Source organism: Algibacter sp., assembly GCF_029245835.1.
Classification (GTDB): Bacteria; Bacteroidota; Bacteroidia; order Flavobacteriales; family Flavobacteriaceae; genus Algibacter_B.
Genome location: NZ_JAQWOO010000083.1, coordinates 1 through 45,837 on the forward strand (window position 1 = coordinate 1; position 45,837 = coordinate 45,837).

36 protein-coding genes and 2 tRNA genes are annotated in these 45,837 nt (G+C 33.1%); 17 read left to right on the forward strand and 21 right to left on the reverse strand.

Annotated features, from left to right (window positions below; all coding sequences use genetic code 11):
* Positions 1-314: 314 nt before the first annotated feature.
* The 4 genes from rpsU to P8K68_RS13410 form a co-directional block, all read right to left on the reverse strand.
* Positions 315-509 carry a 30S ribosomal protein S21 gene (gene rpsU / locus P8K68_RS13395; RefSeq protein ID WP_300251943.1) on the reverse strand — a complete coding sequence of 65 codons (195 nt, stop codon included), beginning with the start codon at positions 507-509 and terminating at the stop codon, positions 315-317.
* Positions 510-610: 101 nt separating this feature from the next.
* Entirely contained in the window at positions 611-1,474 is an 864-nt protein-coding gene (locus tag P8K68_RS13400) for an RNA polymerase sigma factor RpoD/SigA (protein ID WP_300251945.1), read from the reverse strand.
* 296 nt (positions 1,475-1,770) lie between these two features.
* Positions 1,771-4,452: an AsmA-like C-terminal region-containing protein gene (locus P8K68_RS13405; protein WP_300251948.1), complete on the reverse strand. Its 2,682-nt coding sequence runs from the start codon at positions 4,450-4,452 to the stop codon at positions 1,771-1,773.
* Between the two features lie 87 nt (positions 4,453-4,539).
* Complete coding sequence (locus P8K68_RS13410) at positions 4,540-5,244, reverse strand: queuosine precursor transporter (RefSeq protein ID WP_300251950.1); 705 nt, start codon at positions 5,242-5,244, stop codon at positions 4,540-4,542.
* Between the two features lie 233 nt (positions 5,245-5,477).
* Between P8K68_RS13410 and folK the strand changes: the two genes are divergently transcribed.
* Positions 5,478-6,608: a 2-amino-4-hydroxy-6-hydroxymethyldihydropteridine diphosphokinase gene (gene folK / locus P8K68_RS13415; RefSeq protein WP_300251951.1), complete on the forward strand. Its 1,131-nt coding sequence runs from the start codon at positions 5,478-5,480 to the stop codon at positions 6,606-6,608.
* Positions 6,609-6,698: 90 nt separating this feature from the next.
* On the opposite strand, the gene P8K68_RS13420 is transcribed toward folK, so the two are convergent.
* The 4 genes from P8K68_RS13420 to P8K68_RS13435 all read right to left on the reverse strand — a co-directional run bounded on the left by P8K68_RS13420 (position 6,699) and on the right by P8K68_RS13435 (position 11,275).
* Positions 6,699-7,004 (reverse strand): hypothetical protein, encoded by a 306-nt coding sequence (locus P8K68_RS13420; RefSeq protein ID WP_300251952.1) that lies wholly within the window; start codon positions 7,002-7,004, stop codon positions 6,699-6,701.
* 154 nt (positions 7,005-7,158) lie between these two features.
* On the reverse strand, positions 7,159-9,780 hold the full coding sequence (locus tag P8K68_RS13425; protein WP_300251955.1) for a glucosidase: 2,622 nt from the start codon (positions 9,778-9,780) through the stop codon (positions 7,159-7,161).
* Positions 9,781-10,076: 296 nt separating this feature from the next.
* Positions 10,077-10,736 (reverse strand): class I SAM-dependent methyltransferase, encoded by a 660-nt coding sequence (locus P8K68_RS13430; RefSeq protein WP_300251957.1) that lies wholly within the window; start codon positions 10,734-10,736, stop codon positions 10,077-10,079.
* A 5-nt stretch (positions 10,737-10,741) separates the two neighbouring features.
* Positions 10,742-11,275 carry an RNA methyltransferase gene (locus P8K68_RS13435; protein WP_300251960.1) on the reverse strand — a complete coding sequence of 178 codons (534 nt, stop codon included), beginning with the start codon at positions 11,273-11,275 and terminating at the stop codon, positions 10,742-10,744.
* A gap of 214 nt (positions 11,276-11,489) precedes the next feature.
* Between P8K68_RS13435 and mutS the strand changes: the two genes are divergently transcribed.
* From mutS to P8K68_RS13450, 3 genes are all read left to right on the forward strand, one after another.
* The gene (gene mutS / locus P8K68_RS13440) at positions 11,490-14,102 is read left to right on the forward strand and encodes a DNA mismatch repair protein MutS (protein ID WP_300251963.1); all 2,613 of its coding nucleotides are present in this window, start codon (positions 11,490-11,492) and stop codon (positions 14,100-14,102) included.
* 97 nt (positions 14,103-14,199) lie between these two features.
* Positions 14,200-14,271, forward strand: a tRNA-Gly gene (locus tag P8K68_RS13445).
* A 26-nt stretch (positions 14,272-14,297) separates the two neighbouring features.
* Positions 14,298-14,381, forward strand: a tRNA-Leu gene (locus P8K68_RS13450).
* A gap of 202 nt (positions 14,382-14,583) precedes the next feature.
* Here the strand turns inward: P8K68_RS13450 and P8K68_RS13455 are convergent.
* Positions 14,584-15,015, reverse strand: a complete 432-nt coding sequence (locus tag P8K68_RS13455) for a hypothetical protein (protein WP_300251965.1) — start codon at positions 15,013-15,015, stop codon at positions 14,584-14,586.
* Between the two features lie 98 nt (positions 15,016-15,113).
* Positions 15,114-16,349, reverse strand: a complete 1,236-nt coding sequence (locus tag P8K68_RS13460) for a glycosyltransferase N-terminal domain-containing protein (RefSeq protein ID WP_300251967.1) — start codon at positions 16,347-16,349, stop codon at positions 15,114-15,116.
* Positions 16,350-16,508: 159 nt separating this feature from the next.
* Between P8K68_RS13460 and P8K68_RS13465 the strand changes: the two genes are divergently transcribed.
* Both P8K68_RS13465 and galE read left to right on the forward strand, forming a co-directional pair.
* Positions 16,509-17,663: a DegT/DnrJ/EryC1/StrS family aminotransferase gene (locus tag P8K68_RS13465; RefSeq protein ID WP_300251970.1), complete on the forward strand. Its 1,155-nt coding sequence runs from the start codon at positions 16,509-16,511 to the stop codon at positions 17,661-17,663.
* The gene (galE, locus tag P8K68_RS13470) at positions 17,656-18,678 is read left to right on the forward strand and encodes a UDP-glucose 4-epimerase GalE (protein ID WP_300251972.1); all 1,023 of its coding nucleotides are present in this window, start codon (positions 17,656-17,658) and stop codon (positions 18,676-18,678) included. Before P8K68_RS13465 ends, galE begins: the two co-directional genes overlap by 8 nt.
* 58 nt (positions 18,679-18,736) lie before the next feature.
* Here galE and lspA read toward each other — a convergent pair whose 3' ends face one another.
* The 4 genes from lspA to P8K68_RS13490 all read right to left on the reverse strand — a co-directional run bounded on the left by lspA (position 18,737) and on the right by P8K68_RS13490 (position 22,929).
* Positions 18,737-19,249 carry a signal peptidase II gene (gene lspA, locus P8K68_RS13475; protein ID WP_300251974.1) on the reverse strand — a complete coding sequence of 171 codons (513 nt, stop codon included), beginning with the start codon at positions 19,247-19,249 and terminating at the stop codon, positions 18,737-18,739.
* Positions 19,250-20,143 (reverse strand): ACP S-malonyltransferase, encoded by an 894-nt coding sequence (gene fabD, locus P8K68_RS13480; protein WP_300251977.1) that lies wholly within the window; start codon positions 20,141-20,143, stop codon positions 19,250-19,252.
* Between the two features lie 228 nt (positions 20,144-20,371).
* Positions 20,372-21,928, reverse strand: coding sequence for an FAD-dependent protein (locus P8K68_RS13485; protein WP_300251980.1), 1,557 nt, complete (start codon positions 21,926-21,928; stop codon positions 20,372-20,374).
* An 80-nt stretch (positions 21,929-22,008) separates the two neighbouring features.
* A complete protein-coding gene (locus P8K68_RS13490; RefSeq protein ID WP_300251983.1) occupies positions 22,009-22,929 on the reverse strand; it encodes a dihydrofolate reductase in 921 nt (306 codons plus the stop codon).
* Positions 22,930-23,245: 316 nt separating this feature from the next.
* Here P8K68_RS13490 and P8K68_RS13495 point away from each other — a divergent pair, with 316 nt between their 5' ends.
* Positions 23,246-23,542 carry an isoamylase early set domain-containing protein gene (locus P8K68_RS13495; protein WP_300251985.1) on the forward strand — a complete coding sequence of 99 codons (297 nt, stop codon included), beginning with the start codon at positions 23,246-23,248 and terminating at the stop codon, positions 23,540-23,542.
* A 232-nt stretch (positions 23,543-23,774) separates the two neighbouring features.
* Here P8K68_RS13495 and P8K68_RS13500 read toward each other — a convergent pair whose 3' ends face one another.
* The 5 genes from P8K68_RS13500 to P8K68_RS13520 form a co-directional block, all read right to left on the reverse strand.
* Positions 23,775-24,599 carry a thymidylate synthase gene (locus tag P8K68_RS13500; RefSeq protein WP_300251988.1) on the reverse strand — a complete coding sequence of 275 codons (825 nt, stop codon included), beginning with the start codon at positions 24,597-24,599 and terminating at the stop codon, positions 23,775-23,777.
* Positions 24,600-24,821: 222 nt separating this feature from the next.
* On the reverse strand, positions 24,822-26,351 hold the full coding sequence (locus tag P8K68_RS13505) for a nucleoside transporter C-terminal domain-containing protein (RefSeq protein ID WP_300251991.1): 1,530 nt from the start codon (positions 26,349-26,351) through the stop codon (positions 24,822-24,824).
* Between the two features lie 15 nt (positions 26,352-26,366).
* Complete coding sequence (locus P8K68_RS13510; RefSeq protein ID WP_300251993.1) at positions 26,367-26,990, reverse strand: bifunctional nuclease family protein; 624 nt, start codon at positions 26,988-26,990, stop codon at positions 26,367-26,369.
* Between the two features lie 208 nt (positions 26,991-27,198).
* Positions 27,199-28,158: an electron transfer flavoprotein subunit alpha/FixB family protein gene (locus P8K68_RS13515; RefSeq protein ID WP_300251996.1), complete on the reverse strand. Its 960-nt coding sequence runs from the start codon at positions 28,156-28,158 to the stop codon at positions 27,199-27,201.
* 182 nt (positions 28,159-28,340) lie between these two features.
* Complete coding sequence (locus P8K68_RS13520) at positions 28,341-29,087, reverse strand: electron transfer flavoprotein subunit beta/FixA family protein (RefSeq protein WP_300251999.1); 747 nt, start codon at positions 29,085-29,087, stop codon at positions 28,341-28,343.
* Between the two features lie 158 nt (positions 29,088-29,245).
* Between P8K68_RS13520 and P8K68_RS13525 the strand changes: the two genes are divergently transcribed.
* Entirely contained in the window at positions 29,246-30,223 is a 978-nt protein-coding gene (locus P8K68_RS13525) for a pyruvate dehydrogenase complex E1 component subunit beta (RefSeq protein WP_300252002.1), read from the forward strand.
* A 63-nt stretch (positions 30,224-30,286) separates the two neighbouring features.
* Positions 30,287-32,794: a DUF5686 and carboxypeptidase-like regulatory domain-containing protein gene (locus P8K68_RS13530; RefSeq protein ID WP_300252004.1), complete on the forward strand. Its 2,508-nt coding sequence runs from the start codon at positions 30,287-30,289 to the stop codon at positions 32,792-32,794.
* A gap of 1 nt (position 32,795) precedes the next feature.
* Here the strand turns inward: P8K68_RS13530 and P8K68_RS13535 are convergent, their stop codons facing one another.
* Positions 32,796-33,230, reverse strand: a complete 435-nt coding sequence (locus tag P8K68_RS13535) for a DUF4174 domain-containing protein (protein ID WP_300252007.1) — start codon at positions 33,228-33,230, stop codon at positions 32,796-32,798.
* A gap of 679 nt (positions 33,231-33,909) precedes the next feature.
* Here P8K68_RS13535 and P8K68_RS13540 point away from each other — a divergent pair.
* Positions 33,910-34,284, forward strand: coding sequence for a hypothetical protein (locus tag P8K68_RS13540; protein WP_300252010.1), 375 nt, complete (start codon positions 33,910-33,912; stop codon positions 34,282-34,284).
* Between the two features lie 158 nt (positions 34,285-34,442).
* On the opposite strand, the gene metK is transcribed toward P8K68_RS13540, so the two are convergent.
* A complete protein-coding gene (gene metK / locus P8K68_RS13545) occupies positions 34,443-35,696 on the reverse strand; it encodes a methionine adenosyltransferase (protein ID WP_300252013.1) in 1,254 nt (417 codons plus the stop codon).
* 643 nt (positions 35,697-36,339) lie between these two features.
* On the opposite strand from metK, the gene ilvD reads away from it, so the two are divergent.
* The 7 genes from ilvD to azu all read left to right on the forward strand — a co-directional run bounded on the left by ilvD (position 36,340) and on the right by azu (position 45,671).
* Positions 36,340-38,025 carry a dihydroxy-acid dehydratase gene (gene ilvD, locus P8K68_RS13550; protein ID WP_300252015.1) on the forward strand — a complete coding sequence of 562 codons (1,686 nt, stop codon included), beginning with the start codon at positions 36,340-36,342 and terminating at the stop codon, positions 38,023-38,025.
* Positions 38,026-38,076: 51 nt separating this feature from the next.
* The gene (gene ilvB / locus P8K68_RS13555; RefSeq protein WP_300252017.1) at positions 38,077-39,810 is read left to right on the forward strand and encodes a biosynthetic-type acetolactate synthase large subunit; all 1,734 of its coding nucleotides are present in this window, start codon (positions 38,077-38,079) and stop codon (positions 39,808-39,810) included.
* Between the two features lie 120 nt (positions 39,811-39,930).
* The gene (gene ilvN, locus P8K68_RS13560) at positions 39,931-40,458 is read left to right on the forward strand and encodes an acetolactate synthase small subunit (protein WP_300252020.1); all 528 of its coding nucleotides are present in this window, start codon (positions 39,931-39,933) and stop codon (positions 40,456-40,458) included.
* Positions 40,459-40,482: 24 nt separating this feature from the next.
* Positions 40,483-41,958: a ketol-acid reductoisomerase gene (gene ilvC, locus P8K68_RS13565; RefSeq protein ID WP_300252022.1), complete on the forward strand. Its 1,476-nt coding sequence runs from the start codon at positions 40,483-40,485 to the stop codon at positions 41,956-41,958.
* Between the two features lie 122 nt (positions 41,959-42,080).
* Positions 42,081-43,346, forward strand: coding sequence for a threonine ammonia-lyase IlvA (ilvA, locus tag P8K68_RS13570; RefSeq protein WP_300252025.1), 1,266 nt, complete (start codon positions 42,081-42,083; stop codon positions 43,344-43,346).
* Between the two features lie 186 nt (positions 43,347-43,532).
* A complete protein-coding gene (locus tag P8K68_RS13575; RefSeq protein WP_300252028.1) occupies positions 43,533-45,125 on the forward strand; it encodes an NADP-dependent glyceraldehyde-3-phosphate dehydrogenase in 1,593 nt (530 codons plus the stop codon).
* 39 nt (positions 45,126-45,164) lie between these two features.
* Complete coding sequence (gene azu / locus P8K68_RS13580) at positions 45,165-45,671, forward strand: azurin (protein ID WP_300252031.1); 507 nt, start codon at positions 45,165-45,167, stop codon at positions 45,669-45,671.
* Positions 45,672-45,837 lie beyond the last annotated feature (166 nt).

Below are 45,837 nucleotides of genomic sequence, written 5' to 3' on the forward strand. Positions count from 1 at the left end.
TTTGTAAATATCCAAGCGCTAAAGAAATGGCTACACATAACTGTGCAAAATGAAATCAATAATCAAAATATTATGAATATAGTCAAATCAGAATTCTATACTGAAACTTTTAAGGCTTGTTTTAAAATATAATTGGTATAATTATGGTATATAAAGTTTTGCGAGACCATTATAAAACTGATAAAACCTTTGAGCATTTTTATGAAGATAAGCCTGTCAATTATCGTAAATGATAGACTTAAAAATATTGCAAATAAAAAAAATCCCGATTACAAGTTGTAATTGGGATTTTATATGTTGTATAAAATAAAAGACTAAATATTTTCTTGGTCTCTTAAGTTTTGAATATATGCTGCTTTTTGAACTTCGCGACGTCTTTTTACAGATGGTTTTGTGAAAAACTGTCCTTCTCTTAAGTTTTGCATTACTTTAATATTTCTGTGCTTTCTTTTATAGCGTTTTAAAGCTCTCTCGATGTTTTCACCATCTTTAACAATTATCTTTAACATAAATATATTTTATTTTGCGTTTTCAAGGTTTCCCTAAAAGGGATGCAAATTTCAGTTATTTTATTAGGAAAACCAAATTAATTTAGCTCTTTGTTTTAAGATTATCCTAAATATGATCGTAATACTTTATTTTTTGAAGTATGACGCAATTTCCGGATGCCTTTTTCTCTAATTTGTCTAACACGTTCTCTGGTTAAACCAAAAGCATCTCCAATTTCTTCAAGACTTTTAGGTGTTTTTACACTTATTCCAAAATAATGTCTAATAACTTCAGCCTCTTTTTCAGATAATGTCTCTAAAACACGATTAACTTCTAGGTTTAAAGAATCTTTCATCAATTCAGCATCTGGTCTTGGAGATTCTTGTCCTTGAACAACATCATATAAATTGGATGTTTCTCCTTCTTTAAAAGGCGCATCCATAGATATATGTCTTCCAGAAATTTTCATAGATTGCTTTACATCATCTACGGTTAAATCTAGATTTTTAGCTATTTCTTCCGCACTTGGCGGACGCTCGTGTGCTTGTTCTAAATAAGAATAGGCTTTATTAATTTTATTAATCGAACCAATTTTGTTTAGTGGTAATCTAACTATTCGAGATTGTTGTGCTAGGGCGGATAAAATGGATTGACGAATCCACCAAACCGCATAGGATATAAATTTAAAACCTCTAGTTTCATCAAAACGTTTTGCTGCTTTTACTAACCCTGCATTACCTTCGTTTATTAAATCGGGGAGTTTCAATCCTTGGTTTTGATATTGTTTTGCAACGGAAACCACAAATCTTAAGTTAGCTGTTGTTAGGGTATCTAAGGCCTTTTGGTCGCCTTTTTTTATGCGTTGTGCTAATTCTACTTCTTCTTCAGCAGTAATTAAGGGAATTTTACTAATGTCTTGAAGGTATTTGTCTAGCGATTTAGATGCTCTATTGGTAACTTGTTTAGTGATTTTTAATTGCCTCATATATCTTTAAAAAGATTTAATAATTATACATTCTTATAACTTAACCAAAAAAATGGGAAATCCTAAAAAACGAACGTTTTTATTTAAAAAACGGGCAAAATTTGTATAAAATTTACTTTTTTTAACATTTTTTGTTAATTTTCAGCAAAAAAGGATAATTCAATAGTTACATTTTCTGCAAAAAAGATATAGTGAAACATTTATGTTCAATAATTTAAAAATTCAAAATAGAAGTACATGGTTAAAAGCGGGGGGCTCCCGTTCCGATAGCTGTCAGGATTGGTAACGCTGAAAAATCATTTTACAGTGTCTTTTTGTTTTTTGTTTCCCCCTAATAATCCTCCTAAAACATTTTTAATGACCTTTTCGGTAGTTTTTGGGGTTTCGGTTGTTGAAGAATCTTGTGTTTTTTTATTTTTTAAAATATCGCTAAGTACATCTTTAATAGCGTCGTTTTGTTTTTGTTTTACAGAATCAGTTTTGGTTTTATTACTTCCAATTACATCCCCAATTAAGTCCTTGACCTTATCTTGTCCTTGATTGAGTAATTTTTGTTTTTGGATTTCGATAAGTTGTTTCGTTAAGTTTGAAACACCACGAGTTAAATCGGTTTTAACGGTGGGATTAGTAAAATCACCCCCAATGTTTGCGGTAATAGGGATGCTGATATTGTTTACTTCGGTATCGTTTATTTTACCAATTAACCTGTTTATATCACTGCCTAAATACTTTGCTGGCACTTTAAATACGGCGTTGTAATCGATGGTTTTATCAAATCCGTGAGCTCCAGAAACAGTAATGGCAATGTCTTTGTATTTTAAATCGAAAGGTTTTACACTTACTTTTCCGTTGGCAAAGTCTAGTCTGGTTTTTAAATCTTTTAAATCGAGTTTATCAAAATCTATAAAACCTAGTGAACGCTCTAGTTTGCTAAATAATTCGCCTTTATTGGTGTTGATTTTTGTAGTTAGTAATTCGGCTAGAGCATTGCCAGAAACACTGTTTAAATCTGGAGAAAATGCGGCATCTAATTTACCAGATAGGTTGAGGTTTGTATTTAGTTTTCCTTCTAGTAATTTTGCTATTGGAGCTAGATTTTGAAGTAGCTCTAAAGCTTTGAATGACTTTGAAATATCAAACCCGTCTGCTCCTAAATTCAAATTAAAAGTTGGCGTGTCTTCTTTTGTAGATACGTCTCCAGAAATGATTAAAACACCATCAAAAATACTAGACTTCATGTTTTGAAGCTTTGCTTGTTGGTCTTTAATATAGAGTGTTCCGGTAACGTCTTTTAAGTTTAAATTATCATATACTACAGTTTTAGCATCCGCATGTATGGTGCAATCTAAAAAGGCTGGTATTTTTAAAGATTCCGAATCACTAGTCGTTTTATTTACTGTTGATGTTTCCGCTTCTATCATAAAATCACTCACTTTAAATAGATTGGAAGTCACATTAAAGTTTCCTTTTAAAGTATTATTGCTTAACAAAAACCCTAGCAAATTATTTATGGTTCCATTAGCATCTAAATCGCTTGCTCCTGTTTTGGCTTTAAAATTATTTAAGGAAACAGTGCCTGGATTAAAGGTCATATTCGCCTGAGAAATATGAATGGGGTTTACAATATCTTCCGAAGAAAATACAAAGTCGGTAATACTTGCAGAGCCCTTATTTTTTATGCGTTCGTATGCATTGGTTTCAATAGCATTCATATCAAAAGTCGTATTTATGTTTCCTTTTAAAATACCAGTAAGGTCATTTTCTAATGCTATAGGATACGCTTTTGTAATGTTTGCTAAGTTTAAAACACCATTTATATTGGCATTTACTAACATGTTTTTTGTGATATTTTTTAAAGTAGCCGAGGATTTAAAAATATCATCATCAATTTTAAAATTAAGCGTTTTAATATCTATATAGGTATCATCAATTTGTCCTGTAGTGTTTTTTATTTCTGTGTTGATAGTTATATTTTCAACACGTTTAGGTAAATCTGGATATTTAAAAGAGGCATTATTTGAGGTGATACTGATGTCTAAATTTGGAATAGTTTCGTCTGAACTTAATCCTTTAATAAGTCCTTTTACTTTAAAATCACCTGTGGTTTGTACATTTTCAATATTTTTAGAATATGCCTTTGGAATAACTGCAAGGAAGTTTTTAAAATCTGATTCTGGGTTTTCAAACGAAATATCAATGTTTTGTCCGTTTTCAACTTGTTGTACATAGCCTTGAAATTCTAAAGGTAAATCATTAATAAAACCTTTGTTTTCTTTGAAAGTGTATTTGCTATTATTTAAGTCTAAACCAATTAAGGCATCTAATTTTACAGGATTATTAGTTAAATAATGAGTACTATCAAGCGAAAAACTAACATTGGCTTCGCTTTTGGTGTTAAATTCTGAAGTTTCTGTTGAAAACGTTCCGTGACCCTCGTGGTTAAGTTCTGTAATATGTATTAAAGTTTTTGAAAGATCATCAATATAGGTTAGTGCACTATTTTTTATTTGATAGTCTTCAATATTAAATTTAAAGCTGTCTGCTTTGTTTTCCGCGGAAGCGTTATTAGTATTTTCTTTTGTTATGTCGTAATTATTATTTCCAAATTTATTAGTTTTCAAAGTTAATAACGCTTCATCAATATTTATGGAATGAACTACAATTGGTTCTTCGGCTGCAGTTTTAAATAACTCATTAATATTCATGGTAAATGAAATATCTTTTATTGTAGCGAAAGTTTCGTTTTTAAAAGGTTCAAAATTAGTAATTACTAGGTTGTTAATATTAGCATGTGCCTGCGGGAAGCTTCTTATAAAACTAAGGGATACATCACTAAATTCAACTTGAGCATTTAAATTTTGATTGATAAAATGCTTCACCATTTCTTTTATTTGGCCTTGTAAAGCAAAAGGAATAGCAATTAATAATGCAAGAATAATAAGTATTGTGATTACAATAATTTTAAATACTTTTCTCAAAATGAAGAATTTAGGTTTAGCGTGTCTGCAAAGATATACGCAAAAATGGTGCTAAAAGATTGAAAACAGTGAATTTATTGTTAAATATTAAAGCAAATCAATCTCTTCATTGACCTTTAAATTGAAACGTTTTCTGAACAAAAACACACCTAAATATAAAAATGGGGTATCGCAAGCGGCTATAATGACTTTAAATAAAAATCCGCTAACTAATAAACCTTTAAAGTTAGCCCAATCAATAATGCCGAAGGAGCATAATAAAAATACAATGGTAAAGGTATCTACAAATTGTGAAAACCATGTGGAGAAATTATTTCTAAGCCATAAGTGTTTGCCTTTAGTTAAGTTTTTCCAGAAATGGTAAATCTGGATGTCTACAAATTGCGCAAATAAATAGGTTAGCATGCTTGCAAAAACGGCAATCATAGAGTTTCCAAAAACCGTTTTAAAGGTATCATCTTTAACGTAAGACCATGATGTTGCAGGAACGCTATCTGCCATGTAAATAATTAAAAGTGAAAATATAGAAGAGAAAATCCCAACGACTACAATATCATTTGCGCGTTTTTTTCCATAGATTTCGCTAATTAAATCAGTGATTAAAAAAGTCATAGGATAAGGTAAAATGCCAACTGATATTTCGAAAAGCTTATTTCCGAAAATCTCTATATCAATCGGATACCAGTAAAAGAATTTTTGAAAAATAAGGTTTGAAACTACCAATGATGTTATAAATAAAGCGCCTAAAAGGATGTAAATACGTTGTGCGGCAAGTTTGTTTTTTAAAGTCATTTACGATTGTGAATAAATAGGTTCTGTAAATATAAAGGAAACCATTTACTTTTTATTATTTTGCCAAAAACTGATCTTGACTTTTTGTTTTTAACCGAAAATGAGATAAAATTTGTCTAGATGAGGCTCTTTTTGAAAGGCATAGTTTTGCTAAGCATAAAAAAAGCAACGAATATGGACAGATATTGGCCATTTTTTAGGAAATAGAAAAAGTCAAGATGAGTTTATAAATTATGTTAAAACCAACAACATACCACATTGCACTAGGAAGCAATAAAGGGGATAAGTTTAAAAACTTGCAAGCCGCAGTTGATGCTATTTATAAACGTGTTGGGAATATTAAACTCATTTCTAAAGTATATAAATCTCCTGCATTTGGTTTTGAAAGTGATGATTTTTTGAATTGTTGTTTGGTTTTAGAAAGTTATCTAGAGCCTCAAGATGTCTTAGATGCTTTATTGAATATTGAGACCACTTTAGGGCGAACGCGAACAAAAACTAGTGCTTACGAAGCCAGAGTTATAGATTTGGATATTGTTTTTGCTGAAAATAAAATCATCAATACAAAAACACTGCAGGTACCGCATCCAGAAATGAGCAAGCGTAAATTTGTACTTTTACCGCTTAATGATGTCGCTTCAAAAATGAAGCACCCAAAACTTCAAAAGGAAGTGTTTGCTTTGTTAGATGAATGTGAAGACGAATCGGTTTTAGAACCTATCAATATTTGGTTAAAAAATCCGAGTAGGCAATACGATTTCTCAAAATATAATTACATAGCTATTGAAGGTAATATAGGTGCAGGAAAAACCAGTTTAGCAACTAAAATAGCTTATGATTTTAATGCGAAACTTATTTTAGAACGTTTTGCAGACAATCCTTTTTTGCCAAAGTTTTACGAAGATGCAAATCGATATGCTTTTACTTTAGAAATGTCTTTTCTAGCAGATCGTTACCAGCAAATTTCTGATGATTTATCGCAACTTGATTTGTTTAAAGATTTTATTGTTAGTGATTATGATGTTTTTAAATCTTTAATTTTCTCTAAGATTACTTTAAACGATGATGAGTTTAGTTTATATCGAAAACTCTTCTATTTAATGTATAAAGACATCGCGAAACCAGAGTTGTATATTTATTTGTATCAAAATACAGAACGCTTACAGCAAAATATTAAAAAACGCGGACGCGATTATGAGCAAAATATTGCTGATGATTATTTAGAGAAAATCAATGCAGGCTATTTAGAATTTTTAAAAACTCAAAAAGATTTTAATGTAAAAATTATAGATGTATCTAATAGAGATTTTGTGACAAGTAGAGCAGATTATTTGTGGGTTTTGGATGCTATTTGTGAAGCGTGATTTTATAGTTTACATAATTAAGTTCATTATTTGATAATAAAACAAATGAAGTATGCAAACCATAAAAGTTAAATGAGAACATTCTGAAAATTAGTTTTCAATTCCGATTTTTGAAAATAATTCACGTACGTTAGCTAGCTCGATTTCATTATAAAAATTACCCAGATCTCTATTTTTTCCATTCTTCAATTCTAACGCAAACCTTTTTCTTCCAAAAAAAGTTTTTTCTTTAAGTCGCCTAATTTCTGTAACATTAATTTTTTTCGCAGCAGATTTTTTAAAAAGAAATAAATAGAGAATCACTAAGGAGATAACTCCTATTCCTATCCAAAAATATTCAATAAATCCATATTCAGTTTTGTTATAACTGATTAATTGGATTATTGCGTTTGCCAAATTCAATACCATTAAAAGCTTTAAAATTAGATATTGATTTTTAAGGCCGTCCTTAATTTCAATTAAGTTTTCTATGTCGTTAAATTTTATTTTTATGGGATTTTTTTCTCAAATGTGGCAAAATGTTTTTTTATTATATTAGAAAAAAATGTTTTTAATCCTCATCCATTTCCATAATCAAATTGGCAATTAAAGAGGTCCAGCCTGTTTGATGAGAAGCTCCAAGACCTCTTCCAGTATCGCCATCGAAAAATTCATAGAAAAAATGTTCATTTTTAAAATGTTCCTCTTTCGTAAAAACCTTATCAGGGTCATCAGAGTGGTATTGAAACTTGCCATCTTTATTAGGTTCAAAAAGCTTTATTAATCTTTTGGTTAATGCGTTAGCAATTTGTTTTAAATTTAATTTGTTACCTGAACCTGTGGGGAATTCATAAGTATATTCATCACCATAAAACGTGTAATATTTTCGTAAAGACTGAATAATCATATAGTTTAATGGCATCCATATGGGCCCACGCCAATTGGAATTACCTCCAAACATGTTAGAACGACTCTCTCCTGGTTCGTACTGAATTTGGTGGTGTCCGTTGTGTTTAAACACAAAAGGATATTTTTCATGGTATTTTGAGAGTGAGCGAACGCCGTAGTCTGATAAAAACTCATCTTCATCCAATAAACGTTTTAGTAAGTGTTCTAGCCTAAAACCACGCATGATGGAGAACATAAATTTCCCGTCTTTATTGGCTTTTTCTAAATTAGAAATTAAAGACGCTAAATCGGGTCGTGTTCTTATTATGTTGTTTGCTCTTATTCTAAACTCTTTTAATTCTTCAAATAAATCTTTATTAATAATTTCTACAGCAAACATAGGGATTACGCCTACTAAAGAGCGCACTCTTAAACGGTCTGTTTGACCGTTAGCCAATTCAACAACATCATAATAGAAGTTATCGTCATCATCCCAAAGCGAAATATCTTTTTTCCCTATATGATGCATAGCCCAAGCGATGTTTAAAAAGTGCCTGAAAAACTTTGCGGCAGATTCTTCATAAATTTTATTGTTTTTTGCAAGCTCTAAAGACATGCGCAACATATTAATTGAGAACATCGCCATCCAACTTGTTGCATCAGCTTGCTGCATTCTAGTAATACCCTCAGGCATGTGGTTTCTATCAAAAACACCAATATTATCTAAGCCTAAAAAGCCGCCTTCAAAAAGACTTGTTCCGCTTTTATCTTTTTGATTGACCCACCACGTGTAATTTACGAGTAGTTTTTGGAATGCTTTTTCTAAAAATGGGATATCGCCTTTACCTGTTTTTTCTTTATCCTTTTCATAAACTTTCCAAACGGCATAAGAATGTACAGGTGGGTTTACATCGCTAAAATTCCATTCGTAAGCAGGGATCTGTCCATTAGGATGCATATAACTTTCTTGAAGAACCAATAATAATTGTTCTTTTGCAAAATAAGGGTCAATTTCTACAAACGACGCCATATGAAATGCCAAATCCCAAGCCGCATACCACGGGTACTCCCACTTATCGGGCATGGAAATAATATGTCTGTTGGTAAGGTGTTGCCAACTGAAATTTCGCATGTTGGTTCTGTGTGGTTTTTTTTCTCCAGGACCTCCAAAAAGCCATTTAAAGACATCAAAATAATAAAACTGTTTAGTCCATAACAAACCTGAAAACGCACTTTTTGCAAGACTTTGGCGAGCTTCGGGTAAATCTTTTTTTATGATATCACTATAAAATTCCTCACATTCCGTTTTTCTTTGATTAAAAATGGTGTCGAATGCTGTCCAAGGGTCTTCTAATTCAGCTTTGCTTAAACGTACTTTTACACTTTTTTCTTCTCCAGCCTTTAGCTTAAACTTATGCCAAATAGCCATTTTAGACCCTTCTTTTTTAGGGTTTACCGTTTTTTGTTTGTTTACAACGTGTTCGTGAATCCCATCTTTAACATAAGGCACGTCATTTTCGACGTTGTAAATACGTTTATTATTTGTTTCATTATCACAGAATAACTGTTTGCCATTCTCATGATATAAGTAGTATTCTCCATTTCTTTCGCAAATTGATTTAGCAGCGCCATCTTTAGTCGATTTTATAATGGGTCGGTTATATTTGTTATTGTGCTTCCAGAAATTTCTAAACCATACATGAGGTAATACATGAATATCTGCTGCTTTTGAACCTCTGTTTATAACAGTAACTTTCATCAGAATATCATCAATATCGGCCTTGGCATATTCAATAAAACAATCAAAATAGGCGTTGTTTTTAAAACAGCCTGTATCTAATATTTCATATTCATCCTCGTCTCGACTTCTCTTGTTTCCATTAACCAAATCACTATATGGAAATTTACTGTGCGGATATTTATATAAATATTTATTATATGAATGTGTTGGTGTCGATACTTGATGAAAATAAAGTTCTTTAACATCTTCTCCGTGGTTGCCTTGATTATTAGTAAGGCCAAACAATCGTTCTTTTAAAATGGTGTCATTTCCATTCCAAAATGCAGGTGCCATACACAAAATCTCTATGGAGTCGCAAAATCCACCTATGCCTTCCTCTCCCCATCTATAGGCGTTACTTCTAGCTTTCTCATGGTCTATAAAATCCCAGGATTCTCCATGTTCACTATAGTCTTCTCTAACTGTTCCCCATTGTCTTTCGGCTAAATATGGGCCCCATTTTTTCCAATTTTTGTAGTTTTCAGAAACTGCTAGTCTTTCTTCTTCAGGGTTTTTATGAGCCATAGGTTATAATTATTAATGAAATTTTTAAACTATAAATTTAAAAGAAAAGCTTTTTTAAATATATGAATGTCGTCTTGAAGTCTTATGTTTTTAAAAGATTTTAAGTAAAAATAGTGCTTTTTTTTAGCAAGTAGTTGTCTGATTTCTAAGTATTTCTTTATTGGTGTTTTTGATGCTGTTCTTTTGATTTCTCTTTAAAAAAACATAAGATTAATTGATGAAGTGATATTTTGAAAAACACAGAAAGAGTTACTTAACAGTACTTTTAAAGTTTGAAAACAATAAAAAAGACCATTCTAAAATAGGTCATACAAAGTCGTTATAATTTGTCCTTTGTTATTCTCCAAAATATGTTCATCAAGTCTTTTCTGGTCTTTTATTTTTAAATTAAAAGGCGCTTCTAGTACATTAACACCACTGTTTTTTTTCAGTCTAATTCCTTGTCCTGAAATAATGTCTTTATTTGAAATAAAGTTGCCTAATGGGATATGTTCTGTCAGAATTATATATTTATAATTAGCTATTTTTTTGAGTACGTTTTGTATTTCACGGTTAGATAAATGCTGTAACACTTGACGCAAAATAATGCAGTCTCCTGGAGGAAGATCATCTTTTGAAATATCCAAACAATGAAACTCTAAGTTGTTTTCTTTGTATAGGTTTTTATTTCTATGAATAAGATTTTCAACAATATCTATCGCAATATACTTTTTCGTGTATTTGGTGAGGTGTTTCCCAATATTAAAATCACCACAGCCTAAATCGCAAACTATCAAAGGCTTATTGTGGTATTTTAGGAAAGCAATCACAACTTTTAAATATGGGTTTATAGTTTTGGGGTCATGTGAACCTATTCCAGAATAAAAATCGAAATCTTGTCCGCCCCAGAGATTCATCTCATAAATCTGGTTCATCACATCTTTGGTAGGCCAAGGTTTCTTTTTGTTTTGTAACATCAATTTTAATGTTCAGAAAGCTTAACAAAAATATCCCAAACTACAACACCACAACTCACCGAAATATTTAAAGAATGTTTTGTTCCAAACTGCGGAATTTCAATAACTGCATCACTGGTGTTAACTACTTCTTGATTGACGCCCTTAACTTCGTTGCCAAAAACTAATGCGTATTTAGTGTTTGATTTAGTTTTAAAGGCATTAAGCATGATAGCGTTTTCAGCTTGCTCAATGGAGCAAATCTTCACGTTATCGGCTTTTAATTTTTCAATTAAATTAAGTGTGTTTTCAACATATTCCCAATCTACAGTGTCAGTACTTCCTAAAGCAGTTTTATGAATATCTTTATGTGGCGGTTTTGCAGTAATACCACAGAGGTAAATTTTTTCAATTAAAAACGCATCACTGGTTCTAAATACCGAACCAATGTTATTTAAGCTTCTAATGTTATCAAGAATAATAATGATAGGTGTTTTTTTAACTTCTTTAAAAGCCTCGACACTTAATCTATCTAATTCGCTATTTTTAAGTTTACGCATTGAAACTGTTCTTTTTTTTATTCCCGCGAAAGCGAAAACCTAACTAATTTGCTAATTCAAAAGATTCTTCACTTCGTTCTGAATGACAATTATTGTTGAAATCTCGTTCTAATTGTAGATAACTTCTAAAAAGTCAACTTCATAACACATGAAATTAATGGTACATTGCATGCTACAATTTTGTCAAAAGTAACACTTAAAAATTAGATTTCCATTGGCTAAAAAAGCAAAAAAAGTAACCCCGTTAATGAAGCAGTATAATGCGATTAAAGCAAAGTATCCTGATGCGTTGCTGTTGTTTCGCGTGGGTGATTTCTACGAAACCTTTGGAAGTGATGCTATTAAAGCTGCAGGTATTTTAGGTATTATTTTAACAAAACGTGGTGCTGGAAGTGAGAGTGAAACTGAGTTGGCTGGTTTTCCGCATCATTCCATAAACACCTATTTGCCAAAATTGGTAAAAGCAGGTGAGCGTGTTGCTATTTGCGACCAACTTGAAGATCCAAAACAAACCAAAACCATTGTAAAACGTGGTGTTACTGAGTTGGTAACTCCTGGAGTAGCTTTAAATGATGAGGTTTTAGTTTCGAAATCTAATAATTTTTTATGTTCTGTGTATTTTGATAAAAAATATATTGGAATTTCATTTTTAGATATTTCTACCGGAGAGTTTTTAACATCCCAAGGTAATGCTGAATATATTGATAAACTACTTCAAAACTTTAGCCCTAGTGAAGTCTTGGTTTCCAAACAAAAGCGTTCGTTATTTAATGAGACTTTTGGTGATGATTTTCATACGTTTTATTTAGAAGATTGGGTGTATCAAACAGATTATGCCTATGAAACCTTAATTAAACATTTTGATACTAAAACACTAAAAGGTTTTGGAATTGAAGATTTATATGAAGGGATTATTGCTTCGGGTTCTATTCTGCACTATTTAGGAGAAACCCAGCATCATAAATTACAGCATATTACTTCTGTTTCTAGAATTGCTGAAGATGATTATGTGTGGATGGATAAATTCACCATCAGAAATTTAGAGCTTTATAATTCTACCAATAATAATGCGGTTACGCTTTTAAATGTGATTGATAAAACGATTTCACCAATGGGTGGAAGGTTATTAAAACGTTGGTTGGCTCTACCGTTAAAGAACATTGATAAAATAAAACAACGCCATGAAGTGGTGAGTTTCTTAACCAAAGAAAGCACAGTGCTTCAAAAGATTCAAAATCATATTAAACATATTGGTGATTTAGAACGTTTAATTTCTAAAACGGCTACAGGAAAAGTGAGTCCAAGAGAAGTTATTCAGCTTAAAAATTCTTTAGAAGCTATTGTGCCCATAAAATCTTTAGCTTCAAATTGTAATAATGAATCATTAAAAATTATTGGTGATAAACTTCAAAGTTGTGATGTGCTTCGCGAAAAAGTAAAAGAGACTTTAAATGAGGAAGCCCCCATAAATGTATTGAAAGGGAATAGTATTGCTCCTGGCTTTTCTTCGGAATTAGATGAATTAAGAGGTTTGTCGAAATCTGGTAAAGACTATTTGGATAATATGCTAGAACGAGAAAGCGAACGTACCGGCATCACGTCTCTTAAAATAGCATCAAACAACGTATTTGGATATTATATAGAAGTTCGAAATACCCATAAAGATAAAGTTCCTGAAGAATGGATTCGTAAACAAACTTTGGTGAATGCTGAGCGTTATATCACAGAAGAACTTAAAGAATACGAAGCTAAAATTTTAGGTGCCGAAGATAGAATTCAAGCTATAGAACAGCAGTTGTTTTCAGAATTGGTGGTTTGGTTAAATCAATACATAAAACCAGTACAACATAATGCTTCTTTAATTGGGCGGTTAGATTGTTTATGTGGGTTTGCGCAATTAGCTAAGGATAATAAATATGTTTATCCAACACTTGATGATTCTTTTGATTTAGATATTAAAGAGGGGCGTCATCCAGTTATAGAAAAGCAATTGCCTCTTGGGGAAGCCTATATTGCCAATGATGTTTTTCTTGATAGAACAGGGCAACAAATTATTATGATTACAGGGCCTAATATGTCTGGTAAGTCTGCTATTTTACGTCAAACGGCTCTAATTGTGTTATTGGCGCAAATAGGTAGTTTTGTACCCGCTAAAGTAGCCAGAATTGGTTTGGTAGATAAGATTTTTACTAGAGTTGGCGCGAGTGATAACATCTCGATGGGAGAATCTACATTTATGGTAGAAATGAATGAAACGGCTTCTATTTTGAATAATATTTCTGATAGAAGTTTAGTTTTACTTGATGAAATAGGAAGAGGGACAAGTACTTATGACGGTATTTCTATTGCCTGGGCCATTAGTGAATATTTGCACGAGCATCCTGCAAAACCAAAAACACTATTCGCAACGCATTACCATGAATTGAATGAAATGAGTGAAACATTTGAGCGTATTAAAAACTTCAATGTCTTAGTGAAAGAATTAAAAGATAATGTACTCTTTTTAAGAAAATTGGTTGCAGGTGGTAGTGCGCATAGTTTTGGGATTCATGTGGCTAAAATGGCAGGTATGCCGCAACAAGTTTTACATCGTGCTAATGCTATTTTGAAGAAATTAGAGAAATCTCATTCAAGCGAAGAACTTACAGATAAGGTAAAAACTTTGAATGATGATATGCAATTGAGTTTCTTTAATCTTGATGACCCGTTACTAGAAAACATCAAAGAGGAAATATTACATATTGATATTGATACACTTACGCCCGTAGAAGCACTCATGAAATTGAATGAAATTAAGCGGATGTTAGTTAAGAAAAAACAAGCGTAAAATTATTTTTATTTATTTTACTAAAAGGCTTTGGTTTTAGTAGAAATATTTTAAATTTGCATCCGCAATCGAGAGGTTGTTTGTTCATTAAAAGACTGCGAAAGTAGCTCAGGGGTAGAGCATCACCTTGCCAAGGTGGGGGTCGCGGGTTCAAATCCCGTCTTTCGCTCTGAAACTTTCTTAAAATATACCAATGCTGAAGTGGTGGAATTGGTAGACACGTTGGACTTAAAATCCAATGTCCATTAGGACGTACGGGTTCAAGTCCCGTCTTCAGTACATATAAAAAGTCGAAACGAAAGTTTCGACTTTTTTGTTTTTCAAAAGTTTCCTCATGTTTATATTCAAGGTGGCTTTAAAACAAACGATTCATTTTTATGAATCGACTTTTTTTAAAATGGGATGTAATAGACAAAATTTAAATTTCAGCCACAAAAAAACCACCAAATAGGTGGTTTTATAAATTTTTTAAAAAGACTAATTAGTGACCAGCTTTTAATTTATCTGCTTCTTTTTTCATAGCATCAGCAGCTTTATCAGCAGCATCACTAGCTTTTGTTTTTGCAGCATCAACAGCATCACCTGTTTTTGCTTTTGCATTGTCTATTGCATTACCTGCAGCGTCAACAGCTTCACCTGCTTTTGCTTTTACATCATCCACAGCATTACCTGCAGCATCAACGGCAGAATCTACGGCGTCTCCAGCAGCACTTGCAGCATTGTTAACGGCATCACCAGCGGCATCAACAGCGTCACCAGCAGCGTTTGCAGCATTGTCAACGGCATCACCAGCAGCGTCGGTAGCATTCTCAATAGCATCTTCTATCGAACCTGCTTTTTTTGTATCTCTACAAGATGTGAAACTTAAACTTAATGCTAATAATAAGATTGAATTTAATAATAATTTTTTCATTGGTTTGTGTTTTAGTGTTAACTTTTAATTAGATGTCAAAATTAATGACGCTTTTACTAGAATTAAGAATTTTATAAAAAGTCTTAATTAAAAACAAACTATATACGAAGGAAATCGAGTATTTGGACTACAGCACCTTTGTTTTGTTTAATGAATGCTTTGTTTTTTGACCCACTTTTCTCTCTAAAGTCACTATTGATTATTAAATGATTAAATATTTTATTAAACGCTGTTTTATTGGCTACTGAAAACATACCTCCATTATTAATAAGTAATTGGGCTTCAGGAAAATTCTTGAAGTTGTTGCCAATAACTATTGGAATTCCAAAAACTGCGGGTTCCAGTGTATTATGCAGACCAGTATTACCTATGGCGCCTCCTACATATGCGATGTCTGCGTAACTATATATTTTTGACAGAATTCCTATGGTGTCAACTATAAGAACTTGGTAATTCGATAAATCCTTGTCTTTTTTCTCAGTAAATAATACAGATTTTGAATTAATTTTTTCTTGTAATTGCTTAATTTGATTTAATTTAATGTTGTGCGGAGCAATAATGAATTTTACGTTTTTTGAAGCTTCAGAATTTATAAAATTAATGAGTAAATTTTCGCCTTCTGGCCATGTGCTTCCCGCAACAACACAAAGTTCATTGTTTTTAAATTCCTCAACAAAGTCTAGAGTATTATCAATATCTAATTGGCTGTAAACTCTGTCATATCGAGTGTCTCCACTTACTGTTGTTTTATGGTAATTAATGGATTTAAGTAGTGTTTTAGAAATTTCATTTTGAGTGAAAATATGTTCAAAAGCAAAAAGCGCTTCTTTTAATGGTTTACCGTAAAATTTAAAATAAGATTGATTTTTTCTGAAAGCCGCTGAAATCAATATAGCACGCAGTTGCCTTCGCTTTAATTCATTTAAAAAATTTGGCCAAATATCATATTTAACAAAAATAGTAAGTTCAGGATTTACAATGTCTAAAAAGCGTTTAGCATTAACTTTAGTGTCTAACGGGAGGTAGATAACAACATCTGCAATTGGTGATTTTTTTCTGATTTCATAACCAGAGGGAGAAAAAAAACTTAGGATGATTTTATGATTTTTGTATTGGTCTCTTAGTTTTTTAAAAACTGGAAGCCCTTGTTCATATTCGCCTAAAGAAGCACAATGAAACCAAAATGTTTTATCACCCTTGTTTAAATGAGTACTTAATATATTAAAAGTATTTTTTCTGCCAACAACGCCTTTTTTAAGTTTATCGTTAAAAAGTGCACCAAATTTTAAAGCTACACTAGCAAGAAAAATACCTATGTTATAAATAAAACTCAATATTCTTTATTTATATGCTAAAATACATTTCTTTGAAGAGAATTCATTAGTTCACGTCAATCATTTTTGTAATTTTGTAGTATGCTAGTTTACAGTAACTATGCAGGAAATTAGTCTTTCATTGAATTCTAAAATCAAATAGGCTATAATTTTTTTTAAATGAAGAAAATTCAAATGGTTGACCTTAAAGGTCAATATGCTGGCATAAAAGATGTCGTTAACCCTTCTATTCAAGAAGTAATTGAAAACACAGCATTTATTAATGGACCAAAAGTTCATGATTTTCAAAAAAACTTAGAAACATATTTAGGTGTAAAACATGTTATTCCATGTGCAAACGGGACAGATGCATTACAGATAGCTATGATGGGTCTTGGTTTAGAGCCAGGAGATGAAGTTATTACTGCCGATTTTACTTTTGCTGCAACTGTTGAAGTTATTGCACTTTTGAAATTAACACCAGTTTTAGTTGATGTTAATGAAGATGATTTTAACATTAATATTGAAGCTATAAAGCGCGCTATTACACCAAAAACAAAAGCGATTGTGCCTGTTCATTTATTTGGGCAATGCGCTAATATGGAGGCTATAATGGAAATTGCAAAAGCGCATAATCTATTTGTAATTGAAGATAATGCTCAGGCTATTGGTGCTAATTACACATATAGTAATGGTGCTAAAGTGAAAGCCGGAACTATTGGACATGTTGGAGCAACTTCATTTTTCCCTTCTAAAAATTTAGGTTGTTATGGCGATGGTGGTGCTATTTTTACTAATGATGATGATTTAGCACATACCATTAGAGGTATTGTAAATCATGGTATGTACGAGCGTTATCATCATGATGTGGTTGGTGTAAACTCAAGATTAGATAGTATACAGGCTGCTGTTTTAGACGCTAAATTACCGCATTTAGATAATTATAATAAGGCAAGACGAAATGCAGCAAGAAAATACAATGCTGCTTTTAAAAATATTGAAAGTATAACAACACCTAAAACAGTAAATGGTTGCGAGGGTATTTGTGATACTTGTGATTGCCACGTTTTCCATCAATATACACTAAAAATAAAAGGTATTGATAGGGATGCTTTAGCTAAACATTTAAATGACCAAGGAATCCCTTGTGGGGTATATTACCCAATTCCACTTCATAGACAAAAGGCTTACTTGGATGAAAGATATAATGAAGCGGATTTTGAAGTGACCAATCAATTGGTAAAAGATGTTATTTCTTTACCAATGCATACGGAATTAGACGACGAACAAATAGAATACATTACATCAACAACTATAAAATTTATAAATGGATAAAATATTAGTAACAGGTGGTTTAGGATTTATCGGATCGCATACGGTTGTAGAATTACAAAATGAAGGTTATGAGGTGGTTATTATTGATGATTTATCAAACTCATCAGAAACGGTTTTAGATGGAATTTCGGCTATTACTGGTAAAACACCAATTTTTGAAAAACTAGATTTAAAAAACAAATCAGGAGTTGAATCTTTTTTTGCTAAACATAATGATGTAAAAGGTGTGATTCATTTTGCCGCTAGTAAGGCTGTAGGAGAGAGTGTTAAAGAGCCTTTGTTATATTATGAAAACAATATAGCAACCTTAGTTTACATTCTAAAAGAATTAAAGAAATTACCTTCTGCGGCATTTATATTTAGTTCTTCTTGTACCGTTTACGGTCAAGCCGATGAGTTACCAATTACAGAGAGTGCTCCTGTTAAACAAGCTGAGTCACCTTACGGAAATACAAAACAAATAGGTGAAGAAATTATTCAAGATACTTGTAAAGTTGTACCCACATTAAAAGCCATTGCACTGCGTTATTTTAATCCAATTGGTGCACATGAATCTGTTGAAATAGGTGAGTTACCAATTGGTGTGCCACAAAACTTAGTGCCATTTATAACACAAACAGCTATTGGTTTACGTCAAGAATTATCAGTTTTTGGAGATGATTATCCAACACCAGATGGCACATGTATTAGAGATTATATCCATGTGGTAGATTTAGCTAAAGCACATGTTATTGCATTAGGGCGATTATTGAACAACAAAAATAAATCAAATTATGAAACTTTTAATTTAGGAACAGGTAAAGGAAGTTCAGTATTAGAAGTTGTTAAGTCTTTTGAGAAAGTTTCTGGTGAAAAATTAAATTATAAGATTGTTGATAGAAGAGAAGGTGATATTATTTCAGCGTATGCTGATACCAATAAGGCTAATGATGAACTAGGATGGAAAACGAAATTATCTCTTGACGATGCTATGCTTTCTGCTTGGAAGTGGGAACAAAAAGTTAGAGCTAAGTAAAAAATAAATATTTAGTATAAATGTAAAAGGTCGTTAATTTAAAATTAGCGACCTTTTTTTATGGATTAGTTTTCTTCTTATTAAAACTCATAAATACCAAAATAATCATACCAGAAGTTACAGATAAATCGGCCAAATTAAATATACCAGTTCTGAAAACTCCACCAAGATCTATAAACAAGAAATCGGTAACTTTTCCAAAGACTATTCTGTCAAAAACATTAGCAATACCACCGCCTATAATACTTGCAAAAGCAAAAAGCGACCAGTTATCTAAGGATTTGTCTTTGAAGATATGGCGAAGTACAAAACCTAAAACTAATATTGGTAGAATAAGTAATAAGATGATTCTAAGCGTTTCATTCAATTCACTACCCATACCAAGAAAAGCACCTGTATTTTCAACATGCATTAAAACAAAAGCATCGCCAATTAAAGGAATGCGTTCACCAGGATTTATTTCTGTTCTGAGTATTATGTTATCTCTAACAAGTACTTTAGAAATTTGGTCGACTGCTATAGTTAAAACAATGACTAATATAATGTAGATGGAGCGTTTGCTTAATTTCATTTAGCTGTTGGTTTCAAAAGTTGCAGAAACCGTTTCTGATGCTCTGTTAATCTTTTTTACTAAACCTTGTAAAACTTTGCCTGGGCCAACTTCTGTAAATAAGGTGGCGCCATCAGCTATCATTTGCTGTACAGACTGTGTCCAGCGCACTGGTGCTGTTAATTGAGAAATAAGATTTGCTTTTATTGCTGCCTCATCAATAACAGCATTAGCCGTTACATTTTGATAAATTGGGCAGTTAGGTTTGCCAAAAGTTGTGTTTTCTATGGCAGCAGCTAACTCCTCACGTGCTGGCTCCATTAAAGGTGAATGAAAGGCGCCACCAACGGGTAATACCAAAGCCCGACGCGCACCTTCTGCCTTTAAAGCTTCGCAAGCTTTATTTATAGCCTCTACTTCTCCAGAAATAACTAATTGTCCTGGGCAATTGTAATTTGCGGCCACAACAATACCATCGGTAGTTGCGCATACTTTTTCAACCACATCATCATCTAATCCTAAGACTGCGGCCATAGTACTTGGTTGTAACTCGCAAGCTTTTTGCATAGCTTGAGCACGTTGCGATACTAATTTTAAACCATCTTCAAAATTCAAAGCGCCATTGGCTACTAAAGCTGAAAATTCACCAAGTGAATGTCCTGCAACCATATCTGGTTTGAAACTATCGCCTAATGTTTTTGCTAAAATTACCGAGTGTAAAAATATGGCTGGTTGGGTGACCTTGGTTTCTTTTAAGTCTTCTGCAGACCCTTCAAACATAATGTCGGTGATGTTGAAGCCTAAAATTTCATTGGCTTGTTCAAAGAGTTCTTGTGCTAAAGGTGAGTTTTCGTAAAGGTCTAAGCCCATTCCTGAAAATTGTGCGCCTTGCCCTGGAAATATGTATGCGTTCATTTTAGTTAGTTTTTTGTGGGGCTAAAATAGGAATAAATCTTTAGAAGAAGTAACTATGTTTTTTGAAAGTTCTGAGTTTTGCGTTAGGGATTGCAGTGGAAAGCCCACAGCTTGTGCGCCCTAGCGCAGAAGCGAGGACTTGTAACGAAAAGCCCGACTTTTTGCGATCCTGCAAGGTTTCTAAAAACCTTGTAGGTATGAGTAAAAAGTAACGCCCAAATTATTACATTATAAATTCCCAGTTGCCGCCTCAGCACAACGCTCCCCATCCATGGCTGCAGAAACAATACCACCTGCATAACCACCACCTTCTCCACAAGGATATAAATTAGAAATTTGAGTGTGCTGTAATTGCTCGTTTCTAGGAATGGAAACTGGCGATGAGGTTCTGGATTCTACACCAACAACATTGGCCTCTTCGGTATAATACCCTTTCATTTTTCTTCCGAAAGCTTCAAACCCTTTTCGTAATCTACCACCAATAAATTTAGGCAACAAAGAGTGCAGTGGCGCTGATTTTAATCCCGGTTGGTATGATGTAGGATTTAATTCCGGCGATAGCTTTCCTTCAACAAAATCTGTTAATCGTTGCGCGGGTGCTGTCTGACTTCTGCCACCTGCAGTGAATGCTAAACGCTCTAATTTTTTTTGGTATTCTAAGCCTTTTAATGCGCCAAATTGTTCGTATTTGTGTAAGTCTGTATCGGCATTTATTTCAACTACAATTCCAGAATTAGCATATAAATTATTTCGTTTTGAGGGCGACATACCATTTACAACCACTTCGCCATTGGCGGTAGCAGCAGGTACGATAAAACCGCCTGGACACATGCAAAATGAATATACGCCACGGTCTTTAACTTGTTCTACTAAACCATAAGAAGCTGCTGGGAGTAATTCATGGCGATCACCAGAGCAATGGTACTGTATAGAATCTATAATATGTTGCGGATGCTCAACACGAACGCCCATAGCAAAGGATTTTGCCTCAATAGCAATGTGTTTTTTATGAAGTAGATAAAAGATATCGCGTGCAGAATGTCCGGTTGCTAAAATGACTTTTTCAACTGGTATTTCTTCGCCATTTCTAAGTTGAATGGCTTTAATTTTATGGTCTTTAATTATGAAATCGGTGACACGCGTTTCAAAATGAATATCGCCACCATATTTTAAAATAGTTTCGCGAATATTCTGTACCACTTTTGGTAATTTGTTGGTTCCAATATGCGGATGTGCGTCAATTAAGATTTGATTTGTAGCGCCATGAAACACAAGGTTTTCAAAAATACGACGTACATCTCCACGTTTTAAACTTCTGGTGTAAAGCTTACCATCACTATAAGTGCCTGCTCCGCCTTCGCCAAAACAATAATTAGAATCTTCGTTTACAAAATGGTCTTGGTTTATGGCTTTTAAATCTCTACGGCGGTCTTGCACGTTTTTACCACGCTCTAAAACAACGGGTTTAAAACCGAGTTCGATACAGCGTAAAGCAGCATACATACCAGCTGGACCAAAACCGATAATATGGATAGGTTTGGCCTTTGAAACATCTTTGTAATCAAATTGATAGTCTGAAGTTTCTGGAAGCGGTTCTTTAATATATACAGCAACTTTATAGTTTAGAATAATTTTAGGCTTTCTAGCATCAATAGATTTTCGGAGTATTTTAACACCAGTGATATCTTTTCGGTCTATCTCTAAGGTAATCGCAGATTTTAAAACTAAAATATCTGGTTGTCCCTCTTCTTTGAGTGAAATACGAAGCTGTATGTCTTTTACCATGAGGCAAAATTAAGGAAATTTAGAACAGGAGTTTTAAAAAAGAATTTTTGAGTTTTGTTTATTTTTATGATAAAGTCAAATTACTTCCTCTCATAAGTCAAAAACGAAAACTCATAATCATGCCCTTCATCTTTCTTATGAAATGTATTTGCAGTTTCTTTCCAAACGGTAGAATCAATTTCTGGAAAATAGGTGTCTGCATCAAAATCATGATGCACGCGTGTTAGTTCTATTTTATCGACTAAACTCATGGCTTGCTTGTAAATTTGACCACCACCAATAATAAAAGGTTGAGAATCGTTTTTTGAGGCATCAATAGCATCTTTTAAACTATGCACGATAATAACACCTTGAGGCACATTGTAATCTCTCTGACGTGTAATAACAACATGAGTTCTATTTGGTAAAGGTTTCGGGAAACTTTCAAACGTTTTCCGTCCCATAATAATATGATGCCCATTTGTAAGTGCTTTAAAACGTTTTAAATCATTACTTAAATGCCAAATTAATTTATTTCCTAATCCAATAGCGTCATTCTCTGCGGCAGCAACAATAATGGTGAGCTCAGATTTTGTGCTTTTAGTTGTTTTATTTTGAGTGTCATTATAAACCTCACTTTGCGCCATTAAAGTTTCCTCTTTAACAAATCCTGCCTTAAGTTTTTCAATACGTTCTTGCTGTTTGGCAACTAATTTATCAAGTTGTTCTTTTTCCCATGCTTTACCCATAAATTTATTGGTAACAAACACGTTTAATAGGTGGTATATAAATAAGAATAGCCATAATAGAATAGCAAATACAAACCAATCAATATCAAAGAGTTTAAAATCTTTTCCAATACCTAAAACGGTATTAGCAATAATTAAAAAAACAGCACCAATTAAAAAGATGACAAAATGCGCATACAACCGCTTTTTTTGTTTTATACGTTTTTGAGCATTTTCAATAAGCTCTAATTGGTTTTTATCTATTTCTGGTATGGATTTCTTTTTTCCGAACATATTAGTAAAATAACAAGTGTAAAGTTAAAGTTTTTTACTGATACTTAATACAAAATTAAGAGACTTAAAAAATAGCTGTTAACGAAAACGTTTTAGTGCTAAAAACCATTGATAATCAGATATAAACGTGAATTTTTAGTTGATAATAATTTAAATTTTATACTAATTTTTTGTTTACTTTAATTATTTGTTAAACACAAATTGCCAAATTGATAATTCTTTAGAAGTAAAAGACTTAAATAGTTATGTGTAATAAATAGTTTATAAATTTGCAGTGTAATAAAACCTTTAAATAAAATACTTTAAATATAATATTATGGCTATTAAAAAACAATTTTTGAAAAGTAAACCAGTTTGTAAAGTAACATTTTCTATACCTGCTGAAGACGCAAAAAAAGTATCTGTTGTTGGATCTTTTAACGATTGGAATGCTAAAAAAGCACCCCTAAAAAAATTAAAAAATGGAACTTTTAAAGGGACCCTAGATTTAGAAGCAGGGGCTTCTTACGAGTTTAAGTATGTTGTTGATGGCGTTTACGTAAATGACGAAACTGCCGATGCTTATGCATGGAACGATTTTGCTGGTGCAGAAAATGGTGTTATAAACTTATAATAACTTCACTACATAAAGTTTAAAAGCACCTCGTTTTGGGGTGCTTTTTTTTGTTCCCTTGAGGGGGCTTTAGGGGTGTTTTAAGTCAAGAATTTAAAAATATTTTGGGCGTTACCCTAAAGGGTCGGGCTTTTCGTTACAAGTCCTCGCTTCTGCGCTAGGGCGCAAAAGCTGTGGGCTTTCCACTGCAATCCCTAACGCGGGTTGTTAATTTACTTGATTTATAAAAAACTTAAACAGCAACAACGCCCTTAATATGAGGGTGCGGATTATAATCTACCAAAGTAAAATCTTCGAAATTAAAATCAAAAATATCTTTAATTTCAGGATTAAGTATCATTTTTGGTAACGGACGAATATCTCTTGATAATTGTAATTCTAATTGTTCATAATGGTTGCTATAAATATGCGCATCTCCAAACGTGTGTATAAATTCTCCAGCTTCATAACCACAAACTTGTGCCATCATCATAGTAAATAAAGCATAAGAAGCAATATTAAAAGGGACACCCAGAAAGATGTCTGCACTTCTTTGGTATAACTGACAAGATAGTTTGCCATTTGCAACATAAAACTGAAAAAATGCATGGCAAGGTGGTAAAGCTGCTTTACCATTAGCAACATTTTCACTAAAACTTTTTGAAGTATCTGGTAATACCGAAGGATTCCAAGCAGAAACCATCATTCTCCGGCTATTCGGATTGTTTTTTAGAGCATCAACAACTTCTTTAATTTGGTCAATCTCATCATTGTTCCAATTGCGCCATTGGTGCCCGTAAACGGGTCCTAAATCCCCATTTTCATCAGCCCATTCGTTCCAAATACGCACGCCATTTTCGGTAAGATATTTAGTATTAGTATCACCTTTTAAAAACCAAAGTAATTCATAAACAATAGATTTTAAATGCAATTTTTTGGTGGTAACCATAGGGAACCCCTCACTCAAATCAAAGCGCATTTGATGTCCGAAAACACTTTTTGTTCCCGTTCCTGTGCGGTCTCCTTTTTCATTGCCGTTTTCTAAAACGTGTTTTACTAAGTCGTGATATTGTTTCATAATATTCCCCATGAAAATGGGGATCTCTTTTAATTAAACTTGATTTTTATAATCGAATCTCTTCGTAAGTTACTTCGACTGCGCTCAGCATGACAAAATACTGTTGATAAAAATAGAGAAAATAAGCAAAGATAGAGGTTCGTTTTTCAAACAAAATATCAGAAGTTATTAACGAATTTAATTTACGCTAAGGTTTCCCTTTTGGGGAATTAAAGGGGCTTTTTAACCAATAATCATACCAGCAATAGTAGCCGAAATTAATGAAGCAATGGTGCCCCCAATCAACGCTTTCATGCCAAATTTTGAAAGTGTTTTGCGTTGTCCTGGAGCTAGAGAACCAATACCACCAATTTGAATACCTATAGATGCAAAATTTGCAAAGCCGCAAAGCATATAGGTTGCCATAATGATAGATTTTTCGTAATTAAGATGTATGGCATTAGATGCCTCTTTTAAATCTCTTAATTGGATGTAGCCTATAAATTCACTAGCGGCTAATTTAATACCTAGTAGTTGCCCCATTAAAGCCATATCTTCTTTGGCAACACCAATAAGCCACATTAACGGAGCAAAAACATAGCCCAATATAAGTTCAAGAGATAAACCAGTATAAGACGTGTTATTGGTAATCCAACTATTTACTGACGAAACATCACCAATCCAACCAAGAATTCCATTAAGCATAGCAATAAACGCTACAAATACCAAAAGCATGGCTCCAACATTAACGGCTAGTTTTAAACCTTCAGTAGTACCGTTAGCGATAGCATCAAGAATATTCGACCCTATTTTTTCTTGAGACACAGAAACATCTGTATTAACAGCTTCGGTTTGTGGGTATAATATTTTTGATATTACAATAGCTCCTGGAGCTGCCATGACTGATGCTGCTAATAAATGTTTTGCGTAAAATAATCTTAATATTGGGTCATCACCTCCTAGAAACCCAATATATGCTGCTAATACCGCGCCTGCAACAGTTGCCATACCGCCAATCATAACTAAAAGCATTTCGGACTTATTCATTTTCTCTAAATACGCTTTTATTAGAAGCGGTGCTTCGGTTTGTCCTAAAAAGATATTTCCAGCAACGCTTAAACTTTCGGCACCAGATATTTTTAGAGTTTTTGAAAGTAACCAAGCCATTCCTTTTACTACTTTTTGAATGATGCCTAAATAAAATAAAACTGAAGTTAATGCAGAAAAGAATATGATGGTTGGTAATACTTGAAAAGCAAAAATAAACCCAAACGTATCCATGTCTACGACTAAGCCTTCAAACAGAAATTTACTTCCAGCTCTTGTAAAGTCTAAAACACTAACGAATAAACCACCTATAAATTCAAAAATCGTTTTAATCAATTCAACCTTTAAAACACCAATAGCAATAAGCAGTTGAAAGGCTAAACCAATACCTACAATTTTCCAATCTATGGCTTTTCTGTTACTACTAAAAAGGAAGGCAACAAAAATTAAAGTAATCATCCCTAAAACACCGCGCCATAAACTGTTTACGGAAAATCCTTGACTAGGAATTAAGGGGGTATTAGTTTGGTTACTGGAAGTAGTTTTAGAAACAGTAAGTACTTCTGCTTCTGAAAAATTTATTTGTGCTGAATCTATTAAAATTGTTTCAGTATTGGAAATGGTTTCAATTGTTTCGGAGACTTCTGTTTTATCTAAATCTTGAGCTATTATCGTTGATGTAAAACATAAAGAAATAACAGCAAAAAGAAAAAACAGTTTTTTCATAATAAAAATTAAGGATTACTCGCGTTGTGACATTTCATCACGGATATGAGCTGCTTTTTCATAATCTTCGTTAGCAACTGCTTCTTCAAGTAATGTTTGAAGTTCTTCTAAAGATTTTCCTTTAAAATTCTCACGGGGTTCGTTAGGTTCCAATTCATTGGCAACTAATTCGTCCATTAAAATACTATCTTGATTTTCATCGTCTTCATCTTCCTTTTTAGGGTTCACTTTTAAGTAAATACCAGCTTTGTCAAGAATGTTTTTATAGGTGAAAATTGGTGCTTGAAAACGAAGCGCTAATGCAATAGCATCACTAGTTCTGGCGTCAATAATTTCTTCAATTTTATCGCGTTCGCAAATTAAACTTGAGTAAAAAACACCATCGACTAACTTGTGAATAATTACTTGTTTGACAACAATATCAAACCTATCAGCAAAATTTTTAAATAAATCGTGGGTTAATGGGCGTGGTGGACTAATTTCTTTTTCCAAAGCTATTGCAATAGATTGAGCTTCAAAAGCACCAATAACGATTGGTAGTTTACGGTCACCATCCACTTCATTTAAAATCAAGGCGTAAGCGCCATTTTGGGTTTGGCTATATGATATGCCTTTTATATTTAATCTTACTAAACTCATAATTTATAAAAACACAAAGAACTGCTTAAATTAGAACTTTACCAACTGCACAAGGCATATTAAGTCAAAATGCTAATTTAAGCAGTTCTTAAGTATTATACCAATTATAATTTAAAATAACCCATTTAATTTGTTTCTATTTCATCTGAACAAACTATAATTCAAATTATTTATAACTCATTTTAAACCGTAATTGGTTTCACAAAAATTACTGTTGTGCTTTGAATGCTTTTAATTTTTCTATAAGTTCTGGAACGACTTGAAAAGCATCGCCAACAACACCATAATCTGCAGCTTTAAAGAAAGGCGCCTCAGGATCTGTATTGATAACTACTTTTACTTTTGAAGCATTAATACCCGCTAAATGCTGAATAGCTCCAGAAATACCAATGGCTATATATAAGTTTGATGCTACAGGCTTTCCTGTTTGTCCAACGTGTTCACCATGTGGCCTCCACCCTAAATCTGAAACTGGTTTAGAGCAAGCTGTTGCTGCGCCTAAAACATCAGCAAGTTCTTCAATCATGCCCCAATTTTCAGGTCCTTTTAATCCACGCCCAGCAGAAACTACTATTTCTGCGTCTGCTATAGTTACTTTGTCTGTAGCTTTATCAATGGATTCAACAGTAACTCCTAATTCTGGAATTGAAGGCGAAAAGTCTTCCTCAGAAGCACTTCCACTATGTTCAACTAAACCAAAAGCATTATTTGAAACTCCAACGATTTTTACGTCGGTATTAATCTGAGACATTTCAAAAGCTTTGTTTGTAAAAGCAGTGCGTTTTATAGTAAATGGGCTTGCGTTAGATGGTGCTTCAACAACATTTGAAGCGTAACCTGCTTGTAAACCAACGGCTAGTAATGGCGCTAAATATTTACTATCTGCTGAAGAGCTTATTACGACAACTTTTGCACCTTCTTTTTCGGCAGCCTGTTTAATAGCAGACGCATAAGCATTCGCATTAAAATTATCAAGTTGCGAATTGGATATATTTAAAATTTTATCCACTCCATAATTGCCCAAAGTAGACGTGTCGTTGGCATTTATTGTAACTGCCGTAACTGTTGTTCCTAATTGATTAGCAACCGCTTTTGCATAGGAAGCTACTTCGAAAGCTGCTTTTTTGAAAATACCTTGTTCTGATTCTGTATATACTAAAACTGACATAATATATTTTTCTTTTTATCATTCCCGTTTAGACGGGAATCTTATTATTTTTTTTTCTCCCCAAACACTCTCCTTCGGAGGGGCTTTGAATTTGTTTGTATTATATACCGAAAAATGGATTCGGTTTTTAGTCACGTTTCCTCCGCAATGATTTTCCCTCCTTTGGAGGGAATAGGGGAGGCTTATATCACTTTAGCTTCATTGTGAAGCAAGCTTATTAATTCGTCTAAATTATCTGGGGATACTAACGTAACGTCCCCTTTTTGAGCGGGTTTTTCAAATGAAACCGAAGATGTTTCAGGTTTCACACTCACAGGTTCAACAATATTTAAAGGTTTTTTACGAGCCATCATAATACCTCTCATATTAGGAATTCGCAATTCACTTTCTTCTACCAAACCTTTTTGTCCGCCAATAACTAAAGGTAGTGATGTTGAAACCGTTTCTTTACCGCCATCAATTTCTCTAACCGCTTTAACAGAAGTACCGTCAACTTCAAGTTCAATACAATTATTTACAAAATTGGCACTAATTAAACCAGCTACCATTCCTGGAACCATACCACCATTGTAATCAATAGATTCACGACCAGCAATAACTAAATCAAAACCACCACTATTAATAACGTTGGCTAATTGTTTCGCCACAGAAAAACCATCTGTTGCAGGTGTGTTTACTCTAATGGCTTCATCAGCGCCAATAGCTAATGCTTTACGAAGTGTTGGTTCTGTTTCTGCACCTCCAACATTTGCTACGGTAACACTAGCACCTTGTTTTTCTTTAAACCACATAGCTCGCGTTAAACCAAACTCGTCATTTGGATTAATAACAAATTGTACCCCGTTAGTATCAAATTTAGTATTTTCATCACTAAAATTAATCTTCGAAGTAGTGTCTGGAACGTGACTTATACACACTAATATTTTCATAATTTTTATGTATTAAAATGTCTTATTTTTTTGAGAGTACGAAGTTAATTATTTTATTCTGAATATTTACTATGCATGCATAGTAAATTTTAAAAAAATCTTTTGAAAGGGTATCTCATTTATTGTTATTTTTGTGATTCGAATAAAAATAAATTTTAATGAAGACAATTCAATTTAGAGAAGCTATTTGCGAAGCGATGAGCGAAGAAATGCGCAGAGATGAAAGCGTATATTTAATGGGAGAGGAAGTGGCTGAGTATAACGGTGCTTATAAAGCATCAAAAGGGATGTTAGATGAGTTTGGTGCTAAACGCGTTATTGATACACCAATTGCTGAGCTTGGTTTTGCAGGTATAGCTATTGGCTCTACAATGACTGGTAACAGGCCAATTGTTGAGTATATGACCTTTAACTTCTCTTTAGTAGGAATTGATCAAATTATAAACAATGCCGCGAAAATAAGGCAAATGTCTGGTGGGCAGTTTAAATGTCCAATCGTTTTTCGTGGGCCTACAGGGTCTGCTGGTCAATTAGGAGCCACACACTCCCAAGCTTTTGAAAACTGGTTTGCAAATACACCTGGTTTAAAAGTGGTTGTGCCTTCAAACCCTTACGATGCCAAAGGATTATTAAAAGCTGCTATTCGTGATGACGATCCCGTTATTTTTATGGAAAGTGAGCAAATGTATGGTGATAAAGGTGAAGTGCCAGAAGGGGAGTATATCATTCCAATTGGTGTTGCAGAGATTAAACGCGAAGGTACAGATGTAACGATTGTGTCTTTTGGTAAAATTATTAAAGAAGCCTACAAAGCTGCTGATGAATTAGAAAAAGAAGGCATCTCATGTGAAATTATAGATTTACGTACCGTTCGTCCTTTAGATAGGAAAGCAATTGTTGAATCTGTAAAGAAAACAAATAGACTTGTTGTTTTAGAAGAAGCATGGCCTTTTGGAAATGTAGCTACTGAAATTACATACTTAGTACAATCTGAAGCATTTGATTATTTAGATGCTCCAGTTGTAAAAATTAATACAGCTGATACTCCAGCGCCATATTCTCCTACTTTATTGGCAGAATGGTTGCCAGATTACACGGAGGTCATTAAAGCTGTAAAAAAAGTAATGTATAAATAAATCATATTTTTTCACGTTATATAAACTTCATTAGCACGATTGTTGATGAAGTTTTTTTGTATTATGAATATCAGATTAATTATTGCCCTTTTCTTCCTCGGTATATGTTCTGCATTTGCACAAACCAAAGTGAGTGGTTATGTATTTGATGAATATAATGAACCTGTATCTTTTGCAACCATTATTTTTAGTGGTTCTACTCATGGAACCATAACTGATGAGTACGGAAAATTTTATTTAGAATCTGATGAAACTTGGGAAGCTTTAACGGTATCTTTTATTGGTTATGAAACTTTAAATATTCCATTAGATAAAAAGGTGAATTATAATTTAAAATTCACACTTAAAGAGGAGGCTGCACAATTGGACGCTGTAGTTATCTTATCTGGAAAGCAATCTAAAAAAAATAACCCTGCAATAGATTTGCTCAGAAAAATTTGGGCAAGTAAACGAAGCAATGGTTTAAAACAATTTAAGCAATACGAATACGATAAATACGAAAAAGTAGAATTCGATTTAAATACTATTGATAGTGCACTTATTAAAAGTAAACTGTTTAAAGGCATGGAGTTTGTCTTTGAAGAAGTTGATACGTCTAGCGTAACAGGAAAAACATACTTGCCAATTTTTATAAACGAAGCCGTTTCTAAGGTATATGGCGATAACATTATTAATAAAAATAAAGAAGATTTACTAGGGAATAAAAACTCAGGGTTTAGTGATAATCAAATTATTATTGACTTTATAGACGATTTGTATACAGACTTCAACGTGTATGATAATTATTTGCAGTTTTTCGATAAAAGTTTTGTGAGTCCCTTGTCGAAAACAGGAATTAACACCTATAATTATGTTTTGTCTGATAGTTCATTTATTGATAATAAGTGGTGCTACAATATTATATATTACCCAAGGCGAAAAAATGAATTAACTTTTAAAGGTGATTTTTGGGTAGCAGATACTACCTACGCTATTAAGGAAATTAATCTTCAAGCCTCAAAAAGTGCGAATATAAACTGGGTAAAAGAGATTTATATCGAGCAAGAGTTTGAGGTATTAAGTGATTCCCTTTTTCTGGTAACTAGAGATTATATGCTCTCGGATTTTGCTTTTAATAAAAAAGAAAAGTCACGTGGGGTTTACGGAAAGCGCACAACCTTGTATAATAATTATAAGTTCGATATTGAAAAAGATAAAAAATTCTACGAAAAGGATGTTTATAATTACGATAAAGATATTTATAACAGAGATAATAAATTTTGGTCTGAAAATCGACTAGAAAAATTAAATAAAGATGAGCAGGGTGTCTATAAAATGTTAGATACTTTAAAAACGGTTAAAAAATTTAAGCGTCTTTATAACTTAGGAAGTATTCTAGCGTCTGGTTATATTGAGTTTAATACGTTGCCTTTAGATTATGGACCTGTATTTTCAACCTTTGGATTTAATGAAGTTGAAGGTATACGTTTGCGAACTGGCGGAAGAACTTATTTTGGACCTAATGATTTATGGCGACTAGAAGGGTTTTTAGCTTATGGATTTAATGACGATAAATTCAAATATGGTATTTCAGGGAAATGGTTACTTGATAAAAAGAGCCGACTGATTATCTCTGGAGGAAACAGGCGAGATGTAGAGCAAACAGGGGCTAGTTTAACAACGAGTACCGATGTTTTAGGCAGAAGTTTAGCATCTTCTTCACTAGTAGGAACGGGAGCTAATGATAAATTAACAAATATCAATTTAACTAGTGTAGCTATTGAAGCAGAACCTTGGCAAAATGTTATTTTTAGACTAGGCGGAAACTACAGGACTTTAGAATCTGCATCACCAACATTTAGTTTAGATTACAATACGCCAACAGGAATTGAATCAGAAATTAAACAATACGAAACCAACTTGTCGGTATCGTATTTTCCAGGTCGAAAAATGACTGGTTTTGGTGTTGAACGAAGAATAGCTAATGATGATTTTGCACGCCTTTTTGCTCAAGTAACTCGAGGTGATAAAAGTATTTTTAATAGTGATTTTGATTATACTAAAGTACAATTTTCATACACACAACCCTGGCAAATGGGCGGTTTTGGAAGATTGAATACTACTATTGAAGCTGGAAAAACTTTTGGCGATGTACCACTTGGTTTATTAAGTGTCATTCCAGGAAACCAAACCTATTTTTCAATTTATAACACCTTTTCTCAACTTGATTTTTATGAGTTTGTTTCAGATACGTATGCATCATTTCATTTTGAACATAATTTTAACGGTCGCTTGTTTTCAAGAATTCCTTTTCTAAGAAAATTAAACTTAAGAGAAATTATAAGTGTTCGAGGTGTAATAGCTGATATTTCAGCTGAAAATATCTCCTTAAGTAACGTTCCAAGCAATCCTAATAATCTTCAGTTAATAGCACCTTCTTCAGAACCTTATTACGAATACAGTTTAGGTATTGGTAATATTTTTAAAGTTTTTAGAATCGACTTTAATTTCAGAGGAAATTATAAAGATGAGGTGCTTTACCCAGATGCTAGAAAGTTTGGTGTAACAGGTAGTTTTGGGTTTTATTTTTAAACTACTTATTCTTTCGCTTTAATGCTTCTTTACGCATAGGCATAACGTCTATGGTGCTGAATAGTGCTTCACAGGTTAATAAATCACTTTGTCTTAATTTGATGCCACCGTCTAAACCAATTAATATAACTTCAAAAGGGGTGTTTGCTGTTTTGAATATTTTGTAGAGTTTTGATGAATCCTTCCATTCTTCATCCTTCAAGCCTGTAGTATAACTATGTTTTTTTATTTGGTAAACAATAAGTTTACGGTCTGTAAGTCCGTTTTCGTGTGTTTGCAATGTTTTAATTTGATTTTGAAAAGTGATACTATCTGAATCATCCGTTATAATTAATAAAACTCGGTTTTTCCATTGATGTGATGCTATGTTTTGAGACATACCCTTAGTAACGTTTATAATTGAAATTATAAAAAATAGGATTTTAAAAATCTTCATTTTTTTGGAACTTTTTTGGAAGGTTCGTTTACCGTTGATGTGTATGGAAAGTTGCGTGGTTAAGCAACTAAGTTAGCAAACATTTACGAACCTGTGAATATTCCGCAGGAATATTCGCAAGTAGGGAAGAACCTAGCAATTAGTTATACACGGCTTAAGTTAGGCTGCGTTTGTTCTAGGTAATTTATTTTCATCTTTTCTGAAAACAAAATTATTCAGTTTGAGAGAATTTCTACAAGCGTTGCTTATTCTATATTCTCGAATACAGAACCTTAGATAATATATAGAAGGTGATGAAATTAAAGTGATTATTGTAAAAATAAAGTAAGGTGACGCTGCCGTCGTTGGCAGAACCGAACCAAAGAAAAAGATAGAAAGAAGCAAACAATTAATAACTGATATTGAGAAAACTGTAATAAGAATTTTTCTTTGCCAGCGTTTCATCTCCAACTGATATTTTTTTATCAGCTTCCTTTTTTCTTTTGAAATCATACATTACGTGTTTTCTGCGAATCAAAATTAACACATAATCATCTAGCTATTAGGTATTTACTTGTTTTGTTGTTAACAATATTTTGGAATATATAGCATAAATTATTAATATCTTAATAAGATATCCTATTTTTATTGTATTTATGATGGAATATATCGTTATATTCTATTTAATTGTAAATATGTTATGAAAAGAGAAATAAGAATATATATATTAAAAGGGGTGAAAATTGATTTAGAAAATCAGTCAAAATCTGAGTATAATAGCTTAATCAAGGTCCACGCTTTTTATACAAATTTAAAGGAACTGTATGATAGCTTTGATTCTGATACGATTCAATCTTATTCGACAGTTGCTTCCCACATTCAAAAAGATGGTTTTTATCGAATCAGAGATGGTAAATATCGTTATGGTGAATCATTTGAAAGCTTTAATGAAATTACCATTACAAGGGCGTTAGCAAATAGAATATATCATAAAAGAACTTCAATTTCGCTTTCCGATTTAATACTAAAAGAGGCAAGCAGAATTAGTGAAGATGGTTTTACCGTTTTTAAGTGATTCAATGCTGCCTAATGTTTAGCAGATATGAAATCGTTTTAATGTTTTATATCTGACGGTAAACGAAGATAGCTGAAAATTTTTACAAAGTCAAGTTCTAAAAACAAAAAAGACCACCTGAAAAAGTGGTCTTTTGAAATCTATATTAGCTTCAAATTTTATAATCCAAAAGCAGCTTTCACTTGGTCAATATAATCTAATCTCTCCCAAGTAAATAATTCGACATCAAGCGTTACGTTTTCACCATTAGGCTGATAAAAAGTTTTAGTAACCGTTTCATTTTTACGTCCCATGTGTCCGTAAGCTGCCGTTTCGCTATACATTGGCGAACGTAATTTTAAACGTTCTTCGATTGCAAAAGGACGCATATCAAAAATTTCAGTTACTTTTTTTGCAATTTCGCCATCAGTCATATTAAAACCGCATGTGCCATAGGTATCAACAAAAATCCCCATAGGTTCAACTACACCAATAGCATAACTAACTTGCACTAAAATTTCATCTGCAACACCTGCAGCTACTAAATTTTTAGCGATATGTCTAGTCGCATAAGCAGCACTTCTGTCTACTTTACTTGGGTCTTTTCCAGAAAATGCTCCACCACCGTGAGCACCTTTTCCGCCGTAAGTATCAACAATAATTTTACGTCCTGTTAAGCCCGTATCGCCATGAGGTCCACCTATTACAAATTTCCCAGTTGGGTTGATATGATAAGTGATGTCATCATTAAACAATTTCTGAATGTTTTCAGGAAGATTAACAACTACTCTTGGTATTAAAATAGCAACAATATCTTTTCTGATTTTTGCAAGCATAACTTCGTCTTCATCAAAATCATCGTGTTGGGTTGATACTACAATAGCATCAATACGCTGCGGAACATTGTCATCACTATACTCTATAGTAACCTGACTTTTAGAGTCTGGTCTTAAATAAGAAATTGCTTTATTTTCCCGTCGTAATTCTGCAAGCTCTTTTAAAATTCTGTGCGACAAATCTAATGCTAACGGCATAAAGTTTTCGGTTTCGTTTGTCGCGTAACCAAACATCATGCCTTGGTCTCCGGCACCTTGTTGTTCTTTACTACCACGATCTACGCCTTGATTAATCTCCTCAGATTGTTCGTGAATTGCAGAAAGCACACCACAAGAATTACCGTCAAACATATATTCGCCTTTGGTATATCCAATCTTATTTATAGTGTCTCTAGCTATTTTTTGAACATCTAAATAGGTTGTGGATTTTACTTCTCCAGCAAGTATAACTTGTCCTGTTGTTACTAAAGTTTCGCAGGCTACTTTTGATTCTTTATCAAACGCTAAAAAATTATCAATTAAAGCATCACTAATTTGATCTGCTACCTTGTCTGGGTGTCCTTCAGAAACACTTTCTGAAGTGAATAAATAAGCCATATTTTTTATTTTATCGTAAGATTTGACGATAACGTCGAAGGAAGTTTACACTGCCTTTAGCATTTTTGCTTGTGCTGAACTTGTTTCAGTATCTTTTAAAGATAATATTGAAGAAATAAGTTTAATACAAAGAGGTTGCAATCAGTCAAATCTTTCCTCTATTATTTTGTGAGCACAAAAGTAAAAAAATAAAAGAATATCTAGGTTGATTTTTTGTTTTTTCAGTAAATAATTGGCTGTTAAAATTTATTTATTAATATTTGTACCACTAAGATGAAAAAACAATTTTTAAATAGCATTTGTGTCATTGTAATTGTGAATATTTTACAACGTTAAGGGATGGTATTTTAGAAAAATAACTTTTAGAAGCCTTCCTGATTTTGGAAGGCTTTTTTTATGTATTTTTTTTCGTTTTTGAACATCATAAAATAAATGATTTAAAAACTTGAATATCAGTATATTGCATGATTTTTATGGGCTATGAATTTAACCTAAAAAAGTAAAGGTTATTCTATTTAGAAACTCTAATAAATTAATTTCGACAACTTGTTTAATGTAAATTGAATAATTTTTATTAAAAATCTTAAATAAGCAATAGAATAATCAAAAAAAAAGGAAAAAAGCGAATTTTTTTGTAACAAATATGAAAAAACTTAATAAACATAGTAGAAGGTTAACGCAAGACGAATCTCAACCAGCTTCTCAAGCCATGTTATATGCAGTTGGTTTAACTGATGAAGATATGCAAAAGGCCCAAGTAGGTATTGCTAGTACAGGGTACGACGGGAATCCATGTAATATGCACCTAAATAGTTTGAAAGATGAAGTGAAAATTGAATGTAATATAGCTGGATTAGTTGGCTTAGGCTTCAACACTATAGGTGTAAGTGATGGTATTTCGATGGGAACATCGGGTATGAATTATTCGTTGGTTTCTCGCGATATTATTGCAGATTCTATCGAAACTGTAATGAACGCTCAAAGTTATGATGCATTAATTGCTATTGTGGGTTGCGACAAAAACATGCCTGGATCTATAATTTCTATGTTGCGTTTAAATCGTCCATCAATAATGATGTATGGTGGTACCATTGCGTCAGGAAAATACAAAGGAAGAAAATTAAATATTGTTTCTGCTTTTGAGGCCTTAGGTCAAAAAGTGGCTGGTGAAATTGATGAAGAAGAATATAGAGATATTATAAAAAGCGCTATCCCAGGAGCAGGAGCTTGTGGAGGTATGTATACCGCAAATACTATGGCTTCAGCTATAGAATGTATGGGTTTTGCATTGCCTTATAATTCTTCAATCCCTGCTGAAAATCCTAATAAATTATCAGAAAGTGAAAGGACAGCTAGGGCCATAAAAAATCTTTTGGAATTAGATTTAAAACCATTAGATATTATTTCTAAAAAATCTATTGAAAATGCGATTGCATTGGTTAATGCCTTAGGAGGTTCTACAAATGCGGTTTTACACTTTTTAGCTATAGCACATGCTGCAGATATTGATTTTACATTAGAAGATTTTCAACGTGTTAGTGATAGAACGCCGTTAATAGCCGATTTGAAACCTAGCGGAAAATATTTAATGGAAGATGTTCATGGTGTTGGAGGTACTCCTGCAGTGATGAAATATCTATTAGATAACGGCTATTTGCATGGTGATTGTCTAACCGTTACAGGAAAAACATTAGCCGAAAATTTAGCAGATGTTGATGCGCTTACGTTTGAAGATGATAGTCAAGATGTTATTTTTCCAAAAGACAAAGCATTAAAATCTTCAGGAAACTTACAAATTCTTTACGGTAACTTAGCCTCTGAAGGTGCTGTAGCAAAAATATCAGGAAATGAAGGGCTTTTGTTTGAAGGAAAAGCTGTCGTTTATGATGGAGAACAAGCTGCAAACACGGGAATTTCAAATGGCGAAGTAGAAAAAGGAGACGTTGTTGTTATTCGTTATGTAGGTCCTAAAGGCGGGCCAGGGATGCCGGAAATGTTAAAACCAACCTCATTAATAATGGGTGCTGGTTTAGGAAAATCTGTAGCGTTAATTACAGATGGTCGTTTTTCTGGAGGAACACATGGGTTTGTCGTCGGGCACATCACCCCAGAAGCTCAAGAAGGAGGAGCTATAGGTCTATTGAAAACGGGTGATAAAATTAAAATTAGTGCCGAAGATAATTCCATAAACGTATTGCTTTCTGATGAAGAACTAGCAGAAAGAAAATCACAGTGGATTCAACCGGAATTAAAACACAAAAAAGGAATTTTATATAAATATGCAAAATCAGTAGCATCAGCTTCTAAAGGCTGCGTAACTGACGCATAATAAATTGTTATTTCTGCGCAGGCAGGAATCTCATCATTAAACGTTGAGAATATGAAAACACAAACAATTAACAATAAAAAAGAAGTGGCAGAAAAAACGCAACGTATAACAGGTAGCGAAGCTATTGTAAGAAGCTTGATGGCGGAAGGCGTTGATATTCTTTATGGATATCCTGGAGGTGCTATTATGCCGGTTTATGATGAATTATACAAATTTCAAGATCGAATTCATCATGTATTAACTCGTCATGAACAAGGTGCGGCACATGCGGCCCAAGGGTATGCACGTATATCTGGTAAAGTAGGAGTTGCTATGGCGACATCTGGTCCAGGAGCAACTAACTTAATTACGGGAATCGCAGATGCTCAAATAGATTCTACACCAATCGTATGTATTACAGGGCAGGTGTTTTCTCATTTATTAGGGAGCGATGCATTCCAAGAAACCGATATTGTTGGTATTTCTACACCAGTTACTAAATGGAATTGTCAGGTAACAAAAGCTGAAGATATTCCAGAGGCTATTGCTAAAGCATTCTATATTGCGAAAAGTGGACGACCAGGACCTGTATTGGTTGATATTACTAAAGATGCTCAAGTTTCTGAGTTAGACTTTAAATATGAAAAATGTACGGGTATAAGAAGTTATAAGCCTATACCTAAAACAAGTCAAGAGTCTGTTAACGCTGCCGCAGAATTGATTAATAATGCTAAAAAACCCATGATTGTTTGGGGGCAAGGTGTTGTTTTAGGGAAAGCTGAAGCAGAACTTAAAGCTGTGATAGAAAAAGCTGGAATTCCTGCGGCATGGACTATTTTAGGTGCTTCGGCATTACCAACATCGCATCCTTTAAATATAGGTATGGTTGGGATGCATGGTAATTATGCGCCTAATAAATTAACGAACGAATGTGATGTGTTAATTGCTATAGGGATGCGTTTTGATGACCGTGTTACGGGGAGTTTAGATACCTATGCAAAACAAGCTAAAATTATTCATTTCGATATTGACCCTGCAGAGATTAATAAAAATGTTCAGGCCGATGTTGCTGTTTTAGGTAATTCTAAAGAAAGCTTAGCGATGCTATTAGATGCGTTGAATAAAAACGCACATGAAGCCTGGTTACAAGAGTTTAAAGATTTATATGCTATTGAATTTGAAAAAGTAATTAAAGGCGATCTCCATCCTACGAAAGAAGGGTTGACTATGGGTGAGGTGTTAAAGCAAATAAATGTTGAAAGTAAAGGTAACGCAGCAATTGTTTCGGACGTAGGGCAGCATCAAATGATTGCTTGTAGATATGCTGATTTCAACGTTTCAAAAAGTAATATTACTTCTGGAGGATTAGGCACTATGGGGTTTGCACTTCCAGCAGCTATAGGCGCTAAAATGGCAGCGCCAGATCGCGAAGTAGTAGCGATTATAGGAGATGGAGGTTTCCAAATGAATATTCAAGAGTTAGGTACTATTTTTCAGCAAAAAACAGCTGTTAAAATTGTGGTATTAAACAATGAGTTTTTAGGAATGGTGCGTCAGTGGCAACAATTATTTTTTGATAAGCGTTACGCGTCTACCGAAATGACAAATCCAAATTTTATAGCTATTGCCGAAGGGTATTATATAAAAGCGAAAAAAGTAACCAAACGTGAAGAATTAGCCGAAGCTGTAAAAGAAATGATGGAATCAAAAGAATCCTATTTCTTAGAGGTTTGTGTTGAAAAAGAAGATAACGTATTTCCAATGATTCCATCGGGAGCATCAGTTTCAGACGTACGTTTAAGTTAATAAAGTAGAATTAAGAATTGAGAACAATGGATTAAGATAAGTAAGATAAAAGCAGTATTTTTTCAGCGAAAGCGACAACACTCTTTTTTCTAATATCTTTTTTCTAATATCTTTTAAAAAATGAAAGAAGACATACAATCATTTACAATATCAATTTATACCGAAAACAATATCGGTCTATTGAATCGTATTTCTGCTATTTTTCAGCGAAGACACATCAATATTGAAAGTTTAACAACTTCACAATCTGAAATAGATGGTGTAAATCGCTTTGTAATTGTTGTAGACATGACCGAAACGAATGCATCTAAAATTGTTAAACAAATTGAAAAACAAGTTGAAACAATAAGAGCTTATTATCACACTGAAGACGAAACCATATTTACGGAGTCTTGCATGTTCAAGATTAAATCTGATTTGTTGTTTAATGAGCCTCAAATTCAGAATATAATTAAAGAGAGTAACACAACAATTGTAACAGTAAACAAGGAGTTTTTTGTACTAGAAAAATCTGGGCGACGAAACGAAATTGAGTCATTAAGACGAGATTTAAACGCGTTTGGTATTATGCAATTTGTTCGCTCAGGGAGAATTGCAGTAACTAAAGATCAAATGAAAATAACGGAATTGCTAACGGCATCCAAATAACCAATAATTACAATTAAATATAAAATGGGAAATTATTTTAACACATTATCGCTAAGAGATAAATTAAATCAATTATCGAAGTGTAGATTTATGGACGCTTCAGAATTTACAGATGGAGTAAACGCTTTAAAAGGAAAAAAAATAGTAATCGTTGGGTGTGGTGCTCAAGGTTTAAACCAAGGGTTAAATATGAGAGATTCTGGTTTAGATATTTCTTATGCATTACGTGATGCTGCTATTGCTGAAAAGCGTCAATCTTTTTTAAATGCTTCAGAAAATGGATTTACAGTTGGAAATTACCAAGAGTTAATCCCTACAGCAGATTTAGTATTGAACTTAACACCAGATAAGCAACATACAAATGCAGTAAATGCAGTTATGCCCTTAATGAAAAAAGGAGCAACATTATCTTATTCTCACGGTTTTAATATTGTTGAAGAAGGTATGCAAATTCGTGAAGATCTTACTGTAATTATGGTGGCGCCAAAGTCTCCAGGTTCCGAAGTTCGTGAAGAATATAAGCGTGGTTTTGGTGTACCAACATTAATTGCTGTACACGAAGAAAACGATCCTGAAGGAAAAGGTTGGGCACAAGCTAAAGCTTATGCAGTAGGAACTGGAGGAGATAAAGCAGGTGTTTTAGCATCGTCTTTTATTGCTGAGGTAAAGTCTGATTTAATGGGCGAGCAAACTATTCTTTGTGGGTTGTTACAAACGGGTTCTATCCTTTGTTTTGATAAAATGGTTGAAGAAGGTATTGATGCAGGTTATGCTTCAAAATTAATTCAATACGGTTGGGAAACTGTAACTGAAGGTCTTAAATATGGTGGTGTAACTAACATGATGGATCGTCTTTCTAACAAAGCAAAAATTAAAGCTTTTGAATTATCAGAAGAATTAAAAGATATTATGCGTCCGTTATTCCAAAAGCATATGGATGATATTATTGAAGGTCGTTTTTCTGCAGGAATGATGGCAGATTGGGCTAATGATGATCATGATTTATTAACTTGGAGAGCAGCAACTGCTGAAACTAATTTTGAAAAAACACCTGCTGGTAATGTTGAAATTTCAGAGCAAGAGTATTACGATAATGGCGTATTAATGGTAGCTATGGTAAGAGCTGGGGTTGAGTTAGCTTTTGAAGCGATGACAGATTCTGGAATTATTGATGCTTCTGCATACTACGAATCATTGCATGAAACACCACTTATTGCAAATACCATTGCAAGAAAGAAATTATATGAGATGAATAGTGTAATATCTGATACAGCAGAGTACGGATGTTATTTATTCGATCATGCTTGTAAGCCTTTATTAGCAGATTTCATGAAAAACATCAAAACAGATGTTATTGGAAAGCCTTTTGCTAAAGATAATGGCGATGGTGTTGATAATGCTAAACTTATTGAAATTAATAAAGTATTAAGAGAGCATCCAGTTGAAAAAGTAGGTGAATTTTTAAGATCATCTATGACGGCTATGAAGCCAATTGTATAGTAACGAATACAACTAAACTAAACTATATTTTTTAAAACCTGTTAGATGTTATCATTTTGACAGGTTTTTTATTGCAGTAAATCGTAACTTGCATTAATGTTTTGTTTTATAAATGATAAAGAATGAATCAGGAAAAAAAAACATATTTTCCTAGTATAGATAGCGTAAAGGCTGCTGCTAAAACTATAAAAAAAGTGTCGTTAGTTACGCCTTTAAGCCTTAGTTTAAGATATTCAAAACAGTACGATGCTAATATTTTTTTAAAACGCGAAGACTTACAGCAAGTACGTTCTTATAAAATAAGAGGTGCTTATAATAAAATTAGCTCACTAACCTCAGATGAATCTAAATCTGGAGTAGTTTGTGCCAGTGCTGGAAACCATGCACAAGGCGTTGCTCTATCATGTAAGTTATTACAAATTAAAGGCACAATTTTTATGCCTGCTCCAACACCAAACCAAAAGCTAGAACAGGTAAAAATGTTTGGAGAAAATTTTATAGAAATTAAGCTTGTTGGTGATACGTTTGATGATGCTTATCATGCAGCTATGTTGGAATGTGAGTCTTTAGATAAAACATTTATTCATCCTTTTAATGATGAAAAAGTTATTGAAGGTCAAGCAACTATTGGTTTAGAAATTTTAGAACAATTTAAAGAACCCATTGATTATGTTTTTGTTGCTGTTGGTGGTGGTGGTTTAGCAGCAGGTTTGTCAACAGTTTTTAAAACCTTATCTCCAAATACAAAAATTATTGGTGTTGAGCCAGAAGGTGCGCCATCTATGACAACTTCAATAAAAAACAATAAAAATACAACACTTCAATCTATTGAAAAATTTATAGACGGAGCAGCTGTAAAACGTGTAGGCGATTTGAATTTTGAAATCTGCAAGAAAAATTTAGATGCTATGATTACTGTTCCAGAAGGGAAAGTATGTCAAACTATTTTAGACTTATACAACAGAGATGCTATTGTTGTTGAGCCTGCAGGCGCATTGAGTATTTCGGTTTTAGATTTTTATGCAAAAGAGATAAAAGGAAAAAATGTAGTTTGTGTTGTTAGTGGGAGTAATAACGACATTACAAGAACACCAGAAATTAAAGAGCGGGCGTTGTTGTATGCTAATTTAAAACATTACTTTATTATTAAATTTCCGCAACGTGCAGGGGCTTTAAAGGATTTTGTAATTCATGTTTTAGGTAAAAATGATGATATCACATATTTCCAATATGCTAAAAAAACAAACCGAGAAAATGGTTCTGCTCTAGTTGGTATTCAGTTGAAATCTGCTTTAGATTTAGAACCCTTAATTAGTAAAATGAAAGCACAAAATTTTTATGGTGATTACTTAAATGACAAACCAGATTTATTTCAGTTTTTGGTGTAAATTTTTATTTTTTATTTTTTTCAAAAAAGTATGAAAATGCGAAATCGTTTGCGTTATAAAACTTATACTTATTTTAGTTTCAATGACTGATTTAAAGTTATTTTTAGTTATTTTGATATTAGTATTTTAATCTAAATAGATTATAGGATTCTATAAACTTTAGGTTTTTACATTAAATTCAGAATTATGAAACACCCTTTTACAGAAATTCCAGAAGCTTACAAAATTAAATCTCTTTTACATCAAAACACATACCTTGTTAATGGCGAGCTTAAAAATTGGGAAGGAGATACTGCTGAAGTTTATTCTACTATTTCATCTACTTCAAAATACAAGCAAACGCTTTTAGGAACAATTCCCCAACTTGGTGAAAAGGAGGCTTTAGATGTTCTTGATTCTGCAACTTCAGCTTATGATAATGGAAAAGGACTTTGGCCAACAATGAAAGTTGGTGATAGAATTGCCTGTATGGAGACCTTTGTTGAACAGATGAAAACAAAGCGTGAAGAAGTTGTAAAATTACTCATGTGGGAAATTGGCAAAAACTTACCTGATTCTGAGAAAGAATTTGATAGAACAGTCGATTATATTTATGATACTATTGAAGCTTATAAGCAAATAGATAGAGACTCAGCTAAGTTTGAAAAAAACTCTGGAGTTTATGCGCATATTCGTCGTGGACCATTAGGAGTCGTTTTATGTTTAGGGCCTTATAATTACCCTTTAAATGAAACTTTTACATTATTGATTCCTGCATTAATAATGGGGAATCCTGTAATATTTAAACCCGCAAAATTAGGGGTTTTATTAATTTCTCCGCTATTGGAAGCTTTTCAAAGTAGTTTTCCAGAAGGTGTCGTAAATATTGTTTATGGACGTGGTCGTGTTTTGGCAACGCCAATTATGCAATCTGGAAAAATTGATGTTTTGGCTTTAATTGGAAATAGTAAATCTGCTAATGCTTTACAATCTCAGCACCCAAAAGGAAATAGGTTAAGGATGGTTTTAGGTCTGGAAGCTAAAAATCCAGCTATTGTATTACCAGATGCAGATTTAGATTCTGCTGTAGATGAATGTATTGCTGGAACGTTATCTTTTAATGGGCAGCGTTGTACAGCATTAAAAGTATTATATGTCCACGAATCTGTAGTCGAAGAGTTTAATAGACGATTTGCATATAAGGTAGACCAACTTAAATTTGGAAATCCATGGGTTGAAGGCGCTAAATTAACACCACTTCCAGAGGAGGATAAACCAGGATATATTCAAGAACTAATTGATGATGCTAAAGAAAAAGGGGCTAAAATTTTAAATAACAAGGGAGGTGAAACTTCCGAGAATTTTATATTTCCAGCGGTATTATATCCAGTAACCAAGGATATGAGGGTTTACAAAGAGGAGCAATTTGGTCCTGTTGTACCTGTTATTTCATTTTCTGATATAGAAGAACCACTTGATGATATGGCAGAATCTAATTATGGTCAACAAGTCAGTTTATTTGGTAAAAATGTACAAACACTATCTCCCTTAATTGATACGCTTGTTAACTTAGTTTGCCGTGTAAATTTGAATAGTTCATGTCAACGTGGACCCGATGTTTACCCATTTACAGGAAGAAAAGATTCCGCTTTTGGTACGTTAAGTGTTCACGATGCCTTACGCTCTTTTTCAATAAGAACTTTTGTCGCATCAAAGGATAATGAATACAATAATGCTATTTTGGAAGAATTATTAGAAAAGAAAACATCAAATTTCATTAGTACAGATTATATATTATAGACAAAATCTCTTAATTTTGAAAAAAAATAAGTTACGTTTATGAAAGAAATTAAAATTATTCTGTTGGCCGTATTTTCAATCGCCTTAATCAGTTGTGGTGGTAAGGAAGAAAAGAAAAAAGAAGGATTTAGTTATGAAAAAAAACCTGAGGTTTCTACAAAAGTTGAAAGCAATCCTAATGATGTTGTTATAACATCTAATGATGCTATGCAATTCAACAAAAAAGAAATTAAAGTTGAAGCAGGTAAAAAAGTAAAAATCACTTTAAGACATATTGGTAAAATGGATAAAAATGTGATGGGTCATAATTTTGTTTTACTTAAACAAGGTGTTGATTTAGTAAAATTTGGTAATACAGCTGCTACCTTCCGTGATAATGATTATATTCCTACAGGCACAAAAGATGTTATTGCATACACGAAATTAATTGGTGGAGGAGAAACTGCTGTTATTGAGTTTGATGCTCCTGAAGCTGGCACTTATGATTTTTTATGTAGCTTCCCTGGGCATTATGCGTTGATGAAAGGAAAATTTATTGTGGAATAATACTCCAATAAAAAAATATTTTAACGAGGCTGTCTAAAAAGGCAGTCTCTTTTTTATTGTTTTAGATTTTAAAAAAAGTATTGGTTTTCGTATCTTAAAGGTATGAAAAGCAACATCGTTTGGAAGACGAATAGTCAGTCTCAATTAAGTCTTCTCCCACCAAGTT

Bases quoted from the DNA above. Each gene is read 5' to 3' on its own strand.
- rpsU (WP_300251943.1), bottom strand. From the start codon at position 509: ATGTTAAAGATAATTGTTAAAGATGGTGAAAACATCGAGAGAGCTTTA.
- P8K68_RS13400 (WP_300251945.1), bottom strand. From the start codon at position 1,474: ATGAGGCAATTAAAAATCACTAAACAAGTTACCAATAGAGCATCTAAA.
- P8K68_RS13410 (WP_300251950.1), bottom strand. From the start codon at position 5,244: ATGACTTTAAAAAACAAACTTGCCGCACAACGTATTTACATCCTTTTA.
- folK (WP_300251951.1), top strand. From the start codon at position 5,478: ATGTTAAAACCAACAACATACCACATTGCACTAGGAAGCAATAAAGGG.
- P8K68_RS13425 (WP_300251955.1), bottom strand. From the start codon at position 9,780: ATGGCTCATAAAAACCCTGAAGAAGAAAGACTAGCAGTTTCTGAAAAC.
- P8K68_RS13430 (WP_300251957.1), bottom strand. From the start codon at position 10,736: ATGTTACAAAACAAAAAGAAACCTTGGCCTACCAAAGATGTGATGAAC.
- P8K68_RS13435 (WP_300251960.1), bottom strand. From the start codon at position 11,275: ATGCGTAAACTTAAAAATAGCGAATTAGATAGATTAAGTGTCGAGGCT.
- P8K68_RS13455 (WP_300251965.1), bottom strand. From the start codon at position 15,015: ATGAAAAAATTATTATTAAATTCAATCTTATTATTAGCATTAAGTTTA.
- P8K68_RS13465 (WP_300251970.1), top strand. From the start codon at position 16,509: ATGAAGAAAATTCAAATGGTTGACCTTAAAGGTCAATATGCTGGCATA.
- galE (WP_300251972.1), top strand. From the start codon at position 17,656: ATGGATAAAATATTAGTAACAGGTGGTTTAGGATTTATCGGATCGCAT.
- lspA (WP_300251974.1), bottom strand. From the start codon at position 19,249: ATGAAATTAAGCAAACGCTCCATCTACATTATATTAGTCATTGTTTTA.
- fabD (WP_300251977.1), bottom strand. From the start codon at position 20,143: ATGAACGCATACATATTTCCAGGGCAAGGCGCACAATTTTCAGGAATG.
- P8K68_RS13485 (WP_300251980.1), bottom strand. From the start codon at position 21,928: ATGGTAAAAGACATACAGCTTCGTATTTCACTCAAAGAAGAGGGACAA.
- P8K68_RS13490 (WP_300251983.1), bottom strand. From the start codon at position 22,929: ATGTTCGGAAAAAAGAAATCCATACCAGAAATAGATAAAAACCAATTA.
- P8K68_RS13495 (WP_300251985.1), top strand. From the start codon at position 23,246: ATGGCTATTAAAAAACAATTTTTGAAAAGTAAACCAGTTTGTAAAGTA.
- P8K68_RS13500 (WP_300251988.1), bottom strand. From the start codon at position 24,599: ATGAAACAATATCACGACTTAGTAAAACACGTTTTAGAAAACGGCAAT.
- P8K68_RS13505 (WP_300251991.1), bottom strand. From the start codon at position 26,351: ATGAAAAAACTGTTTTTTCTTTTTGCTGTTATTTCTTTATGTTTTACA.
- P8K68_RS13510 (WP_300251993.1), bottom strand. From the start codon at position 26,990: ATGAGTTTAGTAAGATTAAATATAAAAGGCATATCATATAGCCAAACC.
- P8K68_RS13515 (WP_300251996.1), bottom strand. From the start codon at position 28,158: ATGTCAGTTTTAGTATATACAGAATCAGAACAAGGTATTTTCAAAAAA.
- P8K68_RS13520 (WP_300251999.1), bottom strand. From the start codon at position 29,087: ATGAAAATATTAGTGTGTATAAGTCACGTTCCAGACACTACTTCGAAG.
- P8K68_RS13525 (WP_300252002.1), top strand. From the start codon at position 29,246: ATGAAGACAATTCAATTTAGAGAAGCTATTTGCGAAGCGATGAGCGAA.
- P8K68_RS13530 (WP_300252004.1), top strand. From the start codon at position 30,287: ATGAATATCAGATTAATTATTGCCCTTTTCTTCCTCGGTATATGTTCT.
- P8K68_RS13535 (WP_300252007.1), bottom strand. From the start codon at position 33,230: ATGAAGATTTTTAAAATCCTATTTTTTATAATTTCAATTATAAACGTT.
- P8K68_RS13540 (WP_300252010.1), top strand. From the start codon at position 33,910: ATGAAAAGAGAAATAAGAATATATATATTAAAAGGGGTGAAAATTGAT.
- metK (WP_300252013.1), bottom strand. From the start codon at position 35,696: ATGGCTTATTTATTCACTTCAGAAAGTGTTTCTGAAGGACACCCAGAC.
- ilvD (WP_300252015.1), top strand. From the start codon at position 36,340: ATGAAAAAACTTAATAAACATAGTAGAAGGTTAACGCAAGACGAATCT.
- ilvB (WP_300252017.1), top strand. From the start codon at position 38,077: ATGAAAACACAAACAATTAACAATAAAAAAGAAGTGGCAGAAAAAACG.
- ilvN (WP_300252020.1), top strand. From the start codon at position 39,931: ATGAAAGAAGACATACAATCATTTACAATATCAATTTATACCGAAAAC.
- ilvC (WP_300252022.1), top strand. From the start codon at position 40,483: ATGGGAAATTATTTTAACACATTATCGCTAAGAGATAAATTAAATCAA.
- ilvA (WP_300252025.1), top strand. From the start codon at position 42,081: ATGAATCAGGAAAAAAAAACATATTTTCCTAGTATAGATAGCGTAAAG.
- P8K68_RS13575 (WP_300252028.1), top strand. From the start codon at position 43,533: ATGAAACACCCTTTTACAGAAATTCCAGAAGCTTACAAAATTAAATCT.
- azu (WP_300252031.1), top strand. From the start codon at position 45,165: ATGAAAGAAATTAAAATTATTCTGTTGGCCGTATTTTCAATCGCCTTA.